Raw genomic sequence first — 56561 nt, forward strand, 5'->3', positions numbered from 1 at the left:
TCGACGAACACGGCGCTACGAGTGGGCGACAATTGCTCGATGCGATTGATGTGAGCCCCGGTCTGACCTGTCAGATCTCCTGGTGGATTTTCGGGCGCCGGTTCGGCATACGCCACTCCGCCCACAACAAGCGCGAGCACGACCAACACAATCCCGACAAACCCAAATCTCCGCATCCGTCAAGCGCCCCCTGAGCATCGCACGACTATCGCTAACCCTTGATTGGACAGGACGAACGTCCCGGGGTCAACCCACTGGTTGGGATTTATTACTCGCGGGTATCCGATGGAGTTGGACAGTTTTCCACCGATGCACACACAGGTGTGGATAACTTCATTCACATCCACTTCCCAGTTGTGCATAACCTGTGGACTAAAGAATGAATTACACCGAAGTCATTCCTTCTACCTGCATCTTTTCGTTTCCCCACAGTGTGCATAACTTTGACGAACATGCCGGGCACGACAGCGGTTTCCGGGCGTGTCCATGCAGTTCACTCCACCGCGCCACTCTTTGTTCACAGGGACGACACCACCGACCGAGAACGCTCCCCACCCCGGCTTCATACTTGGTGCATGCTGACCGCTCTCCTCGCCGCCACAGCTGTGCTCGCCCTACTGACCCTGGTCCCGGGGCCCGACATGGCCGTCGTGACACAGGCTGCTCTCGGCGCCGGCAGATCCGCCGGATTCCGGGTAGCGGCCGGCATCGTCTCGGGCCTTCTGGTGTGGGGCCTGCTGACCGTCCTCGGACTGTCGGCGATCCTGGCCGCGTCGGCGGAGGCGTACACCGTCGTCAAGCTCGCCGGTGCTGCATATCTGATCTATCTCGGTGTGCGAACACTGTGGGAGAGCCGGACGTCGCGGATGCAACACAATGCCGACGCTCCACGGTCGCAGAAGGCCGGAACGTGGAAGACGGGCTTCACCACCAACCTGCTCAACCCCAAGATCGCCGTCTTCTACACCGGACTGCTGCCGCAGCTGGTTCCGGCCGGGTGGCCGACGGGACCATCGCTTGCGCTGCTGGTGCTCATCCACGCAGCGATCACCATCGTGTGGCTCAGTGGCTACGTGGTCCTTCTCTCGCGAGCGCGTAGCACCTTCGAGAAGCCCCGAGTGCGACAGGCACTCGAGCGCATAACCGGAACAGTTCTTCTAGGATTCGGAGCGAAGATCGCGCTCGAAGCGCGCTGACACGGCAATCGGAAAAGAGTAGACAGTGGGCGCGTGGGGATCGGGACCGTTCGATAACGACGGTGCAGGGGATTTGATCGCGTCCATCGGACACGGTGACTTCACCTTCGAATCGGTGGAGTGGGCATTCGAGGACGACTACCTCGAGGTGGACGGCGGCCAAATCGCCGTCGCCTTGCTCGAATTGGTGTTGATCGTGCGCGCCGATCGCAAACGCGACCCCGCCGCCCAGGACCTCGATCTCGATTCCTTCACCTCGGCCCTGACCAGCGAACGGCTCACCTGGCTGATCGAGATGGTGGAGCGCACCATCTCCTCGACCGATTCGGAACTGTTCGAACTGTGGGACGAGCAGGGACCGGAAGAGCTTGCCTCGTGGCGCGTTCCCGTCGTGGACGGTCTCGAGGATTTGCGTGTTCTGTCGGTTCAGTAGCCCGCCGACGGATCGATTACCGCAGCAAGGTCCTCACCCGCAGCGAATCGAGCGACGTTGGCGGCCACGTGATCTGCCAGCACACGCGTGAGCGTCGTAGCCGGGTTGGCGACGTGCGGCGTGATGATCGCGTTGGGCAGCTTCCACAACCGGTGCCCGTCCGGCAGCGGCTCGGGGTCGGTGACGTCCAGTGCCGCCCCGCCGATCGAACCAGCTTCGAGAGCATCGACCAGCGCGTCCGTGTCGACCAGGTTGCCGCGTGCGATGTTCACGATCCAGCTCGACTCCGACATCTGGTCCAATGCAGCCTTGCCGACCAGATGCCGCGTCGCGGACGTCGACGGTGCTGCGATCACGAAGTGATCCGCCTGGGACCAGATTTCACCGGTTCGATCGGCCGAGAGCGTTTCGGAGGCACCTTCGACGGGGGTTCCCGAGCGGGTGACGGCGATGATTCTGACCTTGGACGCGGCGAGGTACGGGATCAGCGCACGGCCGATTCCGCCGCAACCGATGATCGCCACTGTCGAGCCCTGCAAGGTGCCCACCCGTGGATCGAACTCTTCTTTTCGCCACGACTGCGCCGCCAATTGTTCGGGGAGAGAACGCACTCCGGCGAGGAGGAGCATCATCGTATGTTCGGCCACATTGCCCGCGTAAGCCCCGGCAGCGGACGTCCAGACCCGCTTGTCGTCGATCACGTCGGCATCGAACCATGGCTCGATCCCGGCGAAGGGCAACTGCACCCAACGAACCGAGTCAGGTAGCGACGACGGGAACGTGTCCGGACCATGTACCCAGACCACGCCCTCTGCCTCGGCGAGTGGAACGAGAACCCCACCGACTCCGCGAATTCCGTCGGCAATGTGCGGATCCTCGACGGGGCCGAGATGGATGCGAGGGGCGCTGGAGTCTGTCATTTAGGTGCGTTCCTTCGAGAGTGGCGGGGCGATCGGATCAACTCATCGGTGTGCCCCAGCGTACGGGCGCCTCGCCAATTCGGCCCGTCTAGCCGTTCGCCTTTGCGATCGAATCCTTGCCTTCGGCCGCTCCGCCCTCGATGGTGTCGTGCTGGATGGGAACGAACTTCTTCTTCGGCAGCAGGAACAGCCACGTCGCGAAGACGAACGGGCCCGTTCCGGCCGGCAGGCTGATCGGAGCGAACGCAGACACCAGCGTGCCGTGGATGACAACAGTGACCAACACTCCGAAGACGGTGTAGACGAACACACGCCACGACGGGTTGTAGAACACCGATCCGAGAGCAATTGCCGTCAGCACCGAACTGAGCCCGTAGAGACCATTCCCGATGTCGACGGTGTTGGCACCCAGCGCCAGTACCGAACCCATCGCTATCGCGGAACCGATGAGCGCGAACAACGCCGCCCAACGCGACGCGACCAGCAGCGCGATCACGAAGATAATACCGGTGACGGTGTTGTTGATCAGAAAGATCTGGGAGACGTTGCGAAACAGCGTGTCCCACAGGAAGTTGAAAGTGATGTCGGCATGAACCGACGAGTCCCCGATGTGCTGGGGAAACTGGCCGGCGCTGAGGTCCGACGTTTCGATCCGCAGGAACTGGAACGCCGCGAGGAGGAAAAACCAGTTGACGAGGTTGAACGGAAAGGTCAGCGCCGGTACGCCCCACGTCTTGAAGACATTGGCGACAGCCAGGAACGCGATGGTCGACGCGGCAGCTCCCACCACGAGGTAGATCCACAGCATCACGCCACCGGCAAGGAACGTCGGAAAGGCAGCTCCCACAAGAATTCCGTTGTATCCGTACAGGCCGATACGCATCGAATCGTCGTCGGAGTGCAGCATCATGCCGGTGACGGTGGATACCACCAGACCCACCACGGCACCGATCGCGACGGTGATCGTGTCCGCGGCTATCGCTCCCCAGAAGATACCGACCAGAAACAGCAGGCCCGTCAGCGCATTGCCCTGGAACATCACCTGCCCGGAGCCTTTGAGATTGGTGTCGATGAATCTGAGCACGACGTTCTTGTCCGCGACGTCGTCCCAGGGTTTGGTGATGGTGGTCATCGCACGTCCCTCGATCCATATCCGACGATCCGCGTCATCCCCAGAGCGGGACGGGCGGAATGGTGGTGTCCAGAACTGCCTTTCGCACCAGAGCCCAGAAATCACGAACCTTCGCCTTGACGGGTTCGCTCTCCGGACCGAGGACTTTGAAGATGAGACCGGCGTCGTTCGGTAGCCGACTCGCTCCGGAAACGACCTTGCCGTCACGGCCCGGAACTACCTCTTCGAGAATCGCGTCGGCGTGCTCCTTCGGCGTCAACAAGATGACATTGCCGAACACGTCGTGGTCACCCATGATTCCGCCGTATCGCACGGGGAAGCGTGCCGGTTCGATCACCAACTTCTCGGTGAAGAGGTTCGTCCCGTCCGGACGCTCCGCCTTGATCATTGTGGAGTACAGGTCGTAGACGAACATCTCTCCGCCGTCGTGGTACTTGCGACCCGACATCACGATCTCCGAGAACAACAGCGTTGCAGTCGGATCCACCGTGATGTCGGTGCGCGCGTAGTACCTCGCGTTGCGGTGTGGGATCGTCACCCCCGGCATCAGTTCGAGATACGAATTCTCCGCGAGCACCACTTTCTGGAGTTGCGACGCGTGATTGGCGTCCATCCGGTGAACCTTGGTGGCCGACTGAGTGGTCACGTGCGCGAGGGAACCCGGTTCCATCTCGATGGTCAGGAACAGTCGATCGCCTTGCAACACACTGCCGGACGTCGAGATCATGTAGACGCACGGCATGGTCGGCAACGCTTCGTCCCAGTACAGCGCCTGCTGAACCAGCAGCGGTGTCTTGCGGTACATGTCCCGCAGAATCGTCTTGTCGCCACGGTCGACAAATCGCATCTCGAGAACGCCGGTCTTCCCGACCTTGCCGGCCGGAGCCTGCTTCGGTTGGTCCTGGTACTGGTCGAGTTCCGGGATGGTCGGGATCGGACCCGGGAGCGCCCGCGATGCTCCCGGGACGGGCGGTGCGCTCACGGTGCGCTCGCTCCCACTTCCTCTTCGTCGAAGAGGACTCCGTGCACGATGAGGTCCACCACTTCCTTGATGCCTTCCCCGGTCATGCAATTGGTGAAGACGAACGGCTTGTCTCCCCGCATTCCCTTGGAGTCGCGATCCATGACTCCGAGATCGGCGTTGACGTACGGTGCGAGATCGGTCTTGTTGATGACCAGGATGTCGGACTGCGAGATTCCCGGACCGTTCTTACGCGGAATCTTGTCGCCTGCGGCTACGTCGATGACGTAGATGAAGAAGTCGACGAGAGCCGGGCTGAACGTCAGTGTGAGGTTGTCGCCACCACTTTCGATGAAGACCACGTCGGTGTCTGGGAACGTCTTCTCCATGTCCTCGACGGCCGCGAGGTTCATACTCGGGTCTTCGCGAACGGCGGTGTGCGGACAGGCCCCCGTCTCGACGCCGACGATGCGTTCCTCCACGAGAACACCTTTGAGAGCCTTGCGCACATGCTTGGCATCTTCGGTGGTGACCACGTCGTTGGTGATGATCAGAACGCTGGTGCCCCGCTTGATGAACTCCGGCGTGATCGCCTCGATGAGTGCGGTCTTACCCGAACCCACGGGTCCGCCGATTCCGATGCGCGTTGTCTTCTTCATCGTTCTCCTTCTAGTTCATGAACATTCGGACGTGCGCCTTGACGTGAACCGCAGCCAGAATGTCGATCATCGGGGCGAAATTGGACATGTCGTCGAGTCCGTAATCACGCACTGCGGCGTACTCACGGCCGGCGCTCTGATTGACCTCGAACAGAATCTCCTGTGTCGCAAGGTGATCTACTCGGACGATGCGAAGGGCAGCGCCGAGCAACGTCATCGCGACACCGTACTGATTGACCGTGAAAGCGTCCTCCTCCGGAGAACCCATCTCCGCGAAAGCAATTCCGAGGCCGACGGGGTAGGTACCCGGCGTCTCCCCCGATGCGATCGCGGCCAACCACTTGTTGAACAGGGTCTCACCGGCCAAGCGCCCGCCGAGTTCGGCCAACTTCTTACCCATCCGGGTACTCATCGTGCGTGCTTCTTCGTTGAGCTTGCGTTCGATCACTGCATGATCAGCGGCGAGGATCGCCGAGAAGTCACCGGCGGTCGCGCCCCGGTGCGCCGCGAGTACGGCGATACCGTCGCACGTCGCACCCTGACGGGTGGCCGAGAGCACAAACTCCCGCAGCGACGGACCGCCCGTGACAATTCCTTGCGCCACGGCCGATTCCAAACCGTTGGAGAACGAGAAGGAACCGACCGGGAACATGGAATCGGAAAACTGCATCATCCGCATCGCGCGGTTGATGCTGAGCCCGGATCCCTCAGACGAGAGGGTCATGGGTATGCCCCTCGCCCTCACGCGCGGCCGCACCGAACAAACGGCGTGCCTCGTGTGGAGCGATGTAGGGAATGACCTCGGCGCCCGGGATGAAGGTGTACTCGATGCCCTCGAAAGCATGTGTCCGCATCACCGAGCCCATGACCGCCTTGTCGACCGTCAACGGAACGTAGACCTTCATTCCCTTCACCACCGCAGGCCAGTGCTGGTTACCCACGGCATGTCCCAACTCCAAGCACGTCTGAATCATCTTCTCGGGCGTCACGTCGACCAGTGCGCTCAGGTCGATCTCCAACACGTCCTTGAGGTTGATCCTCGCCACGACGACGGTGTTCACCGGCTCGTCCCACAGCAGAATGTCGCCGTCCTGCAACTGAATACCCCGATCGAGCGAGACGGCCAATTCACGGCCACCGATCGTGGTGCGTCGTAACCGACTCTTCTGCGCTTCCCACTGATCGAGCGACAAGACGTCGACTACCGCATTGTCGAGTCGACCGGCCCACTCCTCGTCGGTCTCCTTCCCGAGCAGCGCGTCGACTCGCGTCGGCTTTCCGCTCGGCGCGGTCATCTCGCCGTGCGTGTGTGGCGTCGCATCGGCGCCGTGCGTGTGTGTGATTGTTCCCGACACTGGAGACCCCTAACTGAAGAAGTAAAGTTGGTTCAAGCGAATGGATTCGGCAGGTTCGACGTATGCGTGGACGCCGTCCGCAGTCACCGCGAAGGTCTCCGGGTCCACCTTGATTTCCGGAGTGGCCGAGTTGCGAACCAGATCACGCTTGGTGACTGTTCTGGTCCCCTCGACAGCAACAACCTGACGTTCGAGACCGAGCCGGTCCTTGATGCCGTCGTCGAGTGCCGCTCGCGAGACGAACGAGACCGAACTCTGCGGCAACGCCTTGCCGAATCCACCGAACATCGGCCGGTAGATCACCGGTTGTGGTGTCGGGAGCGACGCATTCGGATCTCCCATGGCGTGCCAGCTGATCAGACCGTTCTTGATGATCGTCTTCGGCTTCGCACCGAAGAATGCGGGCTCCCAGAGAACAAGATCCGCCATCTTCCCGACACCGATCGACCCGACCACATGCGAAAGACCGAACGTCAACGCGGGATTGATCGTGACCTTCGCGACGTAACGCAACACGCGGAAGTTGTCGTGCGTCGGCGAATCCTCGGGCAGCTTCCCGCGGGACCGCTTCATGCAGTCCGCTGTTTGGATCGCGCGTAGCCAGTTTTCTCCGACGCGGCCCATCGCCTGTGAGTCACTCGAGAACATCGAGATGACGCCCATGTCCTGCAGTACGTTCTCGGCCCCGATCGTCTCGGCGCGAACGCGGGACTCGGCAAACGAAACATCGGAGGGCACTTTGGGATTGAGGTTGTGACAGACCATGATCATGTCGAAGAGTTCGGCCTGAGTATTGATGCCGTACGGCAACGTCGGATTGGTCGACGCCGGAAGTACGTTGTCCTCTCCCGTCACCCGCAGAATGTCGGGTGCGTGACCGCCGCCCGCGCCCTCGCTGTGATAGGTGTGAATGGTACGGCCTTCGAAGGCCGCGATGGTGTCCTCGACGTATCCGGCCTCGTTGAGTGTATCCGTGTGAATGGCGACCTGAACGTCCATTTCGTCTGCCACCCGCAGAGACTCACGAATTGTGGCCGGGGTTGCGCCCCAGTCCTCGTGGACCTTCAGTCCGGCCGCACCGGCCTTGATCTGTTCGACCAACGACTGATGCCCGGACGAGTTGCCCTTGCCCAGCATGCATACGTTGACCGGCAAACCCTCGTTGGCCTTGAGCATCATCTCCATGTTCCAGATACCGGAAGTGATGGTGGTGCCGTTGGTTCCGTCGGTCGGGCCGATACCACCACCGATCAGCGTCGTCACTCCCCCACTGAGTGCGTGGTACGCCTGTTGTGGTGACACGAGGTGCACGTGCGGATCGATGCCGGCGGCAGTGAGAATCATCTGCTCACCGGAGATCGCGTCGGTCGCCGGACCGGTGGTCAGCCCCGGAGTGACGCCTTCCATCGTGCTGGAGTTTCCCGCCTTGCCCCAGCCGACGATCTTGCCGTCCTTGATTCCCACGTCCGCTTTGACGACCCCGATGGTCGCATCGACGATGACCACGTTGGTGATCACGAGGTCGAGCGCACCGTCGATGCTGCACGACTCCGGATCCTGGCCCATGCCGTCGCGCAGCGTCTTGCCGCCGCCGTAGATCGACTCGTCTCCGATGGTTCGAAGATCTTCCTCGACCTCGATGTACAGGTCGGTATTGCCCAGTCTGATCTGGTCACCCGTGGTGACCCCGAACAGACCTGAATACTCTTGTCTCGAAATGCTTGTCATGGGTGTTGCTCTCCTTCGTCCGCCGTGAACGAGAATCAGTCGGTTTGAGGTTCGGACAGAAAGCCGAGTTCTTCGGCACGCTGGACGGCTCCGGGAAGCCGAGGGCGGTAGGCGGCGTGGGTCGGCGCCCAACCGTCGACAAGTCCGTTGAAGCCTTGAACCCGTTGCTTGCCGCCGAACGGCACTAACGTCACTTCCTTCTCGTCGCCCGGCTCGAATCTGACCGCCGTGCCCGCTGGAATATCGAGGCGCCAGCCGAAGGACTGTTCCCGATCGAAGGACAACGCGCGATTAACTTCCATGAAGTGGTAGTGCGAACCCACCTGGATGGGACGGTCACCGGTGTTTCGGACTCGCAACTTCAAACGTGGACGGCCCTCGTTGAGTTCGATCGGCTCGTCCCGCAACACGTATCCGCCGACCGGTACTTTCTTCTCGCCGCCGGAATCCTTCTTCGTCGATTTGCTTGCCATCTTGGAGTGCTCCTGACATCTCGGTCGGGCTACTGGATCGGAGAGTGCACGGTGACGAGCCGGCTACCGTCGAGGAACACCGCCTCGACCTGCACACGCGGAATCATCTCCGCGACACCGTCCATCACGTCGTCGACCGTCAAGGCGTGCGATGCGTCGGCCATGACCTCCTCGAGCGTCTTGCCCTCCCGAGCTCCCTCCAGGGCGGCTGCAGTGATGACTGCGACGGACTCCGGATGGTTGAGTTTGAGCCCCTTGGCCTTTCGCCTCAGTGCGACATCCGCCAACATGAGAATTGTCAGCTTGTCGAGTTCTCGCGGTGTCAGATGCATTCCGAACGCTCCTTGTCGATCATGCGGTAACTCCCTGTCGTCGAATACATGTCAGCTCCCCTGTTCCGTCGCTTCGGTGAGTGGTTCGGCCGCTTGCTGGACGAAACCGCTCCTCCTGCCGCCCGAGTACTCGTTGATCGCGTCCAGAACCGCCTGGGCATGTTCCGAGGCGACCAGCACCTCGACACGCAACCGCTCGGTGAACACGACGTCGTTGCGTTGTCCGCGGAACTTGAGCGAGGCCGAGTCACTCGCGGAGACATGCGCTTCCGATACGACTATCGACTCCGCTCCGGCAGCCAGCAGCGCCTCCCGTAGCTTCTCGGACTCGATGGTCTGCAATACCGCGGTGATGAGTTCGTGCTTCGGGGCGCCGAGGTTCGGAACAAGTTTTGCCCCCTCGACCAGGACCCCCGAGTCGAACCCGCTGGTCTGCGGCGCACCACCTGCGTCGACGAATGCGGCGTTGTAGCGGTATGCGTCCATGCCTTGCTGACGACGGTCGATGTCCACCTGGTCTTTCGGGGCCAGCTTGAGACCGATGGTCTTCTCGATGCCCGTGGCGATCAGCCAGGTCACCACGAACGAGAAAGCGATGACGACGATCAACGCCAGCGCCTGCTCGCCGAGTAGTCCTGCCCCGCCGCCGAAGAAGAGTCCGTCGCGGCCGATCGAATTGATGGCTTTTTCGCCGAACAAACCGAGAAGGAGTGAACCGAGGATGCCGCCGATGAAGTGGACCGCGATGACGTCGAGCGCGTCGTCGAACTTGAAGATCGACTTGAGCGCGAGCGCGAAGTGGCAGACCAGTCCGGCAAGCGCGCCGATCGCCAACGCGGAGAAGGTGCTGACGAAGCCGGCGCAAGGGGTGACGGTCGCGAGACCGGCTACCGCGCCGGTGATTCCGCCGATCGCCGTGGCCTTGCCCTCGGTGTACCTTTCGATGACGAGCCAGACGACCATACCGCCCGCTGCGGCGATGTGAGTGTTCATCAAGGCCTGTGCCGCAACACCATCGGCAGCCAATCCGTCGCCCGCGTTGAATCCGAACCAGCCGAACCACAGGATGCCTGCGCCGATCAACGCCAGAGGCACCGAGTGCGGGACTGCCTCGGCGTTGGGCCATCCCGGACGTTTACCTACCACCAGCAAGATTGCCAGGGCGGCGGCGCCGGCGGATGCGTGGACGACAATTCCGCCGGCCCAGTCCTGAGCTCCGCGGAGCGCCAACCAGCCTTCGGGATTGAAGAGCCAGTGCGCAATCGGGGGGTAGACGATGATCGACCACAGCACGAGCAGAACGGCCCAGCCCAAGGGCTTGAGCCGGTTTGCGGTCGCACCGGTGATCAGCGCGGGCGTGATGATCGCGAACATCATCTGATAGACCACGAACGCCAGAGTCGGTACCGCGACTGCACCTTCGATCAGGTGGAAGCCCGGGGCGGCGGCTGTGTGTATGTCCTGCAAGCCGAACAATTTGAGGTCACCGAGGAAGCCGGAACCCCAGTCTCCACTGAACGCGAAGCTGTATCCGAACACGACCCAGGTAATCGAGACGAGTCCGAGTGGGACGAGGTTCTGCTGCAACATGACGAGCGCACTGCTACCACGCACCAGACCGGCGTAGAAGAAGGCGAGTCCGGGAACCATGAAGAGAACCAGACCCGCGGAGATCAGCACCCACGCCGTGTCCCCACTGTCTATCACTGCTTCGGCTAACACCATTTCCATCGACATCGACGACCTCCGAGCATTATTCGGACCTGAACAAAGTCATTGGTTAGAGCAGCAATTCGCGATGTTCCGGTTCGCTGCGACAGTTACGCTACGCCCCATGTTTGCACCTTCTCAGCAAAATCGGGGGAACATCCGGTTTTCACGTTTAGTAGAGCATTGTTCTGGGAAAAAATGGGACTTTGCCTAAACATTGCGGACGCTCCACAACCTGCAATTGCGAGACTAAATCTCGCCGAAAGTGGTTTAAGTCCTGCAAAATGGGGAACGTAGCCGCAGGTGAGCGCCACTTTCGGAGCAGAAATGCCGTTTCCAGCTCGGGACTTAGCTCCCTAACCAAGACAATCGCGAGCACCTTATGCGATTACCAACGTCGGTGACCCGCCTATCCAATCGGGTAGGTAATTTCACCGAACATCTTCTCACCTGTTCAGATGATTAACCTTCACCGCACTGAGGGCAATCCTGTCGTTAATATGTTCTTAATCCGTACTGGATATTTCGACTGGAAGATCAAAGATCACCTTTCGATAACCTTTGAAGGTGAAATGACTTTCGCTGTAACTCTTTTGTTATGCAGAACCCTAGAGGGGAGGATTGATCCCACCAGGCGAGCACTCGGATGCCGGACAAAGTCAGCCACTTCGACGGCTCCCCCGCCTTTGTGTCGACCTCGAACCACACCCGCCCCGGTTGGCGACCGGCCTGGAGCCACGTCCCATCCGAGGCTCGAGCGGCCCGGATCATCTCGATCGCGTCCGCCATTCGCGGATCAGGCTCATTTCCATCCGACAACGACGCTTCGCGGAAGTAGTCGGCTGCGTTGAGCACGTTGTAACGCCACCGGAACGGGTACGCGAACCGGCCGATCCAGTCCCCCACCGGTTCCCCGGTCGAGAGTCTCCGGAACAGACCGCGCTGCAGCAAGAATTCCTCACCGGATCGTCGAGCCGCGCGCGTCTCAATTGTTCCCCCGGTCGCGATCTCGTACGCGAGAAGCCCTTTGAGTGAATTGAGGGTCGAATGGAACGACGATCGGGTCGAACCTTCGATCCACTCGCAGTTCCAACCACCATCCGGAAGTTGATGCCGCACAAACCAATCAGCCAGTTCATCAACGCGCATGTCGAGCCACACACCGTTTGCCACCGTCCAGGCGTTGATGCAGCAATCGACCTCACCGTCCCAGTACGGCCGGCCCTCGTACTCCCAGCGACAGTTTTCCGCGAGCAGTTCTGCGGTACGACGCTCCCGCAGAACACTGGCGTCGAGGCCCCACTCACGCAATGAGTTGAGCGTCCAGGTTGTTGCCGTCCAGGGTTGCGAACCTTCTTCTGCTGCTTCGGGTCCCACGAAGTCGAATTCAGCCGGGAAGAACGCCCCACCCGCCCATTGGCCGTCTCGATCCTGCAATGAAAGCAGGCGTGCACCAAATCCTTTGGTAGCGATCGACGCGCGCGTCGCCGCCCACACAGTGGGCGCTTCGTTCAGCAGGTCGCGCTCCACCTGCCACCGAATCGCCGGATCCGAATCGAGGAGCCACGCGAGCAAGTCGGCTCGGGGTGCCATCTGGCAATACTATCGAAAGGCGAAGCAGGCCATCCGGTTAACACATTTCTCGACGTCTGATGCAATGGTGAACTCCGGACCCGTTGCGTGGCCTACACCGGGTAACCCAACGCCGTCCGCACCGCCACGATGTCGGCGGCAGCGACCTCCATTGGCTTGTCCCCCAACCGAATCAACGTGCCAATGGGCAGTTCCTCCACCACCGCAGATTGGGGCAGCGCGCTGCGATCGAACGTAACTCCTGAATGGAAGTATGTTTCCCATCCCACCTCGACCTCAGCTTTCGACCGCTTCTGAAGATCAATGTAGTCGCCGATGCTCCACCGAGCCCGATCCGGATCCCAATGCTTGACGATCACTCTCACGATCGCGTCTCCGATATCCGGGTCGAGCAACCGCCGGGTACTGTCGGTGAGCTGCTTCTCCGTCGGCAACGACACCCGGACACTGTTGGGAGCACTGGTTTCCAGCCCGCCGACCCAGGCACCGACCCGGCGCGCGGTCCCGTCCTCGGGCGACAAGTCGATGTCGTAACCCGGTCCCGGGGTGTCCGAATACCCCATCTCCTTCGAGCGGGAATGCTCGAAGATTCGCACCAACCCGTCCACACTGAGATCTGCTGGCACCTTGTCGAACTCGGCAGTCGAGACCAACGACAACGCCAACTCCGGGTCGATCGCTTCCAGGTCGTCGAGGAAAGCGCGCATCGTCTGCGCCACTTCCTGACTCGACTGCACCCGCGTGCCCCAATATCCGGCTACCGTCGGCCGCCGCCCGAAAAAGCTCATCGCCCCGTCCTTTCCAATCCGACCTGATCTCCATAGCCCGACACTGCGCGCACTGCCACGATGTCGGCGGCACCGACGTGCATAGGCTTGTCTCCCAACCGGATCAACGTGTCAGTGGGTAGTTCCTCGATCACGGCGACTTGGGGGAGCGCGCTGCGCTCAAGGCATGCCATCACATAGTTTCACCACGGCAAAGCATATGTTGGGCAAGTTGGTTCAGCCGAGCCATTCGGAGATGGTGGCGTTGTCGATGCCGCCACCGAAAGAGTGGAACACCAGCAACGCTTGCCCCGACATCACCAGGCGGCCGTCCTCGGTCAGGCCGATATCGAGCATCCCCGCTTGCCCATGCACCTGACACCACACAAAGTCGGGAACCCGCAACAACCCCGACGCCGGGTCCGTATCGAGGTCAGCCGGATGAAGGGACACTTCACCGAAGACGTTGTCCTCAAGCGCTTCCGCGGTCTCACGGTCCGCCAACACCAGCGGTCCGGCGCCGATCAGTCCGTCGGTAGGTTGCCGGGTGAACACGAAGTGCGCCCTCTCTACCGTCGGCGGCGAGGTTGCGGCATCGACAACTGTGCGATCCCCGACAAACCCTGGCTGTTCCGGGACGACGACCCAGTGGTCCATTGAATTCTCCTCTTGAAGCGTTGTGGTCGAAGCAAATTCGAGATCTTTGCTGTCACATGGCTAGCCGTCGCCCAGGTCTTCGAGAACGTCGGCGAACACCGAATCCGGTAACGGGTAGTGCTCACGCACCGTGGCACGTCGATGCTCGTCGAGCCACCACAGTGTCCTCTCTCGATCACCGGCAGCAGCGACCTCACGAAACTGCGTCCAGAACATCACAAGTGGAGCTATCGGGTCGGCAACCCGGCCGCGGAAGTATTCAATTGCGTTGTCGATAACCTCGAGCGGTGAACCGGTGTCAGTGATCACACGCAGCCCCGCCAAGATTGTCCAGCGTGCTGGACCCGACTGACTGCGCTCAAGGTACTGCTTCTCACGGAGTGGGGTGAGTGCCTCCACCGATCGTGCGTCGAACAGGTCGGATGCTGGCCCCTCAGCCCACCAGATCACTAGCTCGGCAGCGGAGACGGTATCAAAGATATCAATCTGGCGGCCGTGGTAGTCGTGTCCGCTATGCCTGCTGTCGTAGTGGTCCTGCCACTCAGTGAGTGTTCCGGGATCGAGGGGTTCGATGAGTGGTAGGTGAGTAATCGTCAGTTTCTCACGGTTGGGAATCGGATCGATCCCGACGGTGTCGAAAAACCATCGCACCGGAGTGTGCAGCAGCTTGGCTCGCAACCCGCTCCCGATGATCGTCCAGTTCGGCCCGAGCTTCTCAACCGCCGCTCCCAACACCTTCTCCCACGCAGCGCCTCTCCCCTTTTTCGGAGTCAAGTCTGCGATCGCATCTTTCGCCATCTCCCGCAATTGATCCCGGTCCATTCCCAGGGACTCAAGGACCTCAGTGACCGATTTCGGTGGCTTAGGCTTGTCATCGCTCATGTGCATGCTTGCCATAAAGGACCATTCATATTATTTGGTAGACGAAAAGGAGCGATTGTGCGCACCGACAGCGGTTTCTCCGACGCGGCGCGCGATCCATCCGATTCCACTCCCTCACGCCTACTTCCCTCGGCTACGAGTCCTCAGTACGGAAAATCACATCGGCAAACGCAGAATCCCGAAGCCCGTATGCATCCTTTACAGAACGACGTCTTTCTTCGTCCAGCCACTGCAATGTCGCTAGTCGGTCTCTGTTTTCCGCGACCGCGCGAAATTCTCGTCAGAAACTTTGGACGTGGCCACCGACGTCACGGCGAGCCAACTCCCAGAGGACGCTGTCGATGACCTCGATTGGCGAACCGGTGTCAGCTATCACCCGCAGTCCAGCCGAAATCATCCAATCCCGGCAAGGCTCTTCCTTGCGGTCGGCATAAGCCTGCTCGTCTGCAGCTACCGAGTCGGGAAGCGGCGGTGCAGCAAAGAACTTGGTGGACGGACCGAGCGCCCACCAGCGCACGATCTCCGCAGCACCGCGGGTATCGAAGATGTCCATCTGCATGTTCGGTGGTCCAGAATCTGTGGGACCAGATTGATATGAACTCTGCCGAAAGGTGATAGTGCCCGGCGTGAATTCTCTCATCAGGGGCACATGACTGAAGGTCAACTCTTCCCGGTTCGGTTTGGGATCCAACCCAATGGAATTGAACCACCATCGCACTGGTAAATGGATCAACTCCCCCTGGGTGCCAGATCGTGCCACAACCCACTATGGGCCAAGGTTGCTCGCCGCAGCCTTCAACACCCGCTCCCATGCAGAACCGCGCACCTTCCTCGGGGTCGCCATGGCCAAGCCATCGATTCCCTCGAGGATGGAAGCCAACTTCGCTCTCCGGTGCATCAAACGATCGAGCGCTGCCAGTGGCCTTCTCCAGGTAAATCACGATAACGCAGCAAGAAGTCGGAAATATTCCGCCCCACGATAGGCCAGTCCCCACGTCCGTCGAGAGTTGAAGCTAACAGAACATTGAAGTCGTTTTTTCTTGTGTCGAATACAATGAAATCTGGCTCGACCACCATTGTGCCGATTATTATGTCACTCTTCAAGAAGCGCCCATCCTCGTCATCCCAGAATTCCAGCTCGCGTTCCGTAACTTCTCGAGCTTTGGGCGGAGAAAGGAGTGTTATTCCACCCTTTCCTGAGCCCCTATCGTGGTGAAGTCTGCATTCTCTCGCGCTTCTCCATAAATCGAAGAGATCTCTCGGCAGGGTATCTAGATTCCAATACTGAGACACCTCTTCAGCCTCTGCCGGCGGGTCGTAGGTGTTGCAGATGTCGAATGATCGGCCTGGATGCGTCGGGACTAGGAACCGCTGGATGTCGGAATAGGACTCCAGCGCATCAGTTATAGATATCGGCATAAAATTCCCACCATCGAGTGAAGAGTGCATGTATAGAAGTGGGCAGGGGAACTAGATTCCAGAATTCATTCGTACCTCCGTACTTTCGGGGAAGTATGTGATGCACCTCCCAGCGCCTTCGACCGCGCCGGAATCTCCCACATCGACTGGATCGCCGAAGGGTTCGACGCCATAGACAAAGGCCGCAGCCGGCCGCCAGCCTTCGAAAACGGTATGGTCTCCGCTGACCGCCTCACTACCGACCCACGAATCATCCGCACAATTAGCCCCGGCCTACCTGGCAGTCCGGACATCATCCCTCAATATCAAGCACTATCTGCGAGGGTTCCGGAATCGCGGGATCCGGGCGTGCAGGTTCATTCACGGACGGAACAGAGGGTTGATCATGCTCGGCAGGTGGAACTGTGCCGTCCATGGCGGGTATGCCGCGCGGTGGCACTCCACCCGGAGCGTCGATCAGCTGGTGCGTAGCCGGATCGGGATCGTGGCGCAGTAATTGCGGGCAGGCTGGTCGGTCCGCGCCATCCTACCTGCAGGCAGCCCCGAGTGCGCCCAACGTAGGGCTCACAGCCGTCTGAAACCTTTGGGTAGAGGAATCTCCGGTCGTTCGGTCGGCAGTCCTGCTGCTGCGCGGATGCTTCGGATGTCCTCGACGGTTAACGGCGTGGACAGATTCTTCTGGATGACGATTGTGCCGTCCTGGTAGGGAAATGCCTCCACGCTGGGCGGGAGCTGCGTTTCCTTGATCGGCAACTCAGGACCGAAGTAGGTGCAACTGCCCACGATTGCGTCACCCGGTACGTTGCGCTGAGGCGATGATTCGGTTCGGCGGTAGAGCACGGTGACACGCGAGTCCCAGATGTCGGCTAGTCCCTGTACGAGCTTCGATGCCAGCGAAATCAGTGATTCGTCGGCAAAGGCACATGCGAATGCGCCGGACCCTGAGGTGCCCCCGAAACTAACAACGACTTTGACGTCTCCAGCGGGTGAATACAGGGTCATATGTCGTCCCAATGAGAGGGGATACATACCGCCGGTGGCATCAGGGGATCGTCTGCGCTCGATCAATGCGGCTTCGATCGATTTTTCCGTCGGAGGTACAAGGATCTGACGGATATTCGACGCCAAGGCTTGCTCGACTCCGGCACCGTCGGGGAGGGCATCGCCTACTGTTTGGTACAAGTCGACGTCGAAGACAGGATCGATGTCGCGAAGCAATCGTAGCGAACGTGCAACGAGCGCGGCCGTGACGGCCTCGCTTTCAGGCGCACCCTTTCGTGGAATGACCTTCACTGTCAAGCCCGCCGTAGGATTGCGGCGCAGTGATGATGTAGGCACTCTTCACTCCCCTCCAAATACGATGATGTTGATGTTCTCCAGCCCGATGACCTCGTCGAACGCATCCTCCATTATCTGCGCAGCTTGTTCTTGCAGAAACACCCATTGGAGGTGTGCATCGCTGCCCGCAAGAGCTATGGCTCGGACCTGTCGCTCAGCTTGCTCAAGCATGCCATCGACAATATTGTCGCGCATGAAGTCTGGTACATGCGGTCTGAACAGCATGTCGTAATTACCTTTGACCTCTTGAAGCATATTGAGTTCTTGGATCCAGTTGTCGATACTGATGCGCCCGGTTGGTCTGAAAGGCGCCGGAAGGTAGTAAGTGAACGCTGGGTCAACTCCGGTAACAAACTGCTGAAAAGCTGCGTTGGGTGTCAAATTGCCGTTCTGGTCGAACATCGACGCGATCTCTGATGGATAGGCGTTGTCCCAAATACCGTGACCGCCCTCAGGATCTCCGAGTATCGGAATACGACCTGCAGGAACGTCTGCGGGTTCACCGGTTTCGATTCCGCCAGGATCCGTCTGCGTGTTGGTAATCGGAAGCGATACGCCTGGTTCGCCAGAATCGGGCTGTAGCGGCGGGGTAGCGACAGTCGGCCGGTCTGTCGGACCTGGAATAACACCTGGCTGCTCGATCGTGCTCGGATCGGTGGCGAAGGGGTCGAATTCCGGTGGTCCGGGTTGCTGCGGAGCGCCGGGAGCATCCGGATTCACCGGCACATGACCGACATCGGGCAAAGTCGGCACACTCGGTTCCTCGACGTGACCTGGCGAGGGAGCCTTCGGTTCTGGGTTCGACCCCGGATCAGCAACCTCACCGGGCGAGGGTGATTCCCACTCGCCACGATCGGGATCGCCGGGCGAAGTGGGTTGCGAGGGTTCCGGAATCGTGGGATCCGGGCGTGCAGGTTCATTCACGGAAGGGATCGTGGGTTGGTCATGTTCGGCAGGTGGAACGGTGCCGTCGATGACGGGTATGCCGCGCGGTGGCACTGTGCCCGGCCGGGGAACACTCTGCGCCGGAACAGCCGGTGAAGTAGCCGGGGGGCGGGTCGGTGCTGTCCGGTTCGAGACGATCAGGTCTTCGGCCCGGACTGCGCCAGCAATCAGACGCCCCCCACGCAATGGTGGGAGAACGAAGCTCATGATCTCGCCGGTGTAAGGCTGATCGTAAGCGACACCGGGGTCCAGATGCTGCGCGTCGCCTATCCGAACTGGTTCGCCGGTGCTCCAGTCGTACAGGGACAGTTCCGAGTTGGAATGGTCGAAAACCTGGTAGGGACGTCCCTGCTCGTCGTAGGTGACCTGCAGGTCGTGCTCTTCTCCCTGCGCGTCGGTGTACGTCCAACTCCACACGTTCGGCACCTTCGAGGGTGTGCCGGACCAGTTGGTTCCGTTTTCGTCCGTGAAGGAGGTGTCAGTGACGACAGGTTCTGTGGTGTAGTCCTGCCCGCCGATGTTCGAAGTGATCGGCTCCTGCGTTTGATCGGCGAGTATCGCGTCGCCGACAGGGTTTCCGGTTCCTGTTTCGGCGATCGGTGGTTCGGAGACCTCGTGGTTGGGGTCACCGACCATGAGCTGGCCGAGGTCTGAATCCGCTGGGTCCGCAGGTTCTGTGGTGTAGTCCTGCCCGCCGATGTTCGAAGTGATCGGCTCCTGCGTTTGATCGGCGAGTATCGCGTCGCCGACAGGGTTTCCGGTTCCTGTTTCGGCGATCGGTGGTTCGGAGACCTCGTGGTTGGGGTCACCGACCATGAGCTGGCCGAGGTCTGAATCCGCCGACTCCGGAGGGTTGGCGGCGAGGACGTTTTGTGCGTCCCGGCGTGCTTGTTCGCCCTCCGGGGTCATCGGGCCGATGAAGTTCGCCTGCGCTTCGAGCGCAGCACGTTCTTCCGGTGTCAGCTCCGGGTCGGCGAGGATCGGGTACAGCAGGTTCTCTATGCCTGCGGTGTCGACGACCTGGACGAGTTGCCCGTCCCGGATCTCGTAGTGCGTCGGGATGGGTGTGCCGTTGGCGTCGTACGCCCACGGGGCATCGATTGTCGAGACCGGGTTTCCGTCGGCGTCGAAGACGGTGACCGTGCCATCGGGGTTGACGCTCATGTGACCGCCGGGCGGCACCGTCACCGGAATCACGGATTCGTGCGACGACGTTTCGTCGTGGATCAGGAAGAAGAACCGGCTTCCGCCGGTGATCGGATCGAACACCCGCAACGAGGACTGCCCGCCAGGTGCGTACGCAGTCAACGGCGACGCGACAGTCCCGACCGCCTGGGAGAGTACTGATTCGGGCGTGCGGGGGCTGAAAGGTCCCGGCCGCCCGCGCACTCCGATACCCGCAGCGGTGAACGCTGCAGCGCCGATCAGGGTGAGTTCGAGATACCGGTCACGGCCCGAGTCCTCCCCGTCGGTGGAAACATCTGCTGCCGGGTCCGGAACCGTTTGGGCCGGTGCGGTATTCGAATCCGAATCCGTGGGGATCGGTCCGGGACCACGATCGGTGGTGGTTCCCTCACCCGGGGTGGGTGTGGGTGAGGGAACCGCTGATGCCGATGCATTGGGGAATGCACCGACACCAGTTTCCGAGGCCGGGGACTCGGAAGCAATGGGCGGAACCTCGATCGTCGGCACAGGGACGATGGGGGTGCCGTTGTAGGTGGGAAAGTTCGTCGGAGCATTGGCCCCGACATTTGGGCCACCGCCTGGAGCCTGCGCACCGGGGAGCCCGACAGTGGTCGTCGGCGCAGTGGTCGACGTCGTGGACGGCGCACTCAGGCACGGGTTGATGATCTCTGGCGGGATGGGCGCACCAGGTGGCAGCGACGCAATGAGATTCAGGTAGATCTGATGATCACGTGCCCGCACCGCCGCGCAGTCTTCTTCCGGCGTCGCGTTCGCCGGAGCGGCGGAGAGTGCGATTCCCGCACCGATCGCTCCGGCCGCTCCGGTCAACAGCGCCCCGGCGGCAAGCACTCCCGCGAGAGTCCGGCGAAGTCGTCTACCGGACTTCACCGGTGCGCACCACGATTGTCACTCTTCTTCGTTCGGAGTAGCGCGATGAGTTTGTCGGCGCCCCACCAGAACAACCGTCCGGAGATCGACATCCACAAGAAGAATGCCAGGTAAACCAGGATCGTCCCGTAGTCGTTCGCCCAGCCGGCGAGCTTCCCGATCACCGCGAATGCCGCGATCAGCAACCCCAGTCCGACTGCGGTGGCGATCACAGCCTTGGAAAGTGGACTGAGTTCGCTGTCCGGATCCCAGTCATCAACGTCTGCAACGTCTTTACTATCGACGGCAGTGGATTCCGACTGGACACTGCGGCGTTCGGCGTTGTTGACGGTCATGGCTGGAACTCCAAATAGGAAGGGAGAGCGGGGACAACGGGTCGCCGGCGTTCGGCCTGGTATCAGTTCCAGTACTGCTCCGTCAGCACTATGTGCCCCTCACTGGCGGGGTGATTCGGGTCGGAGACAAAGACATTGGCATGCCCACCACGCGCGGCTGCTTCACCGAGCACAGCTCCTTCGAGGGCGTCGACCTTGCCATCGGTAACAGTTATCGCGGAACCAGGCGCCAACCAGACCCCCCTCAGCGAACCTGGAACGATGTTCGCAATCGCATCAGGAATCGGGCTCGCCGCCAGCGCCGCCGTTTCGGCGTTCGAAAGTGAAAGTCCGATCCGGCCATGTTCCGGTTGCACGATCGGAGTTGCAGCAGATGCCACGCCGGCGCCGAGAACACCGATCAGGGCGATACCTGCGGTGAGGGTTCCGGCAGTGGCCAAGGTACGAATCTTCATGATTTCTCCTCTGTGAGCGTGATGAGTAACCACCCCGGGACGGGACGGATCAGGAATTGCTCGCCAGCAGCGCTGACGACGGCTGCTCGGGGTTAGAGCCAGGTGGGATCGGAGTACACGAACAACGTGTTATCCGACGTCGCCGTCGACACCGAGAGTTGTGCATACGAGCGGATCGTCACCGGCCCCATGCACGCATCAACCTTCACGTCCACGTTCTCTGCCGTGATCGACGCCTTCGACGACTCGAGATCCTTCTTCCCCAACGGAATCGTCGTGATCGTGCCCGGCGCAATCGTCGACTGAATACTCGGATTCACCGACGCATTCACACCCACGTTCGCCGACGGGACACCCGAAATACTCACACCGACAGAAGGGCCGAGCGAAAAGCCAAGCCCCAAGCCAAGTCCGGAGGAGACATCGATCTGGCAGCCGATCTGCAATCCCTGCTCGACATAACCGGTCTTCACTGCCGAATCGCCCGCACCACCGATCGTGCCGGTCACCTTCGCCGACACGAACCCCTCACGGGTGAACGCCGTCGTCGCCAGATTCGGCACCGGGTTCGCCGATAGTTTCGTGGCGGCAAGATCCAACGACCAGCCGTCATCGGTGATCGTGCTCGCGAATTTGTCCGACAACGCCGTTGGCGTTGCCGATGCGCTCCCTGCGAAGACCACACCAGACGACAGCGCGGCAACCGCACACGCCGCGAGCCCTACCGCGGCCCTCGATCGACGATGGGATACGCCGTTTTGCGATTCGATCGACATGAACTGCTCCTCCACGTGACACAGCAACCAGAGCGGTAGCCGACAACTAACTGAATTAGTTACCGGACGGTACCAATCGTCCTGTTTGCCCGCCAGCGCGCCATCTCCCCCATCTTGGATTTAGGGTGAACTTTCGGTAACAGATATATATCGACAGGCTTATCAGCAGCGAAAAGGACCTAGGTCCCACTATGAGCAAGGTCACCGTTTACGGACGAGAAGATTACTCAGAAACAGTGCGGCAAATCGAATTGAATCCGCATTTCGCGGGCCTCAGAGCAGTTGAAGACCGAAAGTGCGGGCATCAAGCCAGTGCGCGTACTTGAATATGAAACTAACAGGCATTACTTGGCAATCAATCGTGAAGTACGGCGCCCGAGCGGGGCCTGGGAGCGCAACTCTGCACAGCTCACGCCGAGATACTCACTTCGTGGTCGGCGCGAACTCGTCGGACCCAACGGCATCGCATCGTTAGCTTGTCAATCACTGATTCGCGCAGGCGACGCACACAAGTAGTACGCAAGTACGAGAAAAGGCTCTGACCAAGACCGGAGTCCTTGATCAGAGCCTTACCAACTCGGGGTCGAAAGTTATGCCGGTTCTCTCATGATGCCGAGATGCCGTGCAGTCCCGGACACCCCAGGAACCTCTTGCACAGGAGACCAGGTGTTCAGCCCGTCCGTGCTGTCGGAGTAGAGATACTTTCCTTCGGTATAGGCGTCGAGATAGATCCGCCAGTCGCCGCTCGGCAACTGAACCACGGCCGGACCTTCGACAAGCGAACCCCAATTCCCGGGCGGGACAAACGAATAAGGTCCCGTCACCGAAGGAGCGACCGCATGCTCGACGACCTTCCTCGTCTCGTTCTTGGTGAACGCATGATAGGTCGATCCGACTTTGACCACGGTGGTGTCGATGTGGTCCGCACCGATCCCGGCGAGCGGAACAGGCGGGCTCCACAACCGGAGCGACGGTTCCAACGCCGTCATCAGATACGGCACAAATCCTCCACCGGTCGACATCGACAGGATGACGTTGACGCGATCGCCGTCCACAAACCATTCAGGCGCCCAGGCCTTGGTGACGAATGGTGACAGCGACGGTCCGTCGCTGAAACCAGCCGAACCCGAGAAGCCCGGCGGACTCGCAGAACCGGTGCCATCTCCCGTGCCAGGCATCAAGGCGCAGCAAAACGGAACCGGATAGTTCCCCAGCGGCGTCCAGTTGATGCGGTCGCTGCTGCGTGCGAACCCGATGTTCGCCCCACCACCCGTCGTGTAGGTGAGGTAGTACAACCCGTCCGTGTTCCGGAAGATGCTCGGATCACGCACGAGCCCAGACGGCGGCCTGTACGCCGACTGCTGGACGAGCTGAAAGCCGGTGCCGTCGACCGACTCGTAGACATCCATGTCGCGGTCGCTGGCATTGCTGAACGCCACCATTGTGTATTTCCAGTCAGGCGGCGGCGCGGCGCTGCTGGCAGGGGCTGCGACCAGCAACCCCGCGACGACGAGGATCACCAGCGATACAACAGAAAGGCCGGTCCGTTTTGTCGGAATCACCGATGAAGTATGTATGACAGCAGGCCCACCATGGGTAACTTCGGTCGGAGGCAGAGCAGGATCGTTACCTAAGGCGATTCGTCTTGTAGTGACGGCGGGACGGCGGCAGGTCGGCCGTTAGCATCACGCCATGGAACTTGGGGTACATTTCGCGCTGTCAGACAGCGTGGCAGCGGAACTTCTGGACGCGCGCGGCGACGACGACAAACTCGGCGCTCTGGTCGAGGACATCGAGGAGACGGGCCGATCCGAGTTCTCGTGCGACACGGACAAGGCGTGGGATCCGATCCTGTGCGCCCTCTCCAGCACGGGGTACGAGCGCGTGTCCGAGAACTGGCCGGCCTACGGCGTGATCCTGGGGGACGAAGACCTCAACACCGACACCGACGACCAACTCGTCACCTACCTGGCACCCGATCGGGTCGCCGAAGTCTCCTCGTACCTGGCGGAAATCACCGAATCCGAGTTCGGCGTGCGCTACGACGCAATGCCACTCGACGACCGCAACCCGGAGTACGGCTCCGACGAGCGCGGGTACGCCTGGGGCTGGCTTCAGGAAGTGGCGGACTTTTTCCAGCGCGCGGCCCGAGAGCGTCGCCACGTGGTATTCACCGTGCGGTTCTGACAGTCGAGAGCCCACTGCCGAAGCAGCGCGCCCTCGAAGAATGAAAGACCGCTTGACAGTGGCGCTCAACTGCGGAGGACCCTCTGCGCGGGTTCTTGCTCTGACAATTCCTGTGCCGCAGCGTTTCTGGGTGACCGAGTGCGTGTCCTTCTCGCAGCCAGACTTACCAGTAACGGAACCGTAACGACAGTCCGCGCGCTTCTCTGGCATTCACGATCTTGACCAGCAGTTTCACTGAAACAGTTTATTCTTCAACGGATTTCCAGTAGTGAGCTGCATCTCAAACCAACCCAATGGATTGCTCATTGTTTGCGACATGTCGTTGACTGTTACCGGAAGAATCAGACAAAGTGGCCCGTGGAGGCGCCAACTCGAGTGGGCCACCGACGAGGGAGAAGCCGAATGACGCACCTACGCAGGATGATTACCGCGGCCGCATTGATACCTGCCGGTATCGCAGCCATCGCACTCAGCGGCGCGGGCGCAGCATCAGCTGTTACTCCGATCGCCGACAACGGGCGCATCGGCGTGCAGCTGAACCAGGGTGAGACGGCATTGTTCGGCCAGCTCAATGCCGGCGCTGCGATCGAAAGCATCACTAACTCCACCCAGATCGGCGTGCGCCTCGCACCAGGATCGCGCTTCGAGAGCGGCCCCAACGTCGTCTGGGGACGTCTCGACCAGTTCGCCAACGAAGCAGCCTCCCGTGGTGGAGAAATTTCTCTCGGCGTACTCAACCCGGCGAGGGGTTCACAGCAGTTCTTCTTCATTCAGAACTGGTAATACCCTCCGCCGTCGAATTGATGCTTCGCTCTTCCTGTGGCGGGGCGGAGCATTTTTCGTTTCCCGTGGCCACGTTCGTCGCCGAGTGTTGAACAGGCGACGCTATCCCGGGCGACTTTTGTGAGGACTGTAAACGCGCACCGATTCGAGCGAGAAATTCCTTGTGCCGCTGCGTAATAACGCATCCACAACCGACCCCTGAGGCGAACGAATGAGCTGGACTCGAAAAGAGATAGCGATCATCGTGACCGCCACCGCGGTGAAACGGGTGCTGCCGTCATGGTGCGAAATGGTGTGACGCTGTTCCCAGCAGGATCCGGTCCCACAGGGTTCAGCGTGTGCATGGTGAATGGCAAGCAAAACAGCAGCGCGGGACCATCGCTGAGGTGGTCAAGACCGTCTTTGATTAATCGTCCCCGGACCGAACAAAAAGGACTACGGAAGCAATTCCAAGAATTCTTGGATAAATTCTCGAACTGCCGTCTCATTTTTGGATGCCTTCGCGGGATCGTCCCACCGCACCGCATTTACTATTTCAATCTGAAACCACGCACCCCTCAATTCCTCGAAATCGGGCGCATTTTCGGATTCACGTGCGTCCACATAACTCTCAAATATATCGACGAGCGTTTGTAAGGACATTTTACCTTCCCTGTAATCACGACTAACTTGCTCGCCTTCAGTGCGATATTTTCCGTTTCCCGTCATATCAACTTCACTTTCCTCTTAGCCGACCAAATGAGGTCGTCACAACTGTACCGACCTCGTTAACGACGACTGATAGGTTATTTGCCGAATCATAGAATACGATCGTTGCGTCGCTGCTAGGGGTGGCCACCCCATTTCGAATTGCCTGTTCGACAAGGGAGGGGAGGTTGCCGCGCCGCTGCATTCGATCAAACGCATGCCCAGTGTATCCGCGACCGTTGACCACTCCCGGAGGATTGGTTCCTGGCTTTACGTCCAATTCGCGGCGGATGCTCGAAAAAATGGGATGAGCTGCAGAGACTAGGGGAAGAGGACTACCGCTCGCGATGGCGTTGACAGCTACTGAATTGGGCTGCGCGAAGAGCAGTTTCGAGCCATCGATCATCCTCGTTGCTGTACAGCTTGCGCAAACCGGGCGCGTGTACGCCGCCATGTGGAAAGTACTGTTTCCCATGGCATCTCACTACAAGCTGTTCGGGTACGCGCGAGGGTGGTATTGAGGACATCACGTCAAAGCGCTCTACGCGCCGGCTCAGGTGTTGACCTGATTTCCGTCAGAATCGGTATCTCGTGCTTGGCGGTCAGTGTCTTTGTAGTGCAGTTTGTCGTACCTGTTTACCGGAGGTGCATCCTTCTGCTCGCGGTAGAGCGCCCGTGTCAGCCAAGCACCGAAAACATCGTTGAATCCGGTGGGATGCCTTCGCGTGAGGAAGGGGGTCCACCACCACGCCACGAACACAGCAGCGAAACCGCACAAAAGGACAGGTCCGAGAATCGACCGCTGAGGAGCGGTGAGCCAACCGAAAACGATGGTCAGGATCGACGAACTCCAGTAGATCGTTCTCGCATGACTGCGGTACATCACGTAGGGCGTGGATGCGATCAACGCCACAGCCCCTGTGGTGATCGCACAAATTGCATAAAAGGTGGTCATGGTGCCGATTCCGCTTGAGGAACGGTGTGTTGTCGGTGCACAGGACTCTTCTGCTGGACGCTGCTGTACAGGTAGTCGGTTTTACCTGGAATCATCAGGATGTGGTTGTGTTCCTCTGGGATGCGGTAGGCGAGGTAGTCGTGATCGGCGATCAGGGCAAATGGATGGCCACCCTCGAAGGCGAAGACGTCTGAACCGTCAGCCTGCGAATCCTAATCTGCTCCCACATCACAATAAGCAACTGCTGGCCAGTGTCACTTGACATGACACTGGTCGCGCAAGTGAGTCAAAGCCTGCCTTGATTAGTCGCCCCTGGACCGAGAAAAGAGACTACGGAAGCAAGTCCAAGAATTCTTGAATAACTTCTCGCACCTCCGACTCATTTTTGCTCGAATTCGAAGGATCATCCTGGTTAATTGCATTCATTATTTCAATTTGACCCCAGGCCCCCCTCAGGGTTTCGGAATCTGATGCACGCTCCGATTCGCGTTCTCTGACGTACCTCTCGAATATTTCAACTAGCGCATGCAAGGATATTTTTCCGTCACAATAATCGCGATTAACCTGCTCAGCTTCCAGGCGGTAAATTGATTGATCCGTCATGTTTTTCACTTTCCCGATAAATTGCCAAATGAGGTGGTCACAACTCTGCCCGTTTCATTGATGATAACTGATAGGTTGTTTATCGAATCATAGATCACGGTCGTGTTTCCTCTGCTCGGGGTCGCCACCCCTTCACGAATGGCCTGTTCAACCAGGGATGGGAGTATGCCGCGCTCTTGCATTCGGTCGAACGCATGCCCCGTATATTCACGACCGTTGACTATTCCAGGACGATTGGTTCCGGGCTTTACATTTATTTCGCGATCTCCGCGCCCACCCACAGGCGTCGAGGCCGGTCTGTCTCCGACGGGAATAGTCGGATCGCTAGGGGCTCTATTCCCGGCCTCACCGGCGGTGGCGGCTGCCCTGCGACCTGCGGCTTCGGCGTCTGCGGCGGTTCCGCCGCGCCGCAGAACAGCCTCCACCGCTTCTTGCACGGCAGCTCCGCCGACTCTGCCTCCTGTGCCTACGATCGGAATGAGGGAGACGATATTTGCTGCTGCGGCAGCGATCTCAGCCGGAGAATGCTCGGGTGAAGGTTGTGCTCGTTGGCCGCGATTGAAGCCGAACGGATCGACGGCGGCATCGTGCACGGGGACTACGAGGAAGTTTCGCCACGCATCTCCGAGCGTTCCGACGCTATCGACTGTTGTGTCGACGGCACTTTCCCCGACACCCCACGCGGTGTCCCATACTTTTTGCGGGAACGATCGGTCGTCGGGCGCGTTCGGATCTGGCGGGATCGGCACATTGCCGGTGAACCCGGCAGGCACGTCCCCGTGCGCTTCGGCAAGCTGGTTCGCAGCTTGTTGACGTGGACTGACAGTGGGTTTGGGGCCCGGACTGGTTGTGGTGCGTGGCGACTGATTTGGTTGCGCGGGTTTCGAAGGTGCAACCGGAGGGACTTCGCCGTGTGCTTGGGCGAGTTGGTTCGTTGCTTGTTCCTGAGAGGTCGGCGCGGGCTTCGGTCCAGGTTTGGTGGTGGTGCGCGGTGACTGATTGGGAGATGCAGGTTTCGTGACCGGAGCGGAGCCTTGGGTGGTGATCCCGGCGCACTTACCAGCGGTGGTGCCGCTGTTCGTGGCTCCGGAAGTGTTGCTCGAGTTCGTGTTTCCACTGTTCTGCGGTTTCTGCGGACTTGTGCGCGAGGTCATCGAATTCGGCTTGGGTGCGGCGGTGTTCGTATTTTTCTGGACTTGTTTCGAAGCGACAGAGGTGGGTGCTTTCGCCTTCTTTTCCGGCGGATCAGCCAAAATCGGGTACGCGGTCGCTTCGTCGGCGTACACCGTCTGAATCAGGCGGCCGTCGCGAACTTCGTAGTCGGTGGGAACAGGATTGCCGTTGGCGTCGTACGCCCACGGAGCTGCGACGACCGAGATCGGGTTTCCGTCCGCGTCGAAGACGGTGACTGAGCCGTCCGGATTAACGCTCATATGCCCGCCGGGCGGGACGTCGACGGGGATTTCCGCTTCGTGTGAGGACGTCGCGTCGTGGATGAGGAAGAACGTACGACGTCCTCCGCCGGGTTCGGTGACTGTGATCTTCGACTGGCCACCCTTGACGTACTGCATCAGCGGTGAGGCGAGGGTACCGACTGTCTGGGAGAGGATCGATTCCGGCGTACGCCCACCCAACGGTATGCGTGGGCCGAACGGTGAACGACGCCCACGTACTCCGATCCCGCCGGCTGTGAATGCGGCGGCACCGACCAACACGAGTTCGAGGTACCGGTCACGGCCGTCGCCTTTGTCGAGCCCCGAGGGGGTGACCGTGGGATTTGATTCCGATTGCCCGGGAGCACTATTCGGCGTTCCAGAGGGAACAGGTCCGGGACCACGATCGGGGACCGCTGTGGGTGCGGTCGATCCAGCGGGTTGGGGTGTGGTCGGGGCAGGTCCGCTGGTGGTCGTCGGAACCGGGACTCCTGCAGGGTTCTCGATACCAGATGGTGTCGGCGTATTCGGCTGTCCAGGCAGCGCGGCGCCGGGGACGGGGACGATGGGGGTGCCGTTGTAAGCGGGGAAGTTCGTCGGCGCGTTCGCGCCGACGTTCGGGCCACCGCCCGGAGCCTGTGCACCCGGTAGTCCGACGGTGGTTGTCGGGGCCGCCGTCGGAGTCGTGGTGGGTGCGCTCAGGCACGGGTTGATGTACTCGGGCGGGACGGGGGCACCGGGTGGCAGTGACGCGATCAGGTTCAGGTAGATCTGATGATCACGTGCCCGCACCGCCGCGCAATCCTCCGCCGGTCCCGCAGTCGCAGGTCCAGCGGTCAGCGCGATTCCCGCACCGATCACCCCCGCCACCCCGGTCAACAGTGCTCCGGCGGCGAGTGCTCCCGCGATGGACCTGCGCAGCTTCAGCACGGACTTCACCGGCGATCGCCCGTGTTCGACTTCTTCCGCGCCTCGGCGATGAGCTTGTCTGCGCCCCACCAGAACACCCGGCCCGCGATCGACATCCACAGAAAGAACGCCAGATATACGAGAATCGTCCCGTAGTCAGCCGCCCAGCCCCCGAGCCGTCCGATCGCCGCGAACGCCGCAATCAACAATGCGAGACCGAAGACGGTGGCGATCACGGCCTTCGAGGTTTCGCTCAGCTCGCTGTCGGGGTCCCAGTCGTCGGTATCCGCACTGCGGGCGCCGCGAGCAGTGGCCGGCGGCTCAGTCATCGGGCGGGACCGAGCGTGTTCAGCGTTGCGGATGGTCATGACAGAAACTCCAAACGGCGGATAGGTGAAGTGAAACAACGAGTTCGGCGGCAGCAGTCAGGGTCTTGGTTTACCGGCCCTAGTTCAGTTCCAGTGCTGGTAGGTCTGCACGATGTAGCCCCCGGTGACGGGATTGTTCGGGTCGGACACGTAGATGTTGACGTAGCCACCCGGATGCGCAGCAGCTTCGGCGATCACGACCCGATCGGGGGCGCTGGCCCTGCCGTCGACGTTCGTGATGACCGAACCCGGTGCCCGACCAACCCACCGCTGCGAGCCGAGAACAATGTTCGCGATTGCATCGGGGATCGGGCCCGCCGCCAGTGCTGCGGTTTCCGCATTCGAGAGCGAAAGCCCAATCCGACCATGATCCGGCTGCACGATCGGGGTGGCAGCCGATGCCACGCCCCCGCCGAGAACACCGATTACGGCGATGCCTGCGGTGAGCACTCCGGCTGTGGCCAAGGTACGAATCTTCATGAACTTCTCCTGTGATGGTGATTGATGGGCAGACCCATGCCTAGGGCCTCGCCTGATGAGTGCGCGCGGACACGGCGACTTGCACGGATCGGATTTCGACGGCAGCCCTGACGGTGCCCCGTCAGGCGTCTAGAGCCAGGTCGGATCGGAGTACACGAACAACGTGTTATCCGACGTCGCCGTCGACACCGAGAGTTGTGCATACGAGCGGATCGTCACCGGCCCCATGCACGCATCAACCTTCACGTGCACGTTCTCTGCCGTGATCGACGCCTTCGACGACTCGAGATCCTTCTTCCCCAACGGAATCGTCGTGATCGTGCCCGGCGCAATCGTCGACTGAATACTCGGATTCACCGACGCATTCACACCCACGTTCGCCGACGGGACACCCGAAATACTCACACCGACAGAAGGGCCGAGCGAAAAACCAAGCCCCAAGCCAAGTCCGGAGGAAACATCGATCTGGCAGCCGATCTGCAATCCCTGCTCGACATAACCGGTCTTCACCGCCGAATCGCCCGCACCACCGATCGTGCCGGTCACCTTCGCCGACACGAACCCCTCACGGGTGAACGCCGTCGTCGCCAGATTCGGCACCGGGTTCGCCGACAGTTTCGTGGCGGCAAGATCCAACGACCAGCCGTCATCGGTGACCGTGCTCGCGAATTTGTCCGACAACGCCGTCGGCGTTGCCGATGCGCTCCCTGCGAAGACCACACCAGACGACAGCGCGGCAACCGCACACGCCGCGAGCCCTACCGCGGCCCTCGATCGACGGCGAGATGTTCGTGCTTTCAATTCGGTTGCCATGAGTAACTCCTACGTCGCGGACCAGCAACCAATTCGGTAGCTGAACACTAACTAAATGCAAGTTACCGGACAGTACCAAGCGTTCCGTTTTATCAACAGGCTCCCGCGACCAACTATCGGAGACTTGCGGTGAACTTCCGGTAACAGATACATATCGACAGGGCTCAGAGCAGGGAATGGGACTTAGGTCCCAATGTGGCGAACGACACCAAACTTGGACCATCCGCCCAGTGGTGACAGTCGAGCAAACGTGCAAACAAGGCACGATCCGGAGCATTTCAGCAGATTGCATGCAACGCGGTCTCTGGCGATATGGCCACGCAAACTTATTGAACGACCAACAGTTAATTGGTGGCGCGCAGCTCATTCGGACACCAAGCGCAAGGAGGCCGCGTAAACCACGAGCCCATCTAGCCAAGGAGGGAATCGAATTGACCACCAGCCGCACGATGCGATCACCTGGAACTCTCGTCGCCGAGCGCCGCAATGGCTGATCGTTCACCACAGCACAACGAGAACCGGCAGATTGCCGCAACATCGGACGTAGCACCGAAGTGGCGAAGCCATTGCTTCACCCGGCGACCCCAGGGCGGCAAAGATTGCTACACATCCGACTCCTCGACGCTCCTGCGCTTCGTAGGGCACGAAAAAACCCAGCCCACGCTTTCGCGCGGGCTGGGTTTGAACAACGAACATTTGGCGGAAGCGGAGGGATTTGAACCCCCGGTGGGTTTAACGCCACGCTCGCTTTCAAGGCGAGTGCATTCGGCCGCTCTGCCACGCTTCCGTGGGCGATCCTATCGGGTGTTCCCACGGACCGCGAAAACGGCTCCAGAAGTCAGCGCTCGCCGATGGCTTTGTCGACCTTCTCGAAGACGTCTGCCAGCACGTCCAGTTCCTGGGGAGTCAGCAGATCGACCAGATTGTTCCGCACTCCGGCCACGTGAGTAGGCGCTGCCTCGGCGAGGCGACGCCTACCCTCTTCCGTGATCCGAGCGAGCACGCCGCGACCATCTTCGACGCAAGTGTCTCGCACGACGATGCCCTGAGATTCCATCCGCCTGATCTGGTGCGTCAGGCGGCTCCGCGAAGACAGCACGCCGTCTGCCAGGTCACTCATCCGCAACGACCCGTCAGCTGACTCCGAGAGCATGACCAAAATGCGGTAATCGGCCAACGACAGGTCGTGCGAATCCTGTAGTTCGCGGTTGAGAACCTCCATGAGGCGCTGATTACCGTCCATGTAGCCGCGCCATGCACGCATCTCGCATGGCGTCAGCCACGGTGTCTCACCGTGCGCCGCCTGCGATGTCTCCTCGGTTGTCGCTTCAGCTGTCACAGGTTCCAAGTTTAGACCTGTGTCCGCCCGTCACAGTAAGACTCACCCTAAAGTCACGAATTGGACATCAGGATCGAACGGTCGATTTCGGCGACCGATGCCAGCCCCGCCAGTCCCATAGTGAGATCCAGGTCGGCAAGGAGACTCCGGAGCGCATGACGCACTCCGTCCGCTCCGGCCAATCCCAACCCGTACACCCACGGCCGCCCGTACAGCACTGCGTCGGCACCCAAGGCCAACGCCTTGATTACGTCTGCGCCACAACGAATTCCGGAGTCCATCAGGATGTCCACCTCATGCCCCACCGCATCAGCGACGGGACCGAGAGCATCGAGTGCCGAAATCGACCCGTCAACCTGACGCCCACCATGGTTGCTCACGACGATGCCGTTGGCGCCGGCCGCGACGGCCTCACGTGCGTCGTCGGGATGGACAATTCCCTTCACTGCGATCGGAAGTGTCGTCCACTGGCGAAGCTTCGCGATATCGGCAATCCGCACCGCATGATTGCCGAACAACGACACCCACGTGAGAACCGCGATCTGCAGCGCTTCTGCGCTCTCCTCGGGCGGCGTCGCCAGTTTGGCGCGGAACACCGGATCCGACAGGTAGTTGGCAATACCCTTCGCCTGCAGGAACGGAAGGTGACCGAGTTCGAGATCCCTTGGACGCCAACCCATACCGGGAGTGTCGGCAGTCAGGACGATAGCCTTCGCGCCCGCCGTCTCCGCTCGGCGGACAAACGACTCCGCAAGTTCGTCGTCGGCCGGCCAGTACAGCTGGTACCACCAGTTCTCGCCGGAGGCCGCCGCTACGTCTTCGATGGTCGAGGATGCCGCCGTCGAGAGAATCGATCCGATCCCCAACTCGGCAGTGACCGAACCGACCGCAACCTCGGCGTCGTCGTGGACCAAGCCGAGCACGCCCACCGGAGCCGTCAGGATCGGTGCAGCCAACCGCGTCCCCAACACCTCGACGCTCAGATCGCGTGCGTCCGGCGCCGCAGTCCCCCGCAACATCCGCGGCACGATCGCATGCTTGTCGAACGCACGCAGATTCGACTCCGCGGTTCGTTCGGTCGACGCGCTACCAGCGATGTACCCGAAGGCCTCCGGTGAGAGTTGCTCGCGCGCGGCATCTTCCAAGCCTGCCGCAGTCATCGGCAAAGCCGGCTTCGCGCCGCTCAGTCCCGTCAGATAGATCTCGTTCTGCATGTTCCCGAAGTAAGTCACGTCCGCGACGGTAGCGGCAAAACACCCGTCAGCGGGGAGATTCGCTAGCGTCGTATCCATGTACGCCATAACGATCGATCAGCCCGGCGGTCCCGAGGTCATGAAATGGGCGCAGCAGCCCGATCCTGAACTACCTCGCGGGCACGTACTCGTCGAGGTCGCCGCAACCGCGGTCAACCGCGCCGACCTGCTCCAACGTCAAGGCTTCTACCCGCCGCCGCCCGGCGCGAGTGACATCCTCGGCCTCGAATGCTCGGGCGTGATCGTCGAACTCGGCGAAGACGTCACCGGTTGGTCCGTCGGCGACGAAGTCTGCGCATTGCTGGCCGGCGGCGGCTACGCCGAGAAGGTTGCGGTCCCGGCAACACAACTTCTCCCGGTTCCCGCGGGCGTCGATCTCCGGGTCGCAGCGTCCCTGCCGGAAGTTGCGTGCACGGTGTGGTCCAACGTCGTGATGCGCGGAGGTCTACGACGCGGACAGGTCCTCCTCGTCCATGGCGGTGGCGGCGGAATCGGCACCCACGCCATCCAGGTCGGCAAAGCCCTCGGCGCCCGCGTCGCAGTTACCGCGGGTTCGGAGGACAAATTGAACCGCTGCCGCGAATTGGGCGCGGATATTCTCATCAACTATCGCGACAGCGACTTCGTAGCATCACTCGCCGAAGCCACCGACAACCACGGCGCCGACGTGGTTCTGGACAACATGGGAGCGTCGTACCTCGGGCGCAACGTCGACGCACTCGCCATGGACGGCCACGTCGTGATCATCGGAATGCAGGGTGGCCGCAAGGGCGAAGTCGACATCGCCAAGCTGATGGGAAAGCGCGGAAACATCACGTCGACGGGCCTGCGCGGGCGTCCGCTCACCGGCCCCGGCGGTAAAGCGGACATCGTCGCCGACGTCCGTGCGAAGTTGTGGCCGTTGATCGCCGACGGATCGGTTCAACCGATCGTGTCGACCGAACTTTCGATCACCGAGGCGCCATTAGCCCATCAGTTGCTGGATTCGCCGGAAACCGTAGGCAAGGTCATCCTCACCGTGAAGTGAGCCGAGCGGGATCGATCAGCCCAGGGCGCCGAGTTCGGCGACCAGCTGATTGATCTCGTACCGAGTCGTGTACGGCGCAAGGCCGACGGTGACCGCGCCGCCTTCGTCGTTGACACCGAGGGCGTCGAGCAGCCTGGAACCACCATGCGTACCGCTGACCGTTGCGATGCGCTTGTCGGCCAGGTGCGCGGCGACCTTGTCTGCCGCCATCCCCTCGAGCGTGAAGCTGAGCGTCGGCACCCGCGTGGGTGCGCCGCCGATCACCATCACGTTGGGCAGGGCTGCGAGAGAACGCATGAGGTGATCGAACAGACCGTCCTGATAGTCCTGCAGCGAGCTGATCGAGGTTTCGAGGCGCTCACGCCTGGTTCCCGTTGCCGATTCGTCCAAGCCCGCCAGGAAATCGATCGACGACGTGAGACCGGACAGCAGCGCGAACTGATGACCGCCCACCTCGAGTCGCTCGGCGCCACGCGCGTACGGGTTGAGCGACACGGCCGGAATTCGGTCGAGCAGTCCGGGATCGCGGAAGACGAGTGCGCCCACCTGTGGACCGCCCCACGACGGCGCACTGACGGCAACGATGTCCGCCCCGAGGTCAGCCATGTCCACATGCGCATATGGCGCCGCTCCGACGGCGTCGACCACCATCAGCCCACCGAATTCGTGCAGACGATCAGCTGCGGCACGGACGTTCGGAGCCGAACCGACGATCGGCGACGCGGCCGTCAGGGCCACCAAGCGAGTAGTCGAGGTGATGAGTTCATTGAACTGCCAACTCGGGAGCTCGCACGTTTCGATTTCGACTTCGGCCCATCGCACCTGAGCGCCGTAACGACTGGCCACACGGAGCCAGGGCGCGACGTTCGCCTCTTCGTCGAGGCGCGAGAGCACCAGACCGGTTCCGAGGCCCAACCGCGAACTCAGCGACTCGGCGAGCCAAGCCAACAACACCGCTCGGTCTGATCCGAGAACGACTCCCGCAGGATCTCCGCCGACCAGATCGGCGACAGCGGTGCGCGCACTCTCGAGAATGGCAGCACTACGACGGTTCGAGACGTGGCGACCGGAAGAAGAAGATGCAGAGGCACGGAACGCGGTGGAGACCGTCCGCGAGACGGCGTCCGGGATCTGCATTCCGGCCTGCGGATCGAGGTGGATCCAGCCGTCACCGAATGAGGGAATCAACCCCCGTACGCGGGCAACGTCGTAAGCCATGCTCGACACTCTAGGTGCAGACGCCCGCTTAGTCGAAGGCAGTCACCCAATTACCCGCCAGTACAGTTATTCGATAGCTAACTTTTCGGGGGTTAAGCGGCGTTTGTCGCCCACACACGACAAGATGGAAGCATGACGAACCCCGACAAAGAGCAGGTACTCGTTATCGGACCCGACGGTCGACCCGTCGCGATGCCGACTGCCGAGGCAGAAGCCGCCACCTCCGGCACCACCGAAGGCGCGGAAACAGAAGCCGAGTCCGTCGCCGAGATGGTCGAGCAGCCGGCCAAGGTCATGCGAATCGGCACGATGATCAAACAACTCTTGGAAGAAGTGCGCGCCGCGCCGCTCGACGACGCCAGCCGCAAGCGCCTCAAGGACATCCACACGTCGTCCATCCGAGAACTCGAACAGGGCCTGGCACCCGAACTCCGTGAAGAACTCGAGCGACTGAGCCTCCCGTTCACCGACGACTCCATTCCCTCCGACGCCGAACTGCGAATCGCGCAGGCCCAACTCGTCGGCTGGCTCGAAGGACTGTTCCACGGAATTCAGACCGCACTGTTCGCCCAGCAGATGGCAGCGCGCGCTCAGCTCGAACAAATGCGTCAGGGCGCACTGCCTCCCGGCATGAGCATCGGGGCTCCGCATTCGCCTGCACATCCGGACCAACAGAGCCCAGGAACCGGCCAGTATCTGTAACCCGGACCACCACTAGGTCCGAGGGAAATCCGGCGCCGACGCCAGGCCGGTAGGCTCGACCTCCGTGTCAGCATCCGCAATCGAATCCGAGACGCCGGACGCACCTGCGCCCGTGTCCGACTCCCAGACGTTCCGTCGTGCGTTCAAAGACCTTCGCGACGGTCTGAATCAGCGTGAGTTGTGGCTCAGCCTCGGCTGGCAGGACATCAAACAGCGCTACCGCCGGTCGGTGATCGGTCCGTTCTGGATCACGATCGCCACCGGCGTCCAGGCCACCGCCATCGGCATTCTGTACGCGGCCCTGTTGGACATGCCACTCCAGGAGTTCCTGCCGTATGTGACGGTGGGCCTGATCGTGTGGAACCTCATCAATGCCTCGATCATCGAAGGCTCCGAAGTCTTTGTCGCCAACGAAGGCCTGATCAAACAGCTGCCATCAGCCTTGAGCGTGCACATCTATCGACTGGTGTGGCGGCAGATGTTGTTCTTCGCACACAACCTGCTGATCTACGTGATCATGGTGATCGCGTTCGGGGTCTGGCGGAACCTGAGTTGGGCGTCGTTGGCTGCGATCCCGGCGTTGGGACTGATCGTGCTCAACGCACTGTGGGTCTCGATCGTGTTCGGAATCTTCGCCACTCGATACCGTGACATCGCACCGATTCTGTCTTCGCTGACGCTGCTGCTTTTCGTGCTGACACCGATCATGTGGACAACACAAAGCCTCGAGGCTCAGGGCGGCGCGGTCCGAGATCGTGCAAAGATCGCCGAACTCAATCCGCTGTTCCACTACCTGGACATCGTCCGCGCGCCGATGATCGGGCAGCCGCAAGAGCTTTACCACTGGTACATCGTCATCACGATCACGGTGGTCGGCTGGGCCGTCGCATTGCTGGCGCTTCGCAAATACCGGGCCCGCGTGCCCTACTGGGTTTAGGGACATCGCAATGACCGAACATGTGAACATCTCAACGCACAACGCCTGCGTCGACTTCCCGATCTTCGACGCGAAGTCCCGGTCGATGAAGAAGGCATTCCTCGGTAAAGCGGGTGGCGCCATCGGCCGCAACAGTTCCGACGTTGTGGTCGTGGAAGCCCTGAAAGACATCACGATGACGCTCAAAGAGGGCGACCGTGTAGGGCTGGTCGGCCACAACGGCGCCGGAAAGTCCACCCTGCTGCGCTTGCTCTCCGGGATCTACGAACCCACCCGGGGATCCGCCACCATTCGCGGACGCGTCGCACCTGTTTTCGACCTCGGAGTCGGCATGGATCCCGAGATCTCCGGCTACGAGAACATCATCATCCGCGGCCTGTTCCTCGGTCAGACCCGCAAGCAGATGCTCGCGAAGATGGATGAAATCGCCGACTTCACCGAACTCGGCGACTATCTCGACATGCCATTGCGCACGTACTCCACCGGCATGCGCGTGCGCATCGCTATGGGCGTGGTCACCAGTATCGATCCCGAGATCCTGCTACTCGACGAAGGCATCGGTGCCGTCGACGCCGAATTCATGAAGAAGGCCAGAGTTCGGCTGCAAAAGCTGGTGGAACGCTCCGGCATCCTGGTATTCGCCAGCCACTCCAACGAATTCCTCGCTCAGCTGTGCAACAGCGCGATGTGGATCGACCACGGCCAGATCCGCATGCAGGGTGACATCGAGGATGTCGTGCGCGCCTACGAAGGCGACGACGCCGCCGAACACGTGCGCCACGTCATCAAGGAGATGGAACGGGAGAACACCCTGTGAGCGCACCCGAGAAAATCATCGGGGTTGTCGTCACGCACAAGCGTCGTGAACTGCTGGCCGAATCCTTGAAGGTCCTCAGCACCCAGTCGCGGCCGCTCGATCACCTGGTTGTCGTCGACAACGCCGACGAAGCCGATGTGAAAGAGCTCGTCGACAACGCTCCACTGCCGACGAGTTACATCGGTTCTCAGCACAACCTCGGCGGTGCCGGAGGATTTGCTCTGGGCATTCTCTACGCACTTTCGCTCGGCGCCGACCGCGTCTGGCTCGCCGACGACGACGGGCGTCCGGAGGGCCCCGAGGTCCTGGAAACCCTGCTCGACTGTGCAATTCGGAACGACCTGGCCGAGGTCTCCCCCGTCGTCTGCGACATCGACAACCCAGACCGCCTCGCGTTCCCCTTGCGCCGCGGCACGTCGTGGCGCCGGTTGCGTTCCGAACTCGGCGACGAGGATCTCCTGCCAGGCATCGCGTCCCTCTTCAACGGTGCACTGTTCACCGCCGATGCGATCGATGCTGTCGGAGTTCCGGATCTACGCCTGTTCGTCCGCGGCGACGAGGTCGAGGTACATCGTCGCCTCGTGCGCTCCGGCCTGAAGTTCGGTACCTGCCTGCAAACTGCTTACGTCCACCCCAACGGCGCGGACGAGTTCAAGCCGATTCTCGGCGGACGTATGCACACGCAGTACCCCGACAACGACACGAAGCGCTACTTCACGTACCGCAACCGTGGATACATCCTCGCCCAACCGGGAATGCGGAAACTGCTTCCGCAGGAATGGGTTCGGTTCGGCTGGTACTTCCTGATCACCCGCCGCGATCCGGCCGGACTGCGCGAGTGGATGCGACTGCGCAAGCTCGGCCGGGAAGAGAAGTTCGAACGCCCGAGTTAAGTCAGTCGTCCTGAGTTGAAGCAGTTGCCCTGAGTTGAAGCAGTTGCCCAAACATCTTTTAAATCAGTTGCACAGTCGCGTCTGCGGCTGAGACGATTCTGATCCGACGCATGGTGCGTCCTGAGAATTACGAGGAGTGAGTATTGATGACTGTCGTGTTCCGCAGTTTCAGCGCCGTCAACGTTCACACTTCTTCGTACTCGAGGACACAATCACCATGCCGGAAAACAACACGCTCCTGACCGAATACGGTTGGAACGCAACACTCTCGAACACATTCACTACCCTGGCCCCACCGGACTCCGCACCCGGGCGCGTTCTTCGCGTCGACCGCGGCCGGTGCGACGTGGCCGTCGCCGAAGGCACAGTTCGCGCACTCACCGGCAGTGATCCGCTCGCTACCAGCCAACTGTGCACGGGTGACTGGGTGGCCGTCGCCGAGGTACTGAACTCACGCGAACCCGAGATGCACACGGTCACTTCAATACTCCCCCGATCGAGCAGCATCGTTCGATCCTCGGCGTCCGGAAAATCGGAAGGCCAGATTCTGGCTGCGAACGTCGACACCGTCGTCATCGCCACGGCTTCGGACGGCGACGTCGATCTCGGGCGCATCGAGCGACTACTCGCACTCGCCTGGGAAAGTGGCGCAACACCTGTCGTCGCACTCACCAAATCGGATGCAGCTCAATATATCTCCGACACTCTAGCTGAGGTCTCTGCCATTGCGCCCGGCGCAACAGTGCTGGCCGTCAGTGCCGAGACCAACGAAGGAATGGATGTACTCGATGCAGTTCTGGACGGCACCGTGGCGATATTCGGTCCATCCGGCGCCGGTAAGTCGACGCTCGCGAACGCACTCCTCGCGGACACCACAGGCGCCGATCGACTCGAGACCGGCCGCGTTCGAACCGGCGACGGAAAGGGACGCCACACCACAGTCACGAGAGAACTGATCCCCTTCTCCGGCGCCCGGACGTTGATCGACACACCCGGCCTGCGAGGGGTTGGCATGTGGAATGCGGCGGAGGGAATCGACAAGACGTTCCCCGAGATCGAGGAACTGATTGCAGAGTGCCGGTTCTCGGATTGCGCACACAACTCCGAGCCGGGATGCGCAGTCCTGACCGCACTCGGGCGCGGCGATCTGGACGAGCGGAGACTTGCGAGCTACCGGAAACTACAGCGAGAGAACGCGTGGAACGCCGCCCGAAGCAATGCTCGGCTGCAGGCAGAGAGGACGCGGGAGATCAAGGTGATCTCCCGCAATCTCAAGAGTCACTACCGTGGTCGGAACCGGTAGCGAACAAAGCCTGGCAGCATGGGGGGTGATCCCGACGAGAGGTTGTCATGTTCGAGCGGTTCCGTTCCAGCGCCAGGACCAAGCTTCAGCGTGCGGTATCCGAGGTGGTCGAGACCGCCGACCGTCGCAACGCCGATCGCACGCAGCAGATCCTCGACGCGCTGGCACTCTCACGTGACGAACTGGCCGAGGCCCGCGTTGACATCGCGGGCCTCCGGTCCAGGATCGACGAGCTGGAATTTCGCCAGCGTCGGGATCTGGCCTACGCCGTGGATCTGGAAGCGACAGCGTCGACTGCCGAGTTCATCCTCGAACACCTTCGAGTCGCGGAGACATTCGGCCACCCGCACGACACGCTGCGCCACGCATTGGGCTTGATCGAAATACCCGGCATGGCACTCGAATTCGGCGTCGCCAGCGGAACCACACTCAGGATCGTCGCGGAGGCTTTCACCGAACGCGAGGGGACCGTCGCAGGTTTCGACGTGTTCTCCGGCCTTCCGGAGACCTGGCGCACCGGGTTCCCGGTCGGCGAGTTCGCACAGGAATCCATCCCCGAAGTGCCTGGAGCGCAACTTGTTCCGGGCCTCTTCGAGAACACCTTGCCCTCGTTCCTGAACGACGAATCCGGCCCCGTTGCGTTCCTGCACCTCGACGCCGACCTTTACTCGTCCACCAAGACCGTGCTCGATCTCCTCGGCGACCGACTGGTCCCCGGGTCGATCGTCGTCTTCGACGAGTTCTTCAACTATCCCGGATGGCAGCAGCACGAATACCGGGCGTGGACGGAGTTCGTCACACGCACCGGCATCTCGTTCGAATACCTCGGGTACACCGTCGACAACGAGCAGGTCATCGTCGAGATCACCAGCTGAGAATCACTTCTCGTACAGACGTGCCCAGTTCTCTCGACTCGTGAGTTCCGGCATCGCAGCACGGTACTTCGCCGACACGGCAGGTGCTTCCTTCTGGAATCGACGCAGTAGCTTCACCGTTCGGATCAAGAGAGCACGCGCCGTAGCCTTGTCTCGCTGCCGGATACGTACCCCCGACTGCGAAGCATCGGTGACGACTACATGGTCGAACTGCGAGATGTGCCACCAGTGCGCATCCTCGCGCGGAATATTGACCAAACCGCCACGGGTGCGCCCCAGCCACTGATTCAACCCACGTTTGGCCAGAATCACTCGCATCAGGCTCGGTTCACCACCGGCACGCTCGGTGTGGAGTTCGTTCGAGGCGATCGGGGCGGTAGCCGCATCGTGTTTGATCGTCTCGGCATACTGCGCTCGGCCGGCACGGATGCTTGCCATGGCCTCGATGCCGCCGTCCCGCAACGCTTCCGGACCGTCGAGATAATCCTCGATGCCCTTCAACGTCGTGAAGGCAAGGCCGTATTGCATTCCGACGAGGAATTCGGAAATCTGGCGGAAGAACTGACGTGAAAGTCCCTTGGTGTCGAGATCGCTGTGCAAAGACCCGACGACGAGGGAGTTACGCGTACTGAAGTAGCGGGCCCAGTCGTCGAAGTCCTTCCAATAGAAATCGGCATGCCACACAGCGGCGTTGGGCAACGTGACGGTGACAAACCCTGCTTTCCGGGCCCTGATTCCGTACTCGACGTCATCCCACTGAAAGAAGATCGGAACGGGTAACCCGATGGCTTCGACAACTTCGGCGGGGATCAGGCACGTCCACCAGGCGTTGTATCCCGCATCGACTCGACGCTCTTGACGCTTCTTGAGCATGCTCGTGTTGATGAGAGCCTTGGGCACTCGTTGCCCGTGATGGAGAGTCTTCAGATCTACGTCTTCGGCACCGACATTGAGGAAATCGGGATTGAGCAGATACATCATCTGCGCACCCACCAATGTCGGTTCCACCGTCATATTCGCAAAAGCGTTGAGGCGCAACACTGTTTCTGGTTCACAGAGAATATCGTCGTCCATCAGGATGACGTCGGCGAGATCTGCCCCCTCGGATGTAGCCTCGAAAAGCCCACGTGAAAAACCGCCCGCTCCGCCGAGATTCGGCTGCTGCAGATATTTCAGCTTCTCACCGAGCTTGTCTGCCGCCTCGACGAAGCGCGCCCGATCTTTCACCAGGTCGTTACCCTGATCGACGACGTACACGGAGCTGACGAGGTCACGCACAGTGGCATCGGAAGCCAGTGCAGCAACAGTCTCGGCACAATCGTCGGCCCGATTGAAGGTGCAGATCGCCACCGAGACCGGGCGAACCGTCTCCGGAGCGGCCACGGTCCATTCCAAGTGGTCGATCGTCATCGGAGCGTCGACAGAATCCACCTCGAGCCAGAGGGCGCCGCCGTCGACGAACTTGTCCAACGATGTGGTCAACGTGACCTCCGAGGACCCCGATCCGTCGCGGGTCTCGAGAATACGGCGATGCCCGGCGATATCCGAAGCAACCATCCGGACGCGGAACCGACCCTCGCTCTCGATCCGCAGCGAAGCCTCGACCTCAGTGACAGTCGTCCACCGCTGCCAGTAGCTGGCAGCGAAACGCCCGAAATAGGTGTTGGTGCTGATACGTGCGCCCTTGTCCAGAGCGACTCGGTGCCGGGTCCGCTCACCGGAGCCCTTCCGGAACTCGACGTACAGGTCGTCGTTGACTATCGGCGACATTCCGACGAACACGCCGCGCTGGACCACCAAACGGCGAGCCATGACCTGCCCGTTCTCCGGCACCCCCACCTTTACCTGCTCGGGCATATGACTCCTACGTGAATCTTGAAAAAGCTGTACCTGTCACTCGCAGGGTATCCGAGGTGGAATTACCCCCGAAACTCGAAAACACAGCCTCGGCTACTGTCTCTGGTGCATCCACCCGTGCGACCTGGAGATCCCTTGACACTCGAACTACCCGCTCCCACCCGTCGGGAACGCTGGAGCTGGGGCGCTGTGATCCCAGCAGTCGTGTGCCTCGCATTCTTCGCGATCGTCACGGTGGACCCTCGCTACTTCTATGTCGACGACACCGAATCCGGTGCGGTCGGCAACTGGGTTCAGCTGGGCCATCTGATGCGAGAGGGACAATTCCCCTCGCTGGTTCTGGATCAGTGGATGGCTGGAAACTATCCGGTCGAGGGTCAGGGTGGGCTGTGGAACCCGGTCCAGATCTTCATCAACTACATCGCACCGTCCGTCGACAATCTCGCTTTGCTGGCCACGCTGGTGAAGTTGGCATTCGCGATCATCCTCGGATGGGGCGTCTATCGAGTCTGCCTCGAATACGGCGCGCGCCCCTACTGGGCGGCCGTCGCCGGAAGCGCAGTGCCCTTTGCCGGGTTCACCCTGTACTTCGAGTACCCGTCGTGGGTTACGTCGGTGATCGGAATGGCCTGGGTGGTGCAGGCGTGGGCCAGCGGAATTCGCTATGCCCGCGGCCGGTCGGGGCCGATACCCGTCTTCGTCTTCCTCTATCTCGCGATCAGCGTCGGATACGTCCATGCGGCATTGATGGCCGGAGTGACCGTCGGGGCACTGATGGTGGGCGAATACGTCCGCAGTCCGCAGTGGCGGACAACAGTGAAGCTCGGACTGGTCGGCGTCTCGGCCGCAGCCTGCGGCGCGATCACCTTTCTTCCCGGTCTGCTCTCCTCGGCCGTCACATGGCGCACCGGCGAAGAAGGTACGTTCAACGACAATTTCCTGACGGCACCGTGGTCGGAAACACTGACGGCGAGTATTCCGTCGTCCGTCTCGAGCATCGAGTCCTGGACGGGCGAAACCACCTACGCACCGATCACCTACATCGCCTGGTTCGCGATACCGGCACTGGCATTCATCGGCTGGCGGAAAGCACAGGGTTCGCTGCGAGAGTTGGTGACCCCGCTGCTGCTGTTGGCCTTCATTCTGCTGTTCACCGCGGGCCCCAGCGACATCGGCCAGATTCGGTGGCCGGCACGACTACTTCCCTTCGTCGCGGTGTTCTCCCTGGTACTACTCGGTGTGCTGCTGAGCCGATTCGGGACTTTGGACAAACTGCGATCACGCGTCATCGCTGCATCGTTGATCGTGTTCGTCTTGATGATTCGTGCCAGTTCTTCGGGTCCGCAGTACTTCATCCGACATCTCACCTGGGCTGTCGTGATCATCGCCGTCGGAGCACTCGCCATCTACCTCGGTCGTAGATACGGCGCCCCGGCGATCGCAGGTCTACTGATTCTCACCATCGCTCCGGTGACTCTGTATCAAGTGATCGCGTATCCCCAGGCGCTGAACAAGTGGTACCTGCCGACCAGCCAATCCGAAGCCAAGGCGAACTTTCCGGATTTCCCGGGCACGACCCTTCAGTTCGGCAATCGCGCGCTGATCCGAATCGACGCCGAAACAACAGAACTCCCGTGGACTTCGCAGGTGTACGGAAACTACGCCAAGGTGCTCGATCTCGACTACGTCAACGCGTACACCCCGGTCGGCCACGCGGACTTCGCTTCGCTTCTGTGTATGGGATTCGACGGGTCGACGTGCGACGACGCCTACCGAAACGTGTTCAGGCCGGATGAATACACCGGTCGAACCAGCGCAGACCTGATGCTGCTCGACCGCGTCGTCCTTCAACGGAAGCAGTACCCGGGCGCTGACAACGAACCCGCCCCACCCGGGTGGCACTGGGCAGAAGTGCCCGAGGTCGCCCAGGACCAGATCTACGTCCTCGAACGCGACGCCGGCCCGATCTCCGGTCAACCGGGCCGTGTGTCGGCAACTGTCAATGCCGACGCACAGTCCGAGTACATGAGCGTCAAGAACGAGCGTGTGCGAGTCAGCTCACCGGGCGGTGGCAGCGTGGTATTCGCACGGTTGGCATGGCCGGGCTACACCGCGACCCTCGACGGCGAACCCATCCCGACCAAGGGCCTTGGCGGAACGTACCTCTACGTCGATCTGCCGCCTGGCACCGACAACGCGGAACTGGTGATCAACTTCCGTTCCCCAGGACAGAGGATCGGCTATGTCGGTATGGGCTTCGGGCTCGTTATCCTTGCCGGCCTCTCCGTGATCTACTACCGCGACAGGCGTCAGAGCCGGGACGGGACCTCCGCGATCACCACAGACTCGTTGTAGATGAACGGCTTTCCCATCCACCGCGGAAACGGGAACGACAGCGAGCGCCTGACTACAAGACCGTTGTCCGCACAGATCTTTTCGAGGTCGACGCCGTCGAGGAAGACGGTATGCGTGGGATCGCTGGCGAAGCCACGTTCCTGAGGGCAGATCAGCATGACGGTCGCACCCGGTTCCAGGAATGGAAGGTACTCGGCGACGATGCCGGAAGCTTCTCCCGCCGGCAGGTGCTCGAGGAGATGCGCCATCAGCATTCCGTCGAAGGTTCGCTGATCGCTTTCGGAGTGAAATTCCGCAGAAGAGTACGCCTCGAACCCGAGCGATCGACAGAACTCCACCGAATGTTCGTTGTGGTCCACCCCGACACTGCCAGGGGGAAGATTTCGCAGATTTCGGCCGATCCCGCAGCCGACGTCGAGCACCTTCCGGCCGCCGAGGAAACGTCGGATATTCCACTGATACGGCGCTTGCACGTTCAGAACGCGCTTCCATTTGGCGCCTTGAAGCTCACGCAACCGAGCCGTGTACTCGGTGTCGGTGGTATCACCGCTACCCGTATCGGCTCTCCCAGGAAGGCCTGTGTTCTCGCGATTGTTCTCGCGTCGATCGTTGGTGTGATCTTCGAACTCGGCCACTGGAGACTCACTTTCGTCGAGTGATCCGGATCATAACTTCACGATTCTCCGACATGTACGCCCCCACGCCGAGAAGCCGACCCTCGGCGACGTATACACTCCCCGCCTGTGAAGACCGATGGCACACCCGAGTCGGTGCAACCGCACCGAATTTCCGTCGTCGTGCCGGTTTACCAGGGCGAACACACTCTCAATGCACTCATCGACGAGATACTTCCCCTGACGAAAACCCAGACCACTCCCGGCGGGCGGCTGTTGGTCGTCGAAGAAGTCCTTCTCGTCTTCGACCACGGTCCGGACGGATCAGCTGCGGTCATCCGTGAACTCGCGAGACAACATGACTTCATCCGACCCATCTGGCTCTCGCGCAACTTCGGCCAACATCCGGCAACACTGGCGGGAATGGCGTCGAGTGGTGGCGAATGGGTTGTCACCATGGATGAAGACGGCCAGCACGACCCGGCCGACATCGGTGGACTCCTCGACACTGCACTGGATCAACAGGCCACCCTCGTCTACGCGCAGCCCGTGAACGCGGCACCCCACGGTGCGCTACGCAACGCGGCGTCGAAGTCGTCGAAATGGTTGACCACCAAAATTCTCTCGTCCGAGAACTCCGTGAAGTATCAGAGCTTCCGACTGGTCCTCGGAGAGGTCGGACGGTCGGTCGCCGCATACGCCGGATCCGAGGCTTACCTCGACGTGGCTCTGGGCTGGATCGCGGGAGAGGTCACCACCAGCCCGGTTCAACTGCGTGAGGAACGCGGACGCGCATCCGGATATCACCTCAGAAGCTTGCTGTCGCATTTCTGGCGAATGGTTCTCTCCAGCGGCACCAAGGGCCTGCGAATGGTCAGCTTGATCGGCTTCCTGTTCGCTGTCGGCGGTCTCGTCATCGTCCTCTACGTGTTGGCGTCGTACGTGTTCTTCGACGCCGGCGTCGAGGTACGAGGATGGGCGTCGACGATGATCGTGATGCTGTTCGGTTTCGGGGCAGTGCTCTTCTCGTTGGGTGTGATCGCCGAATACATCGGTGTCGCAGTCAAGACGGCAATGGGAAAGCCGCCGTACCTCATCGTCAGCGACCCCGCGTCAGGCCCGTTGGGGCGCCGGAACGCCACCGAGCCACCCGCGTAACAATGAATGTCCCCACGTGGGTAGTCGGCAGCGGCGGCCTCCTCGGCAGCTCCGTGGCCCGCGAACTCGAGCGCCGTGGGGCCGACATCCGCACCAGCCGCGTCCCGTGGGGCGAACCCGCTCTGGCCAGAGAAATCCTGTTCGCCGATGCCAGGAAACTGGTTACTGACGCCGCCGGCGGCCCGTGGCGAATGGCGTGGTGCGCCGGTGCAGGTGTGAACGGTACGAGCAGTGACGAATTCGCTCGCGAGAACCAACTCATGAAGGACGTTCTCGACGAGCTGGGGACGGCGGACGCAGGCGTCGGGACCGTCTTCCACGCTTCGTCTGCCGGCGGCGTCTACGCCGGAGCTCCCGGAGCACCGCACACCGAAACAAGCGCGACCAATCCACTGGCCGACTACGGGCGAGCAAAGCTCGATGCCGAATCCATTGTTCGCGAATTCGGCTCCAGAAGCGGAACCCGCACTGTCATAGGAAGATTCGCAAATCTCTACGGCCCGGGTCAGAATCTGGCGAAACCCCAAGGCCTGATTTCGCACCTCTGCCGAGGCTATCTGCTGTCGATGCCCATTTCGATCTACGTTCCCATGGACACGCTTCGGGACTACGTCTACGTCTCCGACGCGGCCGAAATGGTGGTCGACAGCTTCACCCGAGCGGAAGCGTCGCAGGAACCGACGGTCACCAAGATCTACGCGTCCGGACGCAGCGTCACCATCGGGGCGATCCTCGGCGCGTGCCACACCGTCTTCAGAAAACGCCCCAACGTTGTGCTCGCCAGTTCTCCACTCGCTTCGGCGCAAGCCCGAGACCTACGGCTGCGATCGATCGTGTGGACTGATCTGGACCAGCGCACACATCGCCCGTTGCCTGCCGGGATAGCGTCGACCCTCGACTCCATCCGCCGCAATCTGGCTGCGCGCTAGGAAGTGGTCTTCTCGCCGGCTGCCACGTATGCCTGCTCGGTCGCGTCCTTCTGCGGACGCCACCACTGTTCGTTGTCGCGGTACCAGTCGATCGTCGCTTCCAGACCACTGCGGAAGTCCTCGTAGCGCGGGGACCAGCCAAGTTCTTTCCGGAGCAGACTCGAGTCGATCGCGTACCTCACGTCGTGCCCCGGGCGGTCGGTGACAAAATCGAACTCGTCGGCGCCACGGCCCAATATCTGCAGAATCGACTCCATGACAGTTCGGTTGTTCACCTCACCGTCAGCGCCGATCAAGTAGGTCTGACCGATCCGGCCACCGTCGATGATCGCCCAGACCGCGCTGTTGTGATCGTCGACATGGATCCAGTCACGGACGTTCAAACCGTCGCCGTACAACTTGGGACGCAGTCCGGCGAGAACATTGGTGATCTGCCGCGGGATGAACTTCTCGACATGTTGATAAGGGCCGTAATTGTTCGAGCAGTTCGACAGGGTGGCCCGGACGCCGAACGAACGGGTCCACGCGCGCACCAACATGTCGCTCGATGCCTTCGTCGACGAGTAGGGGCTCGACGGGTTGTACGCGGTCGACTCCGTGAAACGGTCCGGATCGCCCAGTTCGAGGTCTCCGTACACCTCGTCGGTGGAAATGTGGTGATACCTGACGTCGTGCTTGCGCACAGCCTGCAGGAGCGTGAAGGTTCCCACGATGTTGGTCTGCACGAACGGCCACGGATCAGCGAGCGAATTGTCGTTGTGGGACTCGGCAGCAAAATGAACGACGACGTCGGCAGCGCCCACCAGTTCGTCGACGAGAACTGCGTCGGTGATGTCGCCGTGAACAAACGTGATGCGGTCGGCTATCGAATCGAGCGAAGACTTGTTGCCCGCGTAGGTCAGCGCATCGAGCACCGTGACCTCGGCGTCGGGGCGCTCTGCCACCGTCTGATGGACGAAATTGGCGCCGATGAAGCCTGCACCGCCAGTCACGAGAACTCTCACGTTTGCGCCTCCACGATCACCGAATCGAACCGATCTATCTACCGGCCACGCACGATACCGTGCGCCCGAGATTTGTTTCTCCAGCGAACACTGGAACACTTCGAGGCATGCGCGGAATCATTCTGGCGGGCGGCACGGGGTCGAGGTTGCACCCCATCACGCTCGGCGTGAGCAAACAGCTGGTCCCCGTCTACGACAAACCGATGATCTATTACCCACTCAGCACCCTGATGCTGGCCGGGATTCGCGACATCATGATCATCACCACAGAAGACGACGCACCGCAGTTCCAGCGGTTGCTCGGCGACGGCTCGCAGTTCGGCGTCGACCTGACCTACCAGATCCAGCACGAGCCGAATGGTCTCGCACAAGCCTTCGTACTCGGAGCCGGCCACATCGGTTCGGAATCCGCGGCCCTGGTCCTCGGCGACAACATTTTCTACGGCCCAGGTCTGGGCAGTAAGCTCACGCGTTTCGAGAACATCGACGGTGGCGCCGTATTCGCGTACTGGGTTTCGGACCCCACGGCTTACGGAGTCATCGAGTTCGACCGCGAAGGCAAAGCCGTCTCGCTCGAGGAGAAGCCGGCGAATCCGCGCTCCAACTATTCGGTGCCTGGCCTTTATTTCTACGACAACGACGTTGTCGCCATCGCCAAGGACCTCGAACCATCGGCACGCGGCGAGTACGAGATCACCGACGTCAACCGTGCGTACCTCGAAGCTGGTCGCCTCCAGGTCGAAGTACTTCCTCGCGGCACCGCGTGGCTCGACACCGGAACTTTCGATTCGCTTCTCGACGCATCGAACTACGTGCGCACGATCGAGGAGCGTCAGGGACTCAAGATCGGCGCGCCCGAAGAAGTTGCGTGGCGGCACGGATTCATCACCGACGACGAGCTACGCATTCGTGCTGAGAAGCTCCTCAAATCCGGATACGGAAAATACCTTCTCGAACTTCTCGACCGCGGCAAGGACTGGTGACATGGCAGATACTCACGTGATGAGCCAGTATCGCGAACTGAAAGTGCCAGGGGCCTGGGAATTCACACCCAAGCAGTTCGGCGACGACCGCGGAGTCTTCCTCGAGTGGTTCCGTGAACCCGGATTCTCCGAGATCACCGGCCGCACCCTCGACCTTCAGCAGGCCAATTGCTCGGTCTCGGCTGCCGGCGTCCTACGAGGCATCCATTTTGCCGACGTCCCTCCCGGACAGGCCAAGTACGTCACGTGTGTCAAAGGCGCGATACTCGACATCGCCGTCGACCTTCGCGTGGGATCGCCGACCTTCGGCCAGTGGGATTCGGTCCTTCTCGACGACGTCGACCGCAGAGCGATCTTTCTGTCCGAAGGGCTCGGGCACGCCTTCCTGTCCCTCGAGGACAACTCGACAGTGGTTTACCTGTGCTCGACGGGATACGCCCCCGAACGTGAGCACGAAGTTCACCCCCTCGATCCCGACATAGCGATCGACTGGCCCACCGTGGGTCGCAGCGGTGAGCCCCTGAACATCACGCTCTCCGCGAAGGACACAGCGGCACCGTCGCTTCAAGATGCCGTGTCGGCAGGGCTGCTGCCCACGTTCGGCGAAGGCTGATGGCTTCACCGGATTCGACTGCAACACCCCCCGCCGGAATGACCGGCAGGCCGGGTCCGTTGATGCGCGTCGTCAAGAATCAGGCCCTTGCCTTTCTGCTCGTCGGTGGCGTCAACACGGCGCTCGGAACCGCCTGGTTCATTGCCTGGCAGATCGCGCTCGGCGATCAATTCGGCTACCACTTCGCGATCGTTGCCGGGTACGTCTGCAACCTGCTGTGCGCTTTTGCGATGTACCGCTACCTGGTCTTCGAAGTTCGCGGTCACTTCCTCCGTGACTTCTGGCGATTCGTCGTCGTCAATTTCGGAGCCTTCGTGATCAACCTCGCGCTGATGACCGTCGCGGTCTCGGTCCTGCACTTTCCTCCCATCCCGTCACAACTCGTCATCACTGCGGTAACCGCAACAGCAAGCTTCTTCGGTTACCGCGATTTCTCGTTCAGTCGAAACAAGAGAACAGGCAACTCATGACTCCGCGTGTTTCCGTCGTCGTCCCGGCTTACAACAATGCCGACTACATTGCCGAGACGATCGACTCGATCCTGAATCAGACCTACCAGGACTTCGAACTGATCATCTCGGATCATTCGTCGACCGACGACACCGTCAAGGTCCTGGCGCGATACGCCGACGATCCGCGGATCGAGATCCTGTCGACCGAGGCCGGCGGCGGAGCGAAGCGAAACTGGGACCGGGTCAGCGAAGCCGCGAACGGAGAGCTCCTGAAACTGGTGTGCGGTGACGACACCATCTACCCCGAGTGCCTGGCGGAACAGGTCGCGGCTTTCGACGAGCACCCCTCGGTGGTACTCGTGGCCTCGCAACGCAAACTGGTCGATGCAAACGGAAAGACCATCCTCTCCGCGCGCGGACTTGCAGGGCTGAAGGGACGGGTCACCGGGCGCGACGCGGCCCGAAAGACGGTAACGGCGGGAGCGAACATCTTCGGCGAGCCCGGATGTGTACTCATGAAGCGATCCGCCTTGAAGGCCATCGGATGGTGGGACGACACCAACCCGTACGTCATCGACGAAGCCACGTACACCGCCGTCGCACTCCAAGGCGACGTCTATGCGATCGCCAAGCCCCTCGCGTCCTTCCGCGTCAACGCCGGACAGTGGAGTGTGCGTCTGGCCAAGGATCAGGCACGCCAGGCAGCGGCATTCCACAAAGATCTCCGGGAATCGGATCCGACTCTCGTCTCCGCAATGGACGTCCGAATCGGCGACGCACGCGCACTCGCCACCTCGTTCATGCGTCGCGGCGTCTACATGCTGTTGCGCCATCGCATGTCTTGATCGTTGCCGGTTGGGTAATCTTCACCTTTCACACTCGATGGGATGACGACCGGCGGGACGGACGGCTGGATGACCAAACGTGCGGGCAGACGCGGTCTGTGGACGGCCGCCGTTCTCGCAGCCGGACTCGGCGCCCTCGCACTGGCCGCACCGCCTCTGACCCCAGGCACGATCGAGTCCGCCCCCGTCACGGTCATCACGACCACCCCACCGGCGCCGGTTGTTCCGCTCACCCCGGAGGAGCTCTCGGCCCAGGTGGTCCCCACCATCGTCACCATCACCGCGCCGGCCGGATTCACCACCACCGCCGGAACCGGGATCGTGCTCTCCCCTGACGGAGTTGTGCTCACGAATCACCACGTCATCAGCGGAGCCTCGGACGTCACTGCCGTCAGCATGTCCAACGGACTGATCTACGACGCCGAGATCCTCGGGTACGACAGCGTCAGCGACCTTGCCGTCCTTCGACTCGCGGGCGCCACGGATCTGCCGGTGGCTGTGGTCGGCAAATCAGCAGAAGCCACTCGTGGGGATGCCGTCACCGCAATCGGAAATGCGGAAGGCGGCGGAGTACCCGTCCCAGCTCCCGGCGTCATCACCAACCTCGGTGTCACAGTCAACACCCGCAACGTGTCCGACGGATCGCGAAACCAGTTGAAGGGCCTCATCGAGGTGGACGCGGACATCCGGCCGGGCGATTCCGGTGGCCCCCTGGTCAATGCCGTTGGCGAGCTGATCGGCGTCAGCAGCGCGGGCAACGCCGTCACCGACCGCACCGAAACCTCACCGGCGCCTCAGTCCTACGCGATACCGATCGACACCGCGCTACCGATCGTCGAGCAGGTACTCGGTGGCCGCTCCTCCGAAACCGTGCGTGTGGGACCGACACCCGCGCTCGGTGTCGCAGTCAAGGATCACGCGGAGATGCCGGCCGGCGCGGAAGTTGTTGCCGTGAGCTTCGATTCGCCGGCCGAGCGGGTGGGGCTGACCAAAGGTGCGGTCATCACCGAGTTCGGTGGCAGCCGGATCGCGTCGTCCGCTGATCTCAACGCGGCGATGAGCTCGCGCCGCCCCGGCGACACCGTCGCAGTGACGTGGGTGGACGCAACGGGGCAACCCGGGACCGGTTCCCTGGTCCTCGACGAGGGGCCACCTCGCTAGTCGTACAAGGCGCCAGCCGTGAAAGCATCGTGGCATGACCACGGTTCTCCTGCTCACCTGTGACGGCGCCGCCCGCGAGGCGGATGTCGAAAGCAAACTCGTCATGGAAGCTCTCACCTCCTACGGCATTGCGTCGACGATGGCGCCGTGGTCGAGCCCGTCCCTCCTCGATATCGACGCCGACCTGGTTCTGATCCGGTCGACCTGGGACTACACCCAGCGCCTCGACGAATTTCTTGCCGTTCTCGATCAGCTGACCGCCCCGATCGCCAACCCGCTCCCGATCGTCGAGTGGAACGCCCACAAGGGATACCTGACCGAACTTGCCGCGGCCGGCGTCCCCATCGTCCCAACCGCTGTGATCGCTGCCGGAAAGAGCGAAACACTCACCCTCCCTTCGTTCGAGGGTGCCGACGTCATCGTCAAGCCTGCAGTGTCCGCCGGCGCTGTCGGAGTGGGAAAGTTTGCCGCCGGGTCCGCGAAGGCCCACGCTCACCTCAGCTCAATCCTCGAGAGTGGCAACGACGCGTTGGTCCAGCCCTTCATCTCGGATGTCGTAGACGGCGAGCGCTCGATCATCCACCTCGGCGGACGCTACTCCCATGCCGTCCGGAAGATCCCAGCCACCAATGACTTCCGTGTGCAGGAGTTCCACGGCGGAACCAACTACCTCCACGAGCCTTCCGCCGCCGAACTCGCGGTGGCCGACGCGGCACTGGCCGCGACCCCATGCGGCCCCGGCGAATTGCTTTATGCGCGTGTGGACGTCGTGGGGCCGGTGGATCAACCACTGCTCATGGAAGTGGAACTGATCGAGCCTGAACTCTTTCTGCCATTCGCCCCTGGATCTGCCGACGCCCTCGCACGGGCAGTTGTCGCGTCTCTAGGTCTGTGAAGCGCCTCGGAGTGCCTTCTTGTCGACCTTCCCCAAAGCAGTGAGCGGCAACGCTTCCACAATTGAAATCTCCTTGGGCGCCCAGATCGGGCCCTTGTGTGATCTCACGTGTGCGACGAGCTGCTCGGGCGTGACCGACCATCCCGTCTTCAGTACGACTGCCGCGGTAACCGCTTCTCCCCATTGAGGATCGGGGACACCGAATACTGCACAGGCGGCCACTGCGGGATGATGTCCGAGTGAGTCCTCGACTTCGCGCGGGTAGACGTTGAATCCACCACTGATGATCGTGTCCTTGATGCGGTCGACGATCGAGATGAGCCCAGTTTCGTCGATCCGAGCAACGTCACCGGTGTGCAACCACCCATTCGCGAGCGCTGCAGCGGTTTGTTCAGGTTTGTTCCAATAGCCGTCCATCACGAGCGGACCTCGCACACAAAGCTCGCCGGGTACGCCCGTCGCGGTCTCGTTTCCCTGCTCGTCGAACAACACCACTTCGACACCTGGCATCGCGCGCCCACAACTCCCCAGAACCGCGGGATCGTCCGTGTGCTCACGTGTATCGAGCACCGTCAACGCATTCGGGGCTTCGGCCTGACCGTAGTGCTGGCTCAGGATCGGCCCGAACACCGCCCCTGCCTGCGCGAGCCTGGTGGGGTCGATGGGTGCAGCACCGTAAAGCATCCAGTTCAGCCCGGACAGATTCGCATCCGACAGGCGTGGATGGTCGAGCAAGGCGTAGAGCATCGTAGGAACGACGAATGTGGCTGTGACTCCGTCATTTTCGATTGCGTCGACAACCCTGTCCGGGTCGAACGACCTGTGCAACTCGAAGCTTGCACCTCGCTGCAGACCGGGTGCGACGAGCAGACCGGCAGCATGAGACATCGGCGTGGTGAGCAGCATGGTGGTATCAGCCGGCCACTCCCACGTGGTGCAGGCCCAGGCATTGGCGACCAAAGATCGGTCCCTGAGCATGACGCCCTTCGGCTCACCGGTAGTTCCACCGGTGTAGAAGAGATACAAAGCTCGACCCTGACCGCCGAAGCCTGAACCTGTTCCCGCCGTAGCCAATTCACACGCTGATTCGAGGGCTGACAGTGACATCACTCGAGTCTGCGCCGCTTCGGCGCGCGCCTGGAACTGTCCGTCGGCAACCAACAGGAGATCGGTACCACTGTCTTTCAGCACCATCCTGTCGTTCTCTTCGGTCGCGAGCGGATGGAGGGCCGTGTAGCGCACGCCTGCCAGACACGCCGCGGCCATGACCGTGAATGCTTCAGGACACGGACCCGCAAGCAGGGCTACCCCGCCTCCGTCCGGCAGAGCGAGGCTACTGAGGACACCTGCAATCCGCTCTATCTGTTCAGCGGTCTGCCGATACGTCAGCTCGGCCCGATTACCGTTCCGATCCGTGAATCGAAACGCGATGTGGTCTGGTCGGCGTCGCAGCGCCGACAGAATCAGATCCGCATATCCCGCTTGCTCGTGCAAGCCTGGCGCCATCGGTTCATCGTTCATCATGTCCGCGTTCATCGTGGCCCTCCCAAGATCGTGACCGCGGCGACGGCTTCCTCGATGCCGTAGAGACCTCCGCCGTTCTCTGCGACCGCGATTCGAGCCCCGGGAACCTGTCGCCGCGCTGCTTGTCCACGCAACTGCGTGACAAGTTCGAAGACCTGCGCTAGTCCCGTTGCCGAGACCGGATGACCACGGGATTCGAGCCCACCTGACGGATTGACCGGACGCACGCCTCCCAATGAACTCGCACCGGACGCAGACCACGCGCCGCCCTCACCGATCGGGCAGAACCCCAAATTCTCGACCTGCTGTACTTCACCGAAGGCCGTGGCGTCGTGGACCTCTGCCACATCCACATCGCCTGGCCCGACTCCGGCTTCCTCGTATGCGCTCATTGCCGCTCGGCGACCGATGTGACTCTCCACGTCATCTGCGGCCCGATCCGTGCCTGAC

Annotated in this window: 59 protein-coding genes and 1 tRNA gene (1 of these 60 running past the window's edge); 21 read left to right on the top strand and 39 right to left on the bottom strand. The window is 61.2% G+C overall.

What is annotated here, in order from left to right:
• The first annotated feature begins 575 nt into the window (after nt 1–575).
• Nucleotides 576–1196 carry a LysE family translocator gene (locus tag ACKAMS_RS06785; protein WP_046377763.1) on the top strand — a complete coding sequence of 207 codons (621 nt, stop codon included), beginning with the start codon at nt 576–578 and terminating at the stop codon, nt 1194–1196.
• A gap of 25 nt (nt 1197–1221) precedes the next feature.
• Nucleotides 1222–1629: a DUF4259 domain-containing protein gene (locus ACKAMS_RS06790; protein ID WP_020968164.1), complete on the top strand. Its 408-nt coding sequence runs from the start codon at nt 1222–1224 to the stop codon at nt 1627–1629.
• Here ACKAMS_RS06790 and ACKAMS_RS06795 read toward each other — a convergent pair.
• The 24 genes from ACKAMS_RS06795 to ACKAMS_RS06910 form a co-directional block, all read right to left on the bottom strand.
• A complete protein-coding gene (locus ACKAMS_RS06795) occupies nt 1623–2549 on the bottom strand; it encodes a D-isomer specific 2-hydroxyacid dehydrogenase family protein (RefSeq protein WP_211918615.1) in 927 nt (308 codons plus the stop codon). The two genes, ACKAMS_RS06790 and ACKAMS_RS06795, sit on opposite strands and share 7 nt — an antisense overlap.
• 88 nt (nt 2550–2637) lie before the next feature.
• Complete coding sequence (gene yut, locus ACKAMS_RS06800; RefSeq protein WP_060939557.1) at nt 2638–3681, bottom strand: urea transporter; 1044 nt, start codon at nt 3679–3681, stop codon at nt 2638–2640.
• 34 nt (nt 3682–3715) lie between these two features.
• The gene (locus ACKAMS_RS06805) at nt 3716–4663 is read right to left on the bottom strand and encodes an urease accessory protein UreD (RefSeq protein ID WP_408988792.1); all 948 of its coding nucleotides are present in this window, start codon (nt 4661–4663) and stop codon (nt 3716–3718) included.
• Entirely contained in the window at nt 4660–5301 is a 642-nt protein-coding gene (ureG, locus tag ACKAMS_RS06810) for an urease accessory protein UreG (RefSeq protein ID WP_007731713.1), read from the bottom strand. The genes ACKAMS_RS06805 and ureG overlap by 4 nt, the downstream gene beginning before the upstream one ends.
• A 10-nt stretch (nt 5302–5311) precedes the next feature.
• The gene (locus ACKAMS_RS06815; RefSeq protein ID WP_084324980.1) at nt 5312–6025 is read right to left on the bottom strand and encodes an urease accessory protein UreF; all 714 of its coding nucleotides are present in this window, start codon (nt 6023–6025) and stop codon (nt 5312–5314) included.
• The gene (gene ureE, locus ACKAMS_RS06820; protein ID WP_084324979.1) at nt 6009–6656 is read right to left on the bottom strand and encodes an urease accessory protein UreE; all 648 of its coding nucleotides are present in this window, start codon (nt 6654–6656) and stop codon (nt 6009–6011) included. The genes ACKAMS_RS06815 and ureE overlap by 17 nt, the downstream gene beginning before the upstream one ends.
• 9 nt (nt 6657–6665) lie before the next feature.
• Nucleotides 6666–8384 (bottom strand): urease subunit alpha, encoded by a 1719-nt coding sequence (locus ACKAMS_RS06825; RefSeq protein WP_003943847.1) that lies wholly within the window; start codon nt 8382–8384, stop codon nt 6666–6668.
• 35 nt (nt 8385–8419) lie between these two features.
• Nucleotides 8420–8857: an urease subunit beta gene (locus ACKAMS_RS06830; RefSeq protein WP_003943812.1), complete on the bottom strand. Its 438-nt coding sequence runs from the start codon at nt 8855–8857 to the stop codon at nt 8420–8422.
• Nucleotides 8858–8886: 29 nt separating this feature from the next.
• A complete protein-coding gene (locus tag ACKAMS_RS06835; protein WP_007731718.1) occupies nt 8887–9189 on the bottom strand; it encodes an urease subunit gamma in 303 nt (100 codons plus the stop codon).
• A 51-nt stretch (nt 9190–9240) separates the two neighbouring features.
• On the bottom strand, nt 9241–10926 hold the full coding sequence (gene amt, locus ACKAMS_RS06840; protein ID WP_007731720.1) for an ammonium transporter: 1686 nt from the start codon (nt 10924–10926) through the stop codon (nt 9241–9243).
• Nucleotides 10927–11436: 510 nt separating this feature from the next.
• Nucleotides 11437–12492 (bottom strand): squalene cyclase, encoded by a 1056-nt coding sequence (locus ACKAMS_RS06845; protein WP_230691743.1) that lies wholly within the window; start codon nt 12490–12492, stop codon nt 11437–11439.
• Between the two features lie 92 nt (nt 12493–12584).
• Complete coding sequence (locus ACKAMS_RS06850; RefSeq protein ID WP_238076858.1) at nt 12585–13280, bottom strand: Imm52 family immunity protein; 696 nt, start codon at nt 13278–13280, stop codon at nt 12585–12587.
• Nucleotides 13277–13453, bottom strand: coding sequence for a hypothetical protein (locus ACKAMS_RS06855; RefSeq protein WP_166655149.1), 177 nt, complete (start codon nt 13451–13453; stop codon nt 13277–13279). Before ACKAMS_RS06855 ends, ACKAMS_RS06850 begins: the two co-directional genes overlap by 4 nt.
• 43 nt (nt 13454–13496) lie before the next feature.
• Nucleotides 13497–13916 carry a hypothetical protein gene (locus ACKAMS_RS06860; protein WP_060939554.1) on the bottom strand — a complete coding sequence of 140 codons (420 nt, stop codon included), beginning with the start codon at nt 13914–13916 and terminating at the stop codon, nt 13497–13499.
• A 60-nt stretch (nt 13917–13976) separates the two neighbouring features.
• On the bottom strand, nt 13977–14738 hold the full coding sequence (locus tag ACKAMS_RS06865) for a hypothetical protein (protein ID WP_408988793.1): 762 nt from the start codon (nt 14736–14738) through the stop codon (nt 13977–13979).
• 340 nt (nt 14739–15078) lie between these two features.
• Nucleotides 15079–15357 (bottom strand): hypothetical protein, encoded by a 279-nt coding sequence (locus ACKAMS_RS06870; protein ID WP_029254246.1) that lies wholly within the window; start codon nt 15355–15357, stop codon nt 15079–15081.
• Nucleotides 15358–15695: 338 nt separating this feature from the next.
• A complete protein-coding gene (locus ACKAMS_RS06875) occupies nt 15696–16247 on the bottom strand; it encodes a hypothetical protein (protein WP_133053432.1) in 552 nt (183 codons plus the stop codon).
• Complete coding sequence (locus ACKAMS_RS06880) at nt 16198–16416, bottom strand: HNH endonuclease signature motif containing protein (RefSeq protein ID WP_080910531.1); 219 nt, start codon at nt 16414–16416, stop codon at nt 16198–16200. The genes ACKAMS_RS06875 and ACKAMS_RS06880 overlap by 50 nt, the downstream gene beginning before the upstream one ends.
• Before the next feature lie 365 nt (nt 16417–16781).
• Nucleotides 16782–17555 (bottom strand): hypothetical protein, encoded by a 774-nt coding sequence (locus ACKAMS_RS06885; protein WP_020905821.1) that lies wholly within the window; start codon nt 17553–17555, stop codon nt 16782–16784.
• 3 nt (nt 17556–17558) lie between these two features.
• A complete protein-coding gene (locus tag ACKAMS_RS06890; protein WP_408988794.1) occupies nt 17559–20573 on the bottom strand; it encodes a Tox-REase-5 domain-containing protein in 3015 nt (1004 codons plus the stop codon).
• A complete protein-coding gene (locus tag ACKAMS_RS06895; protein ID WP_029254242.1) occupies nt 20570–20908 on the bottom strand; it encodes a hypothetical protein in 339 nt (112 codons plus the stop codon). The genes ACKAMS_RS06890 and ACKAMS_RS06895 overlap by 4 nt, the downstream gene beginning before the upstream one ends.
• Nucleotides 20909–20970: 62 nt before the next feature.
• Nucleotides 20971–21363: a hypothetical protein gene (locus ACKAMS_RS06900; protein ID WP_029254241.1), complete on the bottom strand. Its 393-nt coding sequence runs from the start codon at nt 21361–21363 to the stop codon at nt 20971–20973.
• Between the two features lie 92 nt (nt 21364–21455).
• Nucleotides 21456–22139, bottom strand: coding sequence for an MspA family porin (locus tag ACKAMS_RS06905; RefSeq protein ID WP_408988795.1), 684 nt, complete (start codon nt 22137–22139; stop codon nt 21456–21458).
• Between the two features lie 590 nt (nt 22140–22729).
• Nucleotides 22730–23581 carry a glycoside hydrolase family 43 protein gene (locus ACKAMS_RS06910; protein WP_241896030.1) on the bottom strand — a complete coding sequence of 284 codons (852 nt, stop codon included), beginning with the start codon at nt 23579–23581 and terminating at the stop codon, nt 22730–22732.
• A gap of 250 nt (nt 23582–23831) precedes the next feature.
• On the opposite strand from ACKAMS_RS06910, the gene ACKAMS_RS06915 reads away from it, so the two are divergent.
• Both ACKAMS_RS06915 and ACKAMS_RS06920 read left to right on the top strand, forming a co-directional pair.
• Nucleotides 23832–24326, top strand: coding sequence for a DUF1877 family protein (locus tag ACKAMS_RS06915; protein ID WP_020905815.1), 495 nt, complete (start codon nt 23832–23834; stop codon nt 24324–24326).
• A gap of 402 nt (nt 24327–24728) precedes the next feature.
• Nucleotides 24729–25109 carry a hypothetical protein gene (locus ACKAMS_RS06920; RefSeq protein WP_020968146.1) on the top strand — a complete coding sequence of 127 codons (381 nt, stop codon included), beginning with the start codon at nt 24729–24731 and terminating at the stop codon, nt 25107–25109.
• A gap of 435 nt (nt 25110–25544) precedes the next feature.
• Here the strand turns inward: ACKAMS_RS06920 and ACKAMS_RS06925 are convergent, their stop codons facing one another.
• Together ACKAMS_RS06925 and ACKAMS_RS06930 are read right to left on the bottom strand one after the other, a co-directional pair.
• A complete protein-coding gene (locus ACKAMS_RS06925; RefSeq protein WP_029254238.1) occupies nt 25545–25817 on the bottom strand; it encodes a hypothetical protein in 273 nt (90 codons plus the stop codon).
• A 532-nt stretch (nt 25818–26349) separates the two neighbouring features.
• On the bottom strand, nt 26350–26751 hold the full coding sequence (locus ACKAMS_RS06930) for a hypothetical protein (RefSeq protein ID WP_020905813.1): 402 nt from the start codon (nt 26749–26751) through the stop codon (nt 26350–26352).
• A 35-nt stretch (nt 26752–26786) separates the two neighbouring features.
• Here ACKAMS_RS06930 and ACKAMS_RS06935 point away from each other — a divergent pair, with 35 nt between their 5' ends.
• Complete coding sequence (locus tag ACKAMS_RS06935) at nt 26787–26945, top strand: hypothetical protein (RefSeq protein ID WP_155250639.1); 159 nt, start codon at nt 26787–26789, stop codon at nt 26943–26945.
• Nucleotides 26946–27359: 414 nt separating this feature from the next.
• Here the strand turns inward: ACKAMS_RS06935 and ACKAMS_RS06940 are convergent, their stop codons facing one another.
• The 7 genes from ACKAMS_RS06940 to ACKAMS_RS06970 form a co-directional block, all read right to left on the bottom strand.
• Entirely contained in the window at nt 27360–29726 is a 2367-nt protein-coding gene (locus tag ACKAMS_RS06940; RefSeq protein WP_020905811.1) for a hypothetical protein, read from the bottom strand.
• Complete coding sequence (locus tag ACKAMS_RS06945; RefSeq protein WP_050768562.1) at nt 29723–30064, bottom strand: hypothetical protein; 342 nt, start codon at nt 30062–30064, stop codon at nt 29723–29725. The genes ACKAMS_RS06940 and ACKAMS_RS06945 overlap by 4 nt, the downstream gene beginning before the upstream one ends.
• 84 nt (nt 30065–30148) lie before the next feature.
• Nucleotides 30149–30544, bottom strand: coding sequence for a hypothetical protein (locus ACKAMS_RS06950; RefSeq protein ID WP_020905809.1), 396 nt, complete (start codon nt 30542–30544; stop codon nt 30149–30151).
• A 129-nt stretch (nt 30545–30673) separates the two neighbouring features.
• Nucleotides 30674–31357, bottom strand: coding sequence for an MspA family porin (locus ACKAMS_RS06955; RefSeq protein ID WP_020905808.1), 684 nt, complete (start codon nt 31355–31357; stop codon nt 30674–30676).
• Between the two features lie 697 nt (nt 31358–32054).
• Nucleotides 32055–32144 (bottom strand) — tRNA-Ser (locus ACKAMS_RS06960).
• Nucleotides 32145–32195: 51 nt separating this feature from the next.
• Nucleotides 32196–32621, bottom strand: a complete 426-nt coding sequence (locus ACKAMS_RS06965; protein ID WP_020968140.1) for a MarR family winged helix-turn-helix transcriptional regulator — start codon at nt 32619–32621, stop codon at nt 32196–32198.
• Nucleotides 32622–32749: 128 nt separating this feature from the next.
• Nucleotides 32750–33988 (bottom strand): lactate 2-monooxygenase, encoded by a 1239-nt coding sequence (locus ACKAMS_RS06970; protein ID WP_003943926.1) that lies wholly within the window; start codon nt 33986–33988, stop codon nt 32750–32752.
• Between ACKAMS_RS06970 and ACKAMS_RS06975 the strand changes: the two genes are divergently transcribed.
• Nucleotides 33987–34976, top strand: a complete 990-nt coding sequence (locus ACKAMS_RS06975) for an NAD(P)H-quinone oxidoreductase (RefSeq protein ID WP_408988796.1) — start codon at nt 33987–33989, stop codon at nt 34974–34976. The genes ACKAMS_RS06970 and ACKAMS_RS06975 overlap by 2 nt on opposite strands.
• A 15-nt stretch (nt 34977–34991) precedes the next feature.
• Here ACKAMS_RS06975 and ACKAMS_RS06980 read toward each other — a convergent pair whose 3' ends face one another.
• Nucleotides 34992–36194, bottom strand: a complete 1203-nt coding sequence (locus tag ACKAMS_RS06980; RefSeq protein WP_408988797.1) for a cysteine desulfurase-like protein — start codon at nt 36192–36194, stop codon at nt 34992–34994.
• Nucleotides 36195–36326: 132 nt separating this feature from the next.
• Between ACKAMS_RS06980 and ACKAMS_RS06985 the strand changes: the two genes are divergently transcribed.
• The 6 genes from ACKAMS_RS06985 to ACKAMS_RS07010 all read left to right on the top strand — a co-directional run bounded on the left by ACKAMS_RS06985 (nt 36327) and on the right by ACKAMS_RS07010 (nt 41721).
• Nucleotides 36327–36896, top strand: a complete 570-nt coding sequence (locus tag ACKAMS_RS06985) for a bacterial proteasome activator family protein (protein ID WP_095969514.1) — start codon at nt 36327–36329, stop codon at nt 36894–36896.
• Nucleotides 36897–36960: 64 nt separating this feature from the next.
• Entirely contained in the window at nt 36961–37833 is an 873-nt protein-coding gene (locus ACKAMS_RS06990) for an ABC transporter permease (RefSeq protein ID WP_020905804.1), read from the top strand.
• A 10-nt stretch (nt 37834–37843) separates the two neighbouring features.
• Nucleotides 37844–38650, top strand: a complete 807-nt coding sequence (locus tag ACKAMS_RS06995) for an ABC transporter ATP-binding protein (protein ID WP_020905803.1) — start codon at nt 37844–37846, stop codon at nt 38648–38650.
• Nucleotides 38647–39543, top strand: coding sequence for a glycosyltransferase (locus tag ACKAMS_RS07000; RefSeq protein WP_019746444.1), 897 nt, complete (start codon nt 38647–38649; stop codon nt 39541–39543). Before ACKAMS_RS06995 ends, ACKAMS_RS07000 begins: the two co-directional genes overlap by 4 nt.
• Before the next feature lie 217 nt (nt 39544–39760).
• Nucleotides 39761–40846, top strand: coding sequence for a ribosome small subunit-dependent GTPase A (gene rsgA / locus ACKAMS_RS07005; protein WP_408988798.1), 1086 nt, complete (start codon nt 39761–39763; stop codon nt 40844–40846).
• 47 nt (nt 40847–40893) lie between these two features.
• Nucleotides 40894–41721 carry a TylF/MycF/NovP-related O-methyltransferase gene (locus ACKAMS_RS07010; RefSeq protein ID WP_070796544.1) on the top strand — a complete coding sequence of 276 codons (828 nt, stop codon included), beginning with the start codon at nt 40894–40896 and terminating at the stop codon, nt 41719–41721.
• Nucleotides 41722–41724: 3 nt separating this feature from the next.
• Here ACKAMS_RS07010 and ACKAMS_RS07015 read toward each other — a convergent pair whose 3' ends face one another.
• Nucleotides 41725–43578: a glycosyltransferase gene (locus tag ACKAMS_RS07015; protein ID WP_047888763.1), complete on the bottom strand. Its 1854-nt coding sequence runs from the start codon at nt 43576–43578 to the stop codon at nt 41725–41727.
• A 135-nt stretch (nt 43579–43713) separates the two neighbouring features.
• Here ACKAMS_RS07015 and ACKAMS_RS07020 point away from each other — a divergent pair, with 135 nt between their 5' ends.
• Nucleotides 43714–45933, top strand: a complete 2220-nt coding sequence (locus ACKAMS_RS07020) for a hypothetical protein (RefSeq protein ID WP_408988799.1) — start codon at nt 43714–43716, stop codon at nt 45931–45933.
• Here the strand turns inward: ACKAMS_RS07020 and ACKAMS_RS07025 are convergent.
• Entirely contained in the window at nt 45888–46568 is a 681-nt protein-coding gene (locus tag ACKAMS_RS07025) for a bifunctional 2-polyprenyl-6-hydroxyphenol methylase/3-demethylubiquinol 3-O-methyltransferase UbiG (RefSeq protein WP_078377455.1), read from the bottom strand. The genes ACKAMS_RS07020 and ACKAMS_RS07025 overlap by 46 nt on opposite strands.
• Before the next feature lie 108 nt (nt 46569–46676).
• Here ACKAMS_RS07025 and ACKAMS_RS07030 point away from each other — a divergent pair, with 108 nt between their 5' ends.
• Both ACKAMS_RS07030 and ACKAMS_RS07035 read left to right on the top strand, forming a co-directional pair.
• Complete coding sequence (locus tag ACKAMS_RS07030) at nt 46677–47705, top strand: glycosyltransferase (RefSeq protein ID WP_241896020.1); 1029 nt, start codon at nt 46677–46679, stop codon at nt 47703–47705.
• A 2-nt stretch (nt 47706–47707) separates the two neighbouring features.
• Complete coding sequence (locus tag ACKAMS_RS07035) at nt 47708–48634, top strand: NAD(P)-dependent oxidoreductase (protein ID WP_020905795.1); 927 nt, start codon at nt 47708–47710, stop codon at nt 48632–48634.
• Here the strand turns inward: ACKAMS_RS07035 and rfbB are convergent.
• On the bottom strand, nt 48631–49638 hold the full coding sequence (gene rfbB / locus ACKAMS_RS07040) for a dTDP-glucose 4,6-dehydratase (protein WP_024488303.1): 1008 nt from the start codon (nt 49636–49638) through the stop codon (nt 48631–48633). The two genes, ACKAMS_RS07035 and rfbB, sit on opposite strands and share 4 nt — an antisense overlap.
• A 107-nt stretch (nt 49639–49745) precedes the next feature.
• Between rfbB and rfbA the strand changes: the two genes are divergently transcribed.
• The 6 genes from rfbA to ACKAMS_RS07070 all read left to right on the top strand — a co-directional run bounded on the left by rfbA (nt 49746) and on the right by ACKAMS_RS07070 (nt 54587).
• Nucleotides 49746–50621: a glucose-1-phosphate thymidylyltransferase RfbA gene (gene rfbA / locus ACKAMS_RS07045; RefSeq protein WP_020905793.1), complete on the top strand. Its 876-nt coding sequence runs from the start codon at nt 49746–49748 to the stop codon at nt 50619–50621.
• Nucleotide 50622: 1 nt separating this feature from the next.
• Complete coding sequence (locus ACKAMS_RS07050; RefSeq protein ID WP_223257871.1) at nt 50623–51234, top strand: dTDP-4-dehydrorhamnose 3,5-epimerase family protein; 612 nt, start codon at nt 50623–50625, stop codon at nt 51232–51234.
• Nucleotides 51234–51704, top strand: coding sequence for a GtrA family protein (locus ACKAMS_RS07055; RefSeq protein ID WP_020905791.1), 471 nt, complete (start codon nt 51234–51236; stop codon nt 51702–51704). The genes ACKAMS_RS07050 and ACKAMS_RS07055 overlap by 1 nt, the downstream gene beginning before the upstream one ends.
• Nucleotides 51701–52531, top strand: a complete 831-nt coding sequence (locus ACKAMS_RS07060; RefSeq protein WP_020905790.1) for a glycosyltransferase — start codon at nt 51701–51703, stop codon at nt 52529–52531. Before ACKAMS_RS07055 ends, ACKAMS_RS07060 begins: the two co-directional genes overlap by 4 nt.
• A gap of 69 nt (nt 52532–52600) precedes the next feature.
• Nucleotides 52601–53692, top strand: a complete 1092-nt coding sequence (locus ACKAMS_RS07065; RefSeq protein WP_408988856.1) for a S1C family serine protease — start codon at nt 52601–52603, stop codon at nt 53690–53692.
• Between the two features lie 34 nt (nt 53693–53726).
• The gene (locus tag ACKAMS_RS07070) at nt 53727–54587 is read left to right on the top strand and encodes a RimK family alpha-L-glutamate ligase (RefSeq protein WP_408988800.1); all 861 of its coding nucleotides are present in this window, start codon (nt 53727–53729) and stop codon (nt 54585–54587) included.
• On the opposite strand, the gene ACKAMS_RS07075 is transcribed toward ACKAMS_RS07070, so the two are convergent.
• Complete coding sequence (locus tag ACKAMS_RS07075) at nt 54576–56123, bottom strand: AMP-binding protein (RefSeq protein WP_408988801.1); 1548 nt, start codon at nt 56121–56123, stop codon at nt 54576–54578. The two genes, ACKAMS_RS07070 and ACKAMS_RS07075, sit on opposite strands and share 12 nt — an antisense overlap.
• A protein-coding gene (locus ACKAMS_RS07080; protein ID WP_408988802.1) for a thiolase family protein crosses the window boundary here: on the bottom strand, nt 56120–56561 show its 3' portion. The gene runs 797 nt beyond the window's last position; 442 of the gene's 1239 nt are visible here — the last part of the coding sequence; the start codon falls outside the window, past its right edge — the gene reads right to left on this strand; it ends in the stop codon at nt 56120–56122. The genes ACKAMS_RS07075 and ACKAMS_RS07080 overlap by 4 nt, the downstream gene beginning before the upstream one ends.

Origin of the sequence: Rhodococcus sp. 5A-K4 (genome assembly GCF_046097995.1) — a bacterium.
Taxonomy (GTDB): Bacteria; Actinomycetota; Actinomycetes; order Mycobacteriales; family Mycobacteriaceae; genus Rhodococcus_F; species Rhodococcus_F erythropolis.

What these genes read in the sequence shown, in the direction of transcription:
- ACKAMS_RS06785 (WP_046377763.1), top strand. Translation starts at nt 576, where the DNA reads ATGCTGACCGCTCTCCTCGCCGCCACAGCTGTGCTCGCCCTACTGACC.
- ACKAMS_RS06795 (WP_211918615.1), bottom strand. Translation starts at nt 2,549, where the DNA reads ATGACAGACTCCAGCGCCCCTCGCATCCATCTCGGCCCCGTCGAGGAT.
- yut (WP_060939557.1), bottom strand. Translation starts at nt 3,681, where the DNA reads ATGACCACCATCACCAAACCCTGGGACGACGTCGCGGACAAGAACGTC.
- ureG (WP_007731713.1), bottom strand. Translation starts at nt 5,301, where the DNA reads ATGAAGAAGACAACGCGCATCGGAATCGGCGGACCCGTGGGTTCGGGT.
- ACKAMS_RS06815 (WP_084324980.1), bottom strand. Translation starts at nt 6,025, where the DNA reads ATGACCCTCTCGTCTGAGGGATCCGGGCTCAGCATCAACCGCGCGATG.
- ACKAMS_RS06825 (WP_003943847.1), bottom strand. Translation starts at nt 8,384, where the DNA reads ATGACAAGCATTTCGAGACAAGAGTATTCAGGTCTGTTCGGGGTCACC.
- ACKAMS_RS06830 (WP_003943812.1), bottom strand. Translation starts at nt 8,857, where the DNA reads ATGGCAAGCAAATCGACGAAGAAGGATTCCGGCGGCGAGAAGAAAGTA.
- ACKAMS_RS06835 (WP_007731718.1), bottom strand. Translation starts at nt 9,189, where the DNA reads ATGCATCTGACACCGCGAGAACTCGACAAGCTGACAATTCTCATGTTG.
- amt (WP_007731720.1), bottom strand. Translation starts at nt 10,926, where the DNA reads ATGTCGATGGAAATGGTGTTAGCCGAAGCAGTGATAGACAGTGGGGAC.
- ACKAMS_RS06845 (WP_230691743.1), bottom strand. Translation starts at nt 12,492, where the DNA reads ATGGCACCCCGAGCCGACTTGCTCGCGTGGCTCCTCGATTCGGATCCG.
- ACKAMS_RS06850 (WP_238076858.1), bottom strand. Translation starts at nt 13,280, where the DNA reads ATGAGCTTTTTCGGGCGGCGGCCGACGGTAGCCGGATATTGGGGCACG.
- ACKAMS_RS06855 (WP_166655149.1), bottom strand. Translation starts at nt 13,453, where the DNA reads ATGGCATGCCTTGAGCGCAGCGCGCTCCCCCAAGTCGCCGTGATCGAG.
- ACKAMS_RS06860 (WP_060939554.1), bottom strand. Translation starts at nt 13,916, where the DNA reads ATGGACCACTGGGTCGTCGTCCCGGAACAGCCAGGGTTTGTCGGGGAT.
- ACKAMS_RS06865 (WP_408988793.1), bottom strand. Translation starts at nt 14,738, where the DNA reads ATGGACCGGGATCAATTGCGGGAGATGGCGAAAGATGCGATCGCAGAC.
- ACKAMS_RS06870 (WP_029254246.1), bottom strand. Translation starts at nt 15,357, where the DNA reads ATGCAGATGGACATCTTCGATACCCGCGGTGCTGCGGAGATCGTGCGC.
- ACKAMS_RS06875 (WP_133053432.1), bottom strand. Translation starts at nt 16,247, where the DNA reads ATGCACTCTTCACTCGATGGTGGGAATTTTATGCCGATATCTATAACT.
- ACKAMS_RS06895 (WP_029254242.1), bottom strand. Translation starts at nt 20,908, where the DNA reads ATGACCGTCAACAACGCCGAACGCCGCAGTGTCCAGTCGGAATCCACT.
- ACKAMS_RS06900 (WP_029254241.1), bottom strand. Translation starts at nt 21,363, where the DNA reads ATGAAGATTCGTACCTTGGCCACTGCCGGAACCCTCACCGCAGGTATC.
- ACKAMS_RS06905 (WP_408988795.1), bottom strand. Translation starts at nt 22,139, where the DNA reads ATGTCGATCGAATCGCAAAACGGCGTATCCCATCGTCGATCGAGGGCC.
- ACKAMS_RS06910 (WP_241896030.1), bottom strand. Translation starts at nt 23,581, where the DNA reads ATGGTGGCGTTCAGCAATGCCAGCGACCGCGACATGGATGTCTACGAG.
- ACKAMS_RS06915 (WP_020905815.1), top strand. Translation starts at nt 23,832, where the DNA reads ATGGAACTTGGGGTACATTTCGCGCTGTCAGACAGCGTGGCAGCGGAA.
- ACKAMS_RS06920 (WP_020968146.1), top strand. Translation starts at nt 24,729, where the DNA reads ATGACGCACCTACGCAGGATGATTACCGCGGCCGCATTGATACCTGCC.
- ACKAMS_RS06925 (WP_029254238.1), bottom strand. Translation starts at nt 25,817, where the DNA reads ATGACGGGAAACGGAAAATATCGCACTGAAGGCGAGCAAGTTAGTCGT.
- ACKAMS_RS06930 (WP_020905813.1), bottom strand. Translation starts at nt 26,751, where the DNA reads ATGACCACCTTTTATGCAATTTGTGCGATCACCACAGGGGCTGTGGCG.
- ACKAMS_RS06945 (WP_050768562.1), bottom strand. Translation starts at nt 30,064, where the DNA reads ATGACCATCCGCAACGCTGAACACGCTCGGTCCCGCCCGATGACTGAG.
- ACKAMS_RS06950 (WP_020905809.1), bottom strand. Translation starts at nt 30,544, where the DNA reads ATGAAGATTCGTACCTTGGCCACAGCCGGAGTGCTCACCGCAGGCATC.
- ACKAMS_RS06955 (WP_020905808.1), bottom strand. Translation starts at nt 31,357, where the DNA reads ATGGCAACCGAATTGAAAGCACGAACATCTCGCCGTCGATCGAGGGCC.
- ACKAMS_RS06965 (WP_020968140.1), bottom strand. Translation starts at nt 32,621, where the DNA reads ATGCGTGCATGGCGCGGCTACATGGACGGTAATCAGCGCCTCATGGAG.
- ACKAMS_RS06975 (WP_408988796.1), top strand. Translation starts at nt 33,987, where the DNA reads ATGTACGCCATAACGATCGATCAGCCCGGCGGTCCCGAGGTCATGAAA.
- ACKAMS_RS06970 (WP_003943926.1), bottom strand. Translation starts at nt 33,988, where the DNA reads ATGGATACGACGCTAGCGAATCTCCCCGCTGACGGGTGTTTTGCCGCT.
- ACKAMS_RS06980 (WP_408988797.1), bottom strand. Translation starts at nt 36,194, where the DNA reads ATGGCTTACGACGTTGCCCGCGTACGGGGGTTGATTCCCTCATTCGGT.
- ACKAMS_RS06985 (WP_095969514.1), top strand. Translation starts at nt 36,327, where the DNA reads ATGACGAACCCCGACAAAGAGCAGGTACTCGTTATCGGACCCGACGGT.
- ACKAMS_RS06995 (WP_020905803.1), top strand. Translation starts at nt 37,844, where the DNA reads ATGACCGAACATGTGAACATCTCAACGCACAACGCCTGCGTCGACTTC.
- rsgA (WP_408988798.1), top strand. Translation starts at nt 39,761, where the DNA reads ATGCCGGAAAACAACACGCTCCTGACCGAATACGGTTGGAACGCAACA.
- ACKAMS_RS07010 (WP_070796544.1), top strand. Translation starts at nt 40,894, where the DNA reads ATGTTCGAGCGGTTCCGTTCCAGCGCCAGGACCAAGCTTCAGCGTGCG.
- ACKAMS_RS07015 (WP_047888763.1), bottom strand. Translation starts at nt 43,578, where the DNA reads ATGCCCGAGCAGGTAAAGGTGGGGGTGCCGGAGAACGGGCAGGTCATG.
- ACKAMS_RS07035 (WP_020905795.1), top strand. Translation starts at nt 47,708, where the DNA reads ATGAATGTCCCCACGTGGGTAGTCGGCAGCGGCGGCCTCCTCGGCAGC.
- rfbA (WP_020905793.1), top strand. Translation starts at nt 49,746, where the DNA reads ATGCGCGGAATCATTCTGGCGGGCGGCACGGGGTCGAGGTTGCACCCC.
- ACKAMS_RS07050 (WP_223257871.1), top strand. Translation starts at nt 50,623, where the DNA reads ATGGCAGATACTCACGTGATGAGCCAGTATCGCGAACTGAAAGTGCCA.
- ACKAMS_RS07055 (WP_020905791.1), top strand. Translation starts at nt 51,234, where the DNA reads ATGGCTTCACCGGATTCGACTGCAACACCCCCCGCCGGAATGACCGGC.
- ACKAMS_RS07060 (WP_020905790.1), top strand. Translation starts at nt 51,701, where the DNA reads ATGACTCCGCGTGTTTCCGTCGTCGTCCCGGCTTACAACAATGCCGAC.
- ACKAMS_RS07065 (WP_408988856.1), top strand. Translation starts at nt 52,601, where the DNA reads ATGACCAAACGTGCGGGCAGACGCGGTCTGTGGACGGCCGCCGTTCTC.
- ACKAMS_RS07070 (WP_408988800.1), top strand. Translation starts at nt 53,727, where the DNA reads ATGACCACGGTTCTCCTGCTCACCTGTGACGGCGCCGCCCGCGAGGCG.
- ACKAMS_RS07075 (WP_408988801.1), bottom strand. Translation starts at nt 56,123, where the DNA reads ATGAACGCGGACATGATGAACGATGAACCGATGGCGCCAGGCTTGCAC.